The following is a 57,671-nucleotide window of genomic DNA, read 5'->3' as shown; positions in this document are numbered from 1 at the left end:
CGAGCCGGCGGCGGGGCGCGAGCTCGCCGCCGGCTACACCTGGGAGCGCGCCGCCCGCGCCCACCAGGCCTTCTACGAGCGCATCCTGCGCGACGCCTCAGGCGGGTGAGGTGGGACCGGCGGCCCCGGCCAGACCTCGACGCTGGTGATGTCGAGGTTGTTCGTCGGCTCGTCGAGGATCAGCAGCTGGGCGGGCGGGTCGGCGAGGAGCAGACGGGCGAGACAGACCCGGAAGCGCTCGCCACCCGAGAGCGTACGGACCGGGCGGTCCACGCTGTCACCGCGGAGCAGGAGCCGGGCGAGCTGGTTGCGGATCGTGCCCGGCGGCGTCTCCGGTGCGACGGTGCGTACGTTCTCCATCGCGCTCGCGTCCTCGTCGAGACCGTCCAGACGCTGGGGGAGGACCCCCACCAGGTCGGTGAGCAGGCGCCCGTGGGGCCGCCCCGGCACCGGACCGTCACCCTGCACGAGACGCGTCAGCAGGGTCGACTTGCCGGAGCCGTTCGCGCCGATGAGCGCGACCCGCTCCGGCCCCTGGACCACGACGGTCCGGCCCTCGTCCTCGAGCTCCGCGATCCGCCGGCCGCGCGGTACGCCGGGATCGGGGAGGGTGAGGTGGATGTGCTCCTCGTTGCGTACGCGGGCACCGGCCGCCTCGACCGCGGCCTGGGCGGCCGTGACCTTGTCGTCGAGCGTGGAGCGCATCGACCCGGCGGACGCCTGCGCCTTGCTGGCTCGGTTGCCGGCGAGGATCTTCGGGATCCCGCCGTCCTTCTGGGTCTTCTTGGCCGTCCGCTCGCGGCGGGCGAGCTTCGTCTCCGCCTCGATGCGCTGCCGCTTCTCGACCTTGAGGGTCTGCTGAGCCGAGCGGGCGGCCTGCACGGCGGCCGCCTGCTCCTGGTCGCGGTGCTCCTTCCACGCGCTGTACGGTCCGCCGAACGTGCTCAGCGTCCCGGCGTACAGCTCGGTGGTGCTGTCCATGTGCTCGAGCAGCTCGAGATCGTGGCTGACGACCACGAGCGTGCCCGGCCACTGGTCGACGAACTCGGCGAGCTTGGCGCGGGTGGCTCGGTCCAGGTTGTTGGTGGGCTCGTCGAGCAGCGTGATCGGGGTGCGGCGGATCCGCAGGCCGGTGATCGCGATCAGCATGCCCTCCCCACCGCTGATCTCGGCGACGCGACGGTCGAGATCGGCGGCGGAGAAGCCGATCTGGTGCAGGGCCTCGTCGGCGCGGGACTCGATGTCCCAGTCCTCGCCGATCGCGTCGAAGTGGCGCTGGTCGACCTCGCCGGACTCGATCGCACGGATCGCGGCGAGGATGCCGTCGATGCCGAGCAGGCCGGCGACGGTGGTGTCCTGCCGGAGCGTGAGGGTCTGCGGCAGGTAGCCGACCTCGCCGGTGGCGTCGATCTGCCCGGAGGTCGGGGTCAGCTCGCCGGCGATGAGGCGGAGCAGGGTGGACTTGCCGGCGCCGTTGCGACCGATCAGGCCGGTCCGGTCGGAGCCGAAGGTGCCGTTGACGCCCTCGAGCGCGACGGTGCCGTCGGCCCACTCGAAGGTGAGGTTGCTCAGGGTGATGGCGGAGGGGGTGGACATTCGCGGTGGGTTCTCTTTCTCGTCCGTCGAGCGCCACGAGGGCGCGACGGGAGTCGGTGACAGGTCGAAGACATATGCACCGCGAGGTCGACCGAAGGGTCGTGATCGCGCGTTCGCAGAGGCGAACGTGTCGGCATGCTGACGCGAGCGCGTCAGGCGAGAGCCACCGGCAGTGCGGTGGCTAGAGCTTGTCCACTTCGATCAGTCCCACGCCTCGAATTCATCAGGCGCTGACCGCGGGCGGCGTATTCCGACCGAGCTCGTCGGCCTCCTCGGCGAGCACCTGGGAGACGACGGCCCCGTCGAGGGTCTCTCGCTCCTGCAGCAGCCGCGCCAGGTGGTCGAGGGCCGTCCGGTGTGCGCGGAGCAGGGTGATCGCGCGTTCCTCGGCCTGCCCGAGCAGCCGGGCGATCTCCCGGTCGACGACGCGCTGGGTCTGCTCGGAGTAGGGGCGGCGCAGGTTCTCCTCGGCCGCCTGGCCGAGGTACTGCGGAGCCTCCGAGCCGTACCCGATCGGTCCCAATGCCGGCGAGAGCCCGAACTCGACGACCATCCGTGCGGCGATCTGGGTGGCGCCGGAGAGGTCGTTCGCGGCGCCCGAGGAGCCCTCGCCGAAGGCGATGAGCTCAGCGGCACGGCCGCCGAGCCGCACCGCGAGCAGGTCGTTGAGGTAACCCTCGCTGTACAGGCGGCGCTCGGCCTCGGGAAGCTGCTCGGTCGCACCGAGGGCCATGCCGGCGGGCAGGATGGTGACCTTGGCGACCGGATCGGCGTGCGCGCACAGTTGCGCGACGAGGGCGTGCCCGGACTCGTGCACCGCGACTGCATGGCGTTCCTCGGGGAGGAGCGCGTTCGAGGTCTCCCGCCGGCCGAGCAGTACGCGGTTCCGAGCCGTGTCCAGGTCCTCGGCGGTGATCACGGAGCGGTCGTCACGGACGGCGTTGATGGCGGCCTCGTTGACCAGGTTGGCCAGGTCGGCGCCTGAGAACCCCGGTGTGGCGCGGGCGACCACGGCCAGGTCGATGCCGGGGTCGAGGTGCTTGTTCTTGGCATGGACGTCGAGGATGGCGCTGCGTTCGGACTGGTTGGGCAGGGGCACGACCACCTGACGGTCGAAGCGGCCAGGGCGCAGGAGCGCAGGGTCGAGCGATGCCGGCCGGTTGGTGGCCGCCAGCACGACGATCCCGGTGGACTGGTCGAACCCGTCCATCTCGGCCAACAGCTGGTTGAGGGTCTGCTCCCGCTCGTCGTTCCCGATCCGGCCCGGGCTGGCGGTGCGCGAGCCGAGCGCGTCGATCTCGTCGATGAAGACGATCGACGGGGCGCGCTTGCGAGCCTCGGCGAAGAGATCCCGTACCCGTGCCGCGCCGACGCCGACGAACATCTCCACGAACGCCGACCCGGTCACCGAGAGGAAGGGGACCTCGGCCTGACCCGCCACCGCCCGTGCCATGAGCGTCTTACCGGTGCCCGGCGGGCCGACCATGACCACGCCGCGCGGGCCCTTGGCACCGGCCTCGGCGTACCGTTCGGGGCGGCGCAGGAAGTCGACGATCTCGCCCACCTCCTGCTTGACCCCGTCATAGCCGGCGACATCCTCGAACCGGGTGGTCGGCCGCTCCGCCTCGATGATCTTGGCCTTGGACCGGCCGAAACCGCCGATGCCGCCGACGCCGGCACCCATGGCCTTCTGGGCGGCCCGGCTGGACCACAGCAGCAGTCCGAGGATCAGGAGCAGAGGCAGCCATGCCAGCAGCGCCGTCCACCACGGTGAGCCGGCGCTCTCGGCGGTGATCTCCACGCCCTTGGTCTGCAGGCTGCTGGTCAGGCCGCTCATGTCCAGGGCCGTGGGGATCTGGGTGCTGAACCGGGTCCCGTCCTGGAGGGTTCCGGTGACCGCGCCGAGCTCGTCGATGGTGACCGAGGAGACCTTGCCGTCGGCGATCCTGCTGGTGAAGTCCGTGTACGACAGCGACGTGCTCGGCTCCGTGTCCGGAGAGGGCACGAACAGCAGGACGACCGCGACCGCCAGTGCTATCGGCAGCAGCCAGCGCTGCCAGCGGGGCGGGAGCGGCGGTGCCGGCTTCGGTGGCTCCTTCGGCGGGCCGGACTTGACCGGCGCCGAGAACCGGAGGCCGCCGGCGTCGTGGACGGACCGGACCCTCAGCTGGTGCCCGGGGTCGTAGCGCCCTTCGAATGACATGGTCCCAGGCCAGCAGTCGAGGATCGAACGGGAAAGGGGCCGAGGTCTGCGTGGTCTCGGGGCCAACGTCCCTCGGGGCCGATGGCGGGGGATCGGGGACGAAGGACACTTTCCGGCTTCCTGTCCGCCGAGTGACGGTGATTCCGGAAGGAGCGGACATGTCTGACACCTCGGCACGCGGGCTGTCCCGCAGCTGATCGGGCCGGCCGATGCACAGGGAACCAGCAGCACGCGAATCCGACCGAGCCGGTCGGGAGCGTGGGCGAGCCGCGCCCGTGTGGGCGTGGGTCCGCCGCGTCGGCCTGATCATCGTTGCGGTGCTGGCGCTCGAGTACGTCGCGGTCGACCTGCTCACCGGCGCCCGCCAGTCCTGGACCTCGGCCGCCACCGCCGCTCCGCTCGCCCTGGTCCTGGCCCTCGCCTTCGAAGCCTCCTCCTACGGCAGCTACAGCGGCCTCACCCACGCGCTTCTTCCTGAGGACTCGCGCCCGACCTATCCGACCGTGCTGGCGATCGACGTGACCGGAAACGGCTTCAGCCACGTGGTGCCCGGTGGGGGAGCGGTCGCCGCGGCGCTGCGGATGCGACTGCTCGGTCGAGCCGGAGTCCCACCAGCGGAAGCGGTCGCCGCCGGTGCCGTGGAGTTCGCGGTCACCGTCCTCTGGTTCGTCGCCGCGTTCGTGATCGGCCTGGTCGCCGCGGTGCCGCTCCCGGAGACGCACCCGTTCCTCAAGACGGCCTCGGTCCTGACCGTGGTTCTGGTGGTCACCTTCGGGGGCCTGGTGGCGGTGCTGATCGTGCGCCCGGACCAGGTCGTGACGGTCACGCACGCCCTGGCCCGCCGGTTGCCGTTGGTCCACCCGAACGCGTTCGAGCGGCTGGTCCGGGCGATCATCAGCCAGGTCCAGCTGGTGCTCGGCAACCCCGCACTGAGCCGACGGACCCTCCTGTGGGGGCTGGGGTACTGGTCGTTCGACGCCGCCAGCCTCTATCTCTGCGTGCTCGCCTTCGGGGCCGCGCCGAACCCGGGCGGTCTGATCACCACGTACGCCCTGGTGGGCCTGATCGCCCTGCTGCCGATCACGCCCGGCGGCCTGGGACTCGTCGAGGGCGTCGCGGTGCCGGTCCTGGTGTCCTTCGGGACTGCCCACGACGCCGCCCTGCTCGGCGTCCTGACCTGGCGTCTCTTCGGTTTCTGGCTACCGATCCCCGTCGCGGGAGCGACCTACCTCTGGCTCCGGCTCCGTCGGCTGGGATGACACGGGGGTTGACAGGCGACGGTGACGGCCCTCACACTCGTCGCCATGAACCTGTCTGACAGGCAAACAGTCAAACCAATCCGGCGTGCCAACGCCATGGAGCTCGTCCTCGCCGAGCTGCGCTCGGAGATCGAGTCCGGCACCTTCCCGGTCGGCACCCGGCTGCCCTCCGAGGCGACCCTGGTCCGCGATCTGGGGGTGAGCCGCCCGGTCGTCCGCGAGGCGCTGCGGGCGTTGCAGGCGCTCGGCATGACGGAGTCGCACACGGGCCGCGGCACGTTCGTGGTCTCCGAGCGGGCCGCCGACAACCCGACCTTCGGCAGCTACTCCGCCCGTGACCTGGTGGAGGCACGCCGACACGTCGAGGTCCCGGCCGCCGGGTACGCAGCGGCCCGGCACAGCGGCGACGACCTCGACGAGATGCGCAGCCTGCTCGAGCGGATGGAGCGCGAGGAGGACGGCGCCGTCTGGGTCGCCCTCGACTCGCTGTTCCACATCGCCATCGCCCGCGCCTCGGCCAACCCCGTCTTCGGAAAGGTGATCGAGGAGATCCGCGAGGCCCTCGCCACCCAGTCCGCCCTGCTCAACAAGCTCGACGATTCGCGGCGTACGGCCTCCGATGCCGAGCACCGCCTGATCGTCGACGCCATCGCCTCCGGGTCCTCGGAGACCGCAGAGGCGGCGATGCGCGCCCACCTCGAGCACGTCGACGGCGCGCTCGGAGACATCGTCCGCGACCCCACCACCGACAGGAACTCCGATCGATGACACAGCCATCCTCCACCGGCACCGACGCCCCACCGCAGATCACCGACGCCGGCGACGACGGCTACGGCAAGTCGCTGACGCCACGCCACATCACGATGATCGCGATCGGCGGCGCCATCGGCACCGGCCTGTTCCTCGGCGCCGGCGGGCGCCTGGCCAGCGCCGGACCCTCCCTCGCCATCGCGTACGCCGCGTGCGGTCTCGTCGCGTTCATCGTGGTGCGCTGCCTCGGTGAGCTGATCCTCTACCGCCCCTCGTCCGGAGCCTTCGTCTCCTACGCCCGCGAGTTCCTCGGCGAGAAGGGTGCCTACACCGCGGGCTGGATGTACTTCCTGAACTGGTCGACCACCGGCATCGCCGACATCACCGCGATCGCGCTCTACGCCCACTACTGGTCGTTCTTCGCGCCGGTCCCGCAATGGGTGCTCGCCCTGGGTGCCCTGGTGATCGTGCTGACCCTCAACCTGCTCTCGGTCCGCCTGTTCGGCGAGATGGAGTTCTGGTTCGCGCTCATCAAGGTGGCCACGCTGGTGGTCTTCATGGCGATCGCGATCGTGCTCATCGTGACCCGCCACCCGATCGACGGCACCACCCCCGGACCGCAGCTGATCCTCGACCACGGCGGCATGTTCCCCTCCGGGGTGCTCCCGATGGTCCTGGTCATCCAGGGCGTCATCTTCGCCTACGCCTCCATCGAGCTGGTCGGCGTCGCCGCCGGCGAGACCGAGGACCCGCGCCGCGTCATGCCCCGGGCCATCAACACGATCATCTGGCGCATCGGCATCTTCTACGTCGGCTCGGTCGTGCTGCTCGCGATGCTGCTGCCGTGGTCGGCCTACTCCGCCGACGAGAGCCCGTTCGTGACCGTGCTGTCCCGGGTCGGCGTGCCCGGTGCGGGTGACGTGATGAACCTGGTGGTCCTCACCGCCGCCATGTCGAGCCTCAACTCCGGGCTCTACTCCACGGGCCGGATCCTGCGCTCGCTCGCCGCCGCCGGTACCGCCCCCCGCTTCGCCGCGGCGATGAACCGGCACAAGGTGCCGTACGGCGGCATCATGATGACGGCTGCCGTCTGCGTCCTCGGTGTCGGGCTCAACTACGTCGTGCCCGCCCAGGCGTTCGAGATCGTCCTCAACCTGGCCTCGGTCGGCATCATCGCGACCTGGGCGATCATCCTGATCAGCCACACGATCTTCGTGCGCCGCAGCCGCGCCGGCGAGGTCGAGCGTCCGGCCTTCCGGGTGCCGCGCTCGCCGCTGCCGCAGCTCATCGCGCTGGGGTTCCTCGCCCTGGTCCTGATCCTGATGTTCTTCGACCACGTCGGCCGGATCACCCTGCTCGCGATGCCGGTGCTGCTGGTGCTGCTGGTCGGCGGCTGGTTCCTGGTCCGTGACCGCATCGACACCTCCGAGATGGAGGTGTGATGAGTCTGTCCGACCTCGTGACACCGGTCGCCGACGCGGCTCCGATGCGGCTCCCGGCCCACCAGCCTCTGGTCGAGGTCTGGCGCGGCGAGATGGTCGAAGGCGTCCACCACGGCTCGGCCGTCCTCCTCGACCCCGACGGCCGGGTACGCCTGGCGGTCGGCGACATCGAGGCGGCGTTCTACCCGCGGTCGGCGGCCAAGCCGATGCAGGCGGTGGCGATGGTGCGCGCCGGGCTCGAGGTCGGTGACGACCTGCTCGCGCTCGCCGCGGCCAGCCACTCCGGTGAGGCGATCCACCTGGCCGGCGCGCGCCGGTTGCTGGCCTCCGCCGGTCTGGGTGAGGACGCCCTGCAGAACCCGCCGGACCTGCCGTACGACCCGGTCGAGCGGGAGAGCTGGCTGCGCGCCGACGGGCAGCGGAGCCGGCTCGCCCACAACTGCTCGGGCAAGCACGCCGCGATGGTCGCGACCTGCGCGGCCGCGGGCTGGGCGCACGATCGCTACCTCGATCCCGCGCATCCGCTCCAGGCGGCCGTCCGCGCGACCGTCGAGGACCTCACCGGGCAGCGGGTCGCGACGGTCACCGCGGACGGCTGCGGCACCCCGCTGTTCGGGATCTCGCTGCACGGGCTCGCCCGCGCCGCCCAGCGTCTCGTGCTCGCCCCCGAGGGCAGCGCCGAGCACCGGGTCGCCGCGGCGATGCGCCGCCACCCCGAGATGGTCGCCGGCAGCCGCCGTGACGTCACCACCCTGATGCAGGCGGTTCCCGGACTGCTGGCCAAGGACGGGTTCGAAGCGGTCCAGGTCGCCGCCCTGCCCGACGGCACCAGCCTCGCGCTCAAGGTCGCCGACGGCGCCGACCGGGCCCGTCTGCCCGCGCTGCTCGCGCTGCTGGCCGAGGGCGGCGTCGCCACCGACGTCCTCGCCCCGTTCGCTCCCGCCGGCCTGCGCCCCGCCGCAGCGCTCACCCCGACCCGCACCTATCCGACGGAGATGCCATGACCCGACCGACCCGCCGCGAGCACGACCTGCTCGGCGACCTCGACGTCCCCGCGGAGGCGTACTGGGGCGTTCACACCGCCCGCGCCCGCGCCAACTTCCCCATCACCGGCACCACGATCGGCACCTATCCGCACCTGGTGAACGCGCTCAGCGCGGTCAAGGAGGCCGCCGCGCTCGCCAACCTCGAGCTCGGCCTCCTCGACCCCGAGCGCGCCGGAGCGATCGCGTCCGCGTGTCAGGAGATCCGCACCGGCGTGCTGCACGACCAGTTCGTCGTCGACGTCATCCAGGGCGGCGCCGGCACCTCGACCAACATGAACGCCAACGAGGTCATCGCCAACCGGGCCCTCGAGCTCCTCGGTCACGACAAGGGCAGCTACGACCGGCTCCACCCCAACGAGCACGTCAACCTCAGCCAGTCGACCAACGACGCCTATCCCACGGCCGTCAACATCGCGACCATCGTCGCGGTCGGTGCGCTGGCCGACGCCATGCGCGTCCTCGAGGACGCCTTCGCCGCGAAGGCCGAGGAGTTCGCCGGCATCCTCAAGATGGGACGTACGCAGCTCCAGGACGCCGTGCCGATGACCGTCGGCCAGGAGTTCCGCACCTACGCGGTGATGCTGGGGGAGGACCGCCTGCGGCTGCAGGAGGCCGTCACGCTCCTGCACGAGATCAACCTGGGCGCGACCGCGATCGGCACCGGGCTCAACGCGCCCGTGGGCTACGCCGAGATCGCCCGGCGCCACCTGGCCGAGATCACCGGACTGCCGCTGGTCACCGCACCGGACCTGATCGAGGCGACCCAGGACTGCGGGGCGTTCGTCCACCTCTCCGGCGTGCTCAAGCGGGTCGCGGTCAAGGTGTCCAAGACCTGCAACGACCTGCGGCTGCTCTCCTCCGGGCCGCGGGCCGGGCTCGGCGAGATCAACCTGCCTCCGGTCCAGGCCGGGTCCTCGATCATGCCGGGCAAGGTCAACCCGGTCATCCCGGAGGTCGTCAACCAGGTCGCGTTCGAGGTCATCGGCAACGACGTCACCGTCACCATGGCCGCCGAGGCGGGTCAGCTCCAGCTCAACGCCTTCGAGCCGGTCATCCTGCACTCGCTGGTCGCCAGCATCACCCACCTGGCCGCCGCGTGCCGTGTGCTCGCGGAGCGATGCGTACGAGGGATCACGGTCAACGGCGAGCTGACCCGTGCCCAGGTCGAGCGCTCCATCGGGCTCGTCACCGCGCTCAACCCCGAGATCGGGTACGTCGCCGCGACCGAGATCGCCCGCGACGCGCTCAGCAGCGGTCGGGGGGTGGCCGAGCTGATCCTCGAGCGGGGCCTGGTCTCACCCGAGCGCCTGGCTCACCTGCTCCGTCCCGAGCAGCTCGCTCACCCTGGAAGCACCCCCGGCGCCGCCGAGCTGGCCGCCTCGGACGGCAGCGTTTCGTAGTCAGGTTGTCGGCAGGTTCCTCCTGACAGGCTGGCAACACGCCTACGAAGGAGCTCCTGTGTTCGATCTGATCAACGGTCTGCCTGTCCATCCCCTGGTCGTCCACGCGGTGGTGGTGCTGCTGCCGCTGTCGATCATCGGGACGCTCGCGATCGCTGTCCGGCCGAGCTGGCGGGTGCGCTACGGGAAGCTGGTGGTCGCGACCTCGCTGGTGGCGACGATCCTGGTGCCGGTGGCGTCCTCGAGCGGTGAGGCGTTGGAGGCGCGTGTCGGCAACCCGGGCGAGCACGCCGAGCTCGGCGACCAGCTCATCTGGTTCGCGCTACCGGTGCTGGTCCTCGGCGCGGTGCTGGTCTGGATGTCGCACGGACAGCACCGGGCCGACGGCAGCATGGATGCCGGCGGCGCGCATCGTGCGGTCACCGTCGTCGCCGCACTGGCAGTGGTGGCCGGGCTCGCGGCGGGGGTCCAGGTCTACCGCGTCGGTGACTCCGGGGCGCGGGCCGCATGGGGAGACCAGGTCAGCGCGCCCGAGTGAGGCATGATCGGGTCGTGGCCAGGGTCGGGATCTGTGAGGACGACGCCGACGTCCGTCGGGTCCTGACCGAGGGTCTGCGGTTGGCGGACCACGAGGTGGTCGTCAGCCGGAACGGGCGTGAGGCGATGGCGGCGTTCGCGACTCCGGGAAGCGTCGAGGTGCTGATCGTGGACATCGGCCTCCCGGACGCGGACGGCCGCGACGTGTGCCAGGCGCTGCGTACGGCCGGCCAGCACGCACCCGTGCTGTTCCTGACGGCGTTGGACGGGGTCCATGACCGGATCTCGGGGTTCCACGCCGGCGGCGACGACTACGTCGCCAAGCCGTTCGCCATAGGCGAGGTCCTGGTGCGCGTCGACGCACTCCTCAAGCGGACGCGACCGGCTCCGACGACACCGACCGGGCTGGTGATGGACCCGGAGCGGTTCTCGGTGCGCACCAGCGGCGGGGAGGCCCGGCTGACCCCGACCGAGTACCGGATCCTGGCCGCTCTCGCGGCCGCTCCCGGTGTGGTGGTGCGGCGCCGGGCGGTGGTGGCAGCGGGCTGGCCGGACGGCGCGATGGTCTCGGAGAACACCCTGGACTCCTATATCCGCCGGGTCCGGGTCAAGCTCGAGACCGCAGGGTCGCCCGTCGAGCTGGTGACGGTGCGCGGCGTCGGGTTCGTGCTGCGTTGACCAGGCCGGGGGTTCGGGTGTTCGGACGCAGCCTGCGCGCCCGGGTGGCGTGGAGCACCGCCGCGGTGACGGCGGTCGTGATGGTGGCGATGATCGGCGTGGTGGGGTTCATCATCTCCGGGCTCACCACGCGTCAGATCGACGAGGCTCTCGGGTACCGGGTCGAGGCCGCGGCGGAGAGTCTGCATGTGGACGCCGGTGGCGACCTCGCGCTGGCTCCGTCGCAGGCCGACGACGTCGACGACCGGGTCTGGGTCTTCGACGCTGGGGGCGACCTCGTCGCTGGTCCGCGCCTGGCGGCGGGGCTGTCGGCACCGGTGCGTTCGCTGTCGGGAGTCACCACGGAGAAGACGCTGGTGCAGGACGAGCGTCGCTACCTGGCACGTCCCGTCCAGGTCGCGGGCGCCGAGGACATGACGGCGGTCCTCGTCGCCTCCGAGAGCGTGGAACCCTACGAGCGGACCCGCGACGTTGCGCTGATCTCCCTGCTCGTTCTGGGCGCGGTGGTGGTGGCCGGCACGGCCGCGTTGTCGGCGTGGACGGTCGGGCGGACCCTGCGCCCGGTGCATCAGATGACGGCTCTCGCTGCCGACTGGTCCGAGCGCGATCTGGAGACCCGGTTCGATCTGACCGAGGGCAGCGACGAGTTCACCGAGCTCGGCAACACCCTCGACGCGCTCCTGGACCGGGTGGCCACGGCGTTGCGGGACGAGCAGCGGCTCACCGCCGAGCTCGCGCACGAGCTCCGTACGCCGCTGACCGCGATCCGCGGCGAGGCCGAGCTCGGCCGGAACGCGACACCGACGGACGAGCGCTACGTGCGGATCATCGAGCTCGTCGACCGGCTCTCCGCCAGCATCACGACCCTGCTCGCCCTGGCCCGGAACCGGACCGGATCGACCCTCCGCGCCGACCCTGCCGAGGTGATGGCGGACCTGACCGCCGCGCTGCCCAGGCACGATGTCGACGTCGTGGTCGACATCCCGCCCGGCCGCTACCTGGTCGCGGCACCCCCGGAGCTCGTCGAACGAGCGGTGGCTCCGGTCCTGGACAACGCCGTACGTCACGCGAGCCGGCGCGTCCTGATCGCCGCCACCGAGTCGGACAATGCCATCGGGATCACCCTCAGCGACGACGGGCCGGGCGTGGACCCGGAGCACCGGGAGACGATCTTCGACGCAGGCACCCGGTTCACCGACGGCGACGGCGACGGTGCCGGACTGGGGCTGGCCCTGGCCCGGCGGGTCGCCGTCGCCGCGGGTGGGGACGTCAGGCTCGTCTCGACTGCCGGGCCGACGACGTTCGAGATCCGCTTCCCGCGGTGGCGATTCCGGCGTCAGGTGACGTGAGTCACAACAAACCATTGCCCTCGCCGCGCCACGTGCCCTAAAGTTCCAGGTGGCAGAAGCAAGGTTCCACGATACGAAATCGAGGGAGCAATGGGCCTGACACCACTGGAGACTCTGATCCGGCGGGCGCGGGCGCTCCTCCCCGAGGACGGGGTGATCACCGACCACGCCCGGCTGCGGACGTACGAGTGCGACGGGCTGGCCCACTACCGGGTGACCCCGGCGCTGGTGGTGATCCCCGAGACCGCCGAGCAGCTGGCCGAGATCGTGCGGTGCTGCGCCGAGCAGCGGATCCCGTACGTCGCCCGCGGCTCAGGCACCGGACTTTCCGGCGGCAGCCTGCCGCACGCCGATGGCGTCCTGGTGGTCACCTCGCGGCTGCGGGCGATCAAAGAAGTCCGGCGGGCGGACCAGCGTGCCGTGGTCGAGCCCGGCGTCATCAACCTCGACGTCACCCGCGCGGCGACCCCGGAGGGCTACTACTACGCGCCGGACCCCTCCAGCCAGCAGGTCTGCTCGATCGGCGGCAACGTGGCGGAGAACTCCGGCGGTGCGCACTGCCTCAAGTACGGCTTCACCACCAACCACGTGCTCGCCGCCGAGCTCGTCGCCGCCGACGGGGACCGCGTACGCCTCGGCGGGGACGCTCCCGACAGTCCCGGCTACGACCTGCTCGGTGCAGTCGTCGGGTCGGAGGGCACGCTCGGCATCGTCACCGAGGTGACGGTGCGGCTGGTGCGGCTCCCGGAGAAGGTGGTCACCCTGCTGGTGGGCTTCGACTCCACCGACCGCGCCGGTGCCGCCGTGTCCGCGATCATCGCGGCCGGCATCGTGCCGGCGGCGATCGAGATGATGGACGCGCTCGCGATCGAGGCCGCCGAGGCCGCGGTGCACTGCAACTACCCGGACGGCGCGGGCGCGGTGCTGGTCATCGAGCTGGACGGTCCGGCCGCCGAGGTGGACGCGGAGTACGCCGACGTGGTCCGGCTCTGCGAGGAGGCCGGTGCCTTCGAGATCCGCACCGCGAAGACCCCTGAGGAGCGGGTCCTGATCTGGAAGGGCCGCAAGTCGGCCTTCGCCGCCGTCGGCCGGATCAGCCCCGACTACATCGTCCAGGACGGCGTGATCCCGCGGACCGCCCTGCCCGAGGTGCTGCGTGCGATCACGGAGCTCTCCGAGCGCTCCGGCGTACGCGTCGCCAACGTCTTCCACGCCGGCGACGGCAACCTGCATCCGCTGGTGCTCTTCGACGACGCCGTCCCCGGAGCCGGGGAGGCAGCCGAGGAGGTCAGCCGCGGGATCCTCGACCTCTGCCTGCGCCACGGCGGCTCCATCACCGGGGAGCACGGCGTCGGTGCCGACAAGGCGGCCCACATGCCGAAGATGTACGCCCCTGAGGACCTCGACACGATGCAGCTGGTCCGCTGCGCCTTCGACCCGGACCGGATCTCCAACCCGGGCAAGATCTTCCCGACCCCACGGCTGTGCGGCGAGCGTCCGGGCCGGCGCCAGGGCGCGCACCCGCTGCAGCAGGCCGGCGTGGCGGAGGTCTTCTGATGTCCGACATCACCGTCTCCGGAGTCACGCCCGGCCGGACCGAGCACCCGACGAGCACCGCGGAGGTCGCCGAGATCATGCGCGCCGCGGCGGCCGCGGGGGAGTCCGTGATCCCGACCGGTGCCGGCACCAAGCTGGGCTGGGGCAACCCACCCACCTCCGCCGACATCCTGCTCGATCTCTCCGCGCTCGACCAGGTGAGCGAGCACGCCTCCGGTGACCTGATCGCGACCGTCGGAGCCGGGATGCCCCTGGCCCGGCTGAACGAGCACGTCGCCACGGCCGGTCAGCGGCTCGCGCTCGACGAGACGGTCCCCGGCACGACCGTCGGCGGTGCGCTGGCGACCAACACCAGCGGACCGCTGCGGATGCTCGCCGGCACCATGCGCGACCTGCTCATCGGCGTGACGATGGTGCGCGCCGACGGGGTGGTCGCCAAGGCCGGCGGCAAGGTGGTCAAGAACGTCGCCGGCTACGACGTCGGCAAGCTCCTCGTCGGCTCGATGGGCACGCTGGCCGTGGTGACCGAGGCGACCTTCCGGCTCCACCCGGTCCCGCAGAGCCGTCGCTGGGTCAGCGTCGCCGCGCGCGACGCCGCCCACGCCGCCGAGCTCACCCAAGCGGTCCTGCACTCCCAGACGGTGCCCTCCGGTCTCGAGGTGGACGCCACCGCCGGGGGAGTGCGGGTCGACGTGCTGGTCGAGGGACGCCCGGAGGGCGTGGCGGGACGTACGGCCGTCCTGAGCGGACTGCTCCCCGGCGCCGAGACGAGCGAGCGGCCGCCTGCCGGCTGGGACCGCTACCCGTGGGACGACACCACCGCCAGCCACGTCGCGATCAAGGTCACCTTCCGGCTCTCCGGCCTCGCAGACGTCGTCGAGGCCTCCGGCGAGCTCGGGCTGCGCGGCTCGGCAGGCGTCGGGGTCGCGTACGTCGCCGTCTCGGCCGATCGGGACATCGCCGAGATCCAGGCGATCCTCGCGAGGCTGCGCGAGACCACCGGACGCCACGGCGGCAGCGCCGTGGTCCTCGATGCTCCCGGTGCGGTGAAGGAGCAGCTGGACGTGTGGGGCCCGGTCCCGGCCCTGGACCTGATGCGCCGGGTCAAGCACGAGTTCGACCCCGACCACCGGCTCAGCCCGGGCCGCTTCGTAGGAGGGATCTAGTGCCATGACCGACATCGACATCCGGAACCTGGGTGCCTTCGACGAGGAGCACCCGCCCGACCAGCAGCTGCTCGACGACTGCGTGCACTGCGGCTTCTGCCTGCCGACCTGCCCGACCTACCTGCTGTGGGGCGAGGAGATGGACTCCCCGCGCGGGCGGCTCTACCTGATGAAGGAGGGTCTCGAGGGCGAGCCCATGTCTGACTCGATGGTGCAGCACTGGGACAACTGCCTGGGCTGCATGTCGTGCGTGACCGCCTGCCCCTCGGGCGTCCGCTACGACACCCTCATCGAGCAGACCCGCGCCCAGGTCGAGCGCAACCACCCGCGTACGCCGAAGGAGAAGGCGCTGCGGAGCCTGATCTTCGCGATCTTCCCGCACCCCGGGCGACTGCGCGCGATGCGCGGTCCGCTGCGGCTGCTGCAGCGCACCGGCTTGGATCGTCGCCTGCGCCGGACCGGCCTGCTCGAGCGGATGGCGCCGCACCTGGCCGCGATGGAGCGGCTCACCCCGACCATCACCGAGGCCGAACCGCTGCCCGACCTCGTGCCCGCGGCAGGGGAGCGGCGAGCGGTGGTCGGCATGCTCACCGGCTGCGTGCAGGGCGCGTTCTTCCCGGGCGTCAACGCCGCGACCGCACGGGTGCTCGCAGCGGAGGGCTGCGACGTGGTCATTCCGGCCGGCCAGGGCTGCTGCGGTGCGCTCTCGGTGCACAACGGCCGTGAGCGGGAGGCCCAGGCGTACGCCCGCCGGATCATCGACGCGTTCGAGGACGCCGGTGTCGAGCACATCGTCATCAACGCCGCCGGCTGCGGGTCGACCCTCAAGGACTACGCCCGGCTGCTCGCCGACGACCCCGCGTACGCCGCCAAGGCCGCGGCGTTCGAGGCCAAGGTCCGCGACATCGCCGAGATCCTCGACGAGCTCGGCCCGGTCGCCGAGCGTCACCCGCTCGACCTCACCATCGCCTACCACGATGCCTGCCACCTGGCCCATGCCCAGGGCGTACGCGCCCAGCCGCGGGCGTTGCTGAGGGGCATCCCCGGCATCGAGCTGCGCGAGATCGCCGAGGGCGAGATCTGCTGCGGCTCGGCCGGCATCTACAACATCCTCAACCCCGAGCCTGCCCGCGAGCTGGGCGAGCGCAAGGCGCGCAACATCGTCGCCACCGGCGCCGAGGTGCTCGTCACCGCCAACCCGGGCTGTCTGCTCCAGGTCGCCTCGGCGATCGCTGCGCAGGGACACCAGGTCGGCATGGCCCATCTGATCGAGGTGCTCGACGCGTCGATCCGCGGCTCCTCGCCCGAGGTGCTGCGCAGCCGCACCATCTGATCCTCCGACAACTCGACAATCCCCCAACATTCTCGGAGTCGCCATGTTTGAGCCAGCAGCCGACCAGGTCGGCGGATCGCTCGTCCTCAGCGCCCTGTGCGGCGCCCTGCCGCTGATCACGATGTTCGTCCTTCTCGGCGGACTCAGGATGAAGGCCTGGCAGGCCGGCCTCGTCTCGCTGGGCGTCGCCCTGGTCGTCGCCGTCGCCCTCTTCCGGATGCCGGCCGACGACGCGATCCTGTCCGGCGCCCAGGGCGCCCTGTTCTCGGGTTTCTTCCCGATCATGTGGATCGTCATCAACGCGGTCTTCGTCTACAACCTGACCGTGCACACCGGCCACTTCGACGTGCTGCGCCGGGCGTTCAGCAAGGTCAGCGACGACCAGCGGATCCAGGCGCTGATCATCGCCTTCTCCTTCGGTGCGCTGCTCGAGGCCCTGGCCGGGTTCGGTACGCCGGTCGCGATCACCGTGGTGATGCTGATGGCGATGGGGTTCAAGCCGGTCAAGGCGGCCGCGGTCGCGCTGATCGCCAACACCGCCCCGGTGGCGTACGGCGCGATGGCCTCGCCGATCAACGCGCTCTCGGACCAGACCGGCTTCAGCGTCGACACGCTGGGCGCGATGGTAGGTCGCCAGACCCCGATCCTGGCGGTGGTGGTGCCGCTCATCCTGGTCTTCGTGGTCGACGGCCGGCGTGGTCTCGCGCAGACCTGGATCCCGGCGCTGCTGTGCGGTCTCGGCTTCGGCATCGCGCAGTTCGTGGCCTCGAACTACATTTCCGTCCCGCTGGCCGACATCGTCGCCTCGCTCTTCTCGGTCGTGGTGGTCGTCGGCCTGTTGCGGGTATGGCAGCCGCGGGAGAAGGTCCTCGCCGAGTCGCTGGTCGCCTCGAGCTCCGGTCCAGGAGCCGAGGCGCACGAGGCGAGGGACAGCAGGCGCGAGGTCTTCAGGGCCTTCCTGCCGTACGCGATCATCATCGTGATCTTCGTGATCGTCAGCATCCCGGCCATCAAGGACGCACTGGCCCACCGCCCGTTCACCCTCTCCGGAACCGACTACACCCCGACCGTGGTCTTCCCGGGGCTCGGCGACGTCGCCGGTGCTCAGGGCGGCTTCAAGTTCGACTGGTTCCCGGCCGCCGGCACGATGCTGCTGCTCTCGGGCATCATCACCGCGATCTGCCTGAGGATCGGGCCCGGCGCGGTCGCGACCACCTACCGCGACACCTACAGGCAGCTCGCTCCCGCCATCGTCACCGTGATGGCGGTGCTGGGCCTGGCGTACGTCATGAACTTCTCGGGTCAGACCGGCTCGATCGGCGCCTGGCTGGCAGGAACCGGCAGTGCGTTCGCGATCCTCTCGCCGATCCTCGGCTGGCTCGGGGTCGCGGTCACCGGCTCGGACACCTCGTCGAACGCGCTCTTCGGCCTCCTCCAGGTGACCACGGCGAAGGAGGCCGGCCTCGACCAGGTGCTGATGGCGGCCTCCAACTCCTCGGGTGGTGTGCTCGGCAAGATGGTGAGCCCGCAGAACCTTGCGATCGCGGCGGCGGCCGTCGGCATGGCGGGCAAGGAGGGGGAGATCTTCCGCAAGGTCTTCGGCTGGAGCATCGCGATGCTGGCGTTCATGTGCGTTCTCGTCGCCCTCCAGTCGACCCCTGTGCTGGGCTGGATGGTCCCCTGAGATGTCCAAGTACTTTCGGGGAACCCGTGACCGACCTGTGGAACACCTCCTCCATCCCGATCGTCAAGCTCGGTGCGGTCTCCGGGCGGGCGGCGAACGTGATGGGCGTGCACTTCTTCAACCCGGCACCGGTGATGCAGCTGGTCGAGCTGATCCCGAGCCTGACCACCTCGCCGGAGACGCTGGAGCGGATGCAGACCTTCGTCGCCAAGACGCTCGGCAAGCAGCCGATCGAGGCGACCGACCGGGCCGGGTTCGTGGTCAACAGCCTGCTGGTGCCCTACCTGGGGTCAAGCGGTGGATCACCAACGCGGGTGTCTCGGAGTACTACACCGTCCTCGCGATGACCGACCCTTCGATGCGGTCGAAGGGGATCTCGGCGTTCGTGGTGGAGAAGTCCGATGAGGGGGTCTCCTTCGGCGCGCCGGAGAAGAAGCTCGGGATCAAGGGGTCCCCGACGCGTGAGGTGGACCTCGACAACGTCCGCATCCCCGCCGACCGGCTCATCGGCGAGGAGGGTCTTGGTTTCACCTACGCCATGCAGACCCTCGACCACACCCGGATCACCATCGCCGCCCAGGCCGTCGGCGTCGCCCAGGGGGCGCTGGACTACGCATTGGGCTACATCAAGGAGCGCAAGCAGTTCGGTCAGCCGATCGCACAGTTCCAGGGGGTGGAGTTCATGCTCGCCGACATGGGCATGAAGATCGAGGCCGCCCGTCAGCTCACCTACGCCGCCGCAGGTCGTTCGGAGCGGGGTGACAAGGACCTGACCTTCTTCGGTGCCGCGGCCAAGGCCTTCGCGAGTGACGTCGCGATGCAGGTCACCACGGATGCCGTCCAGCTGCTGGGTGGCTACGGGTTCACCCGTGACTACCCGGTGGAGCGGATGATGCGTGATGCCAAGATCACCCAGATCTATGAGGGCACCAACCAGGTCCAGCGGATCGTGATGGCCCGCCAGCTCCTCGCCGGCATCCAGTCGACTCTGTGACCCAGGTCGTCACCGCGTACGGAGCGACGACGAACCTGCTGGAGACCGCGTCTGCGGTCTCCAGCGTCGGAGGGCACAGGCGGTGCTGCGTTGTCTCCTGTTCGCGTAGCCGTGTCACTGCAGATCTGGGATGAGCAGCACCTTGCCGGCGTCCCCGGTCAGGAGATCGATCGCGTTCTCGGCCTGTTCCAGAGGCAGTCGGTGTGTCACGAGCCATTCGAGGTCCAGGCGTCCGGACTCCACGAGGAGCAGCAGCTGCTCCCAGGTGTCCCACAGCCGGCGTCCGAAGATGCCGCGGAGCGTGACGCCCTTCTTGTTCACATGGGTGGCGATGTCGATGGGTGCCGGCTCGCTGGGGTGACCCACGGTCACGAGGGTGGCCTCGCGACGCAGGGCTTCGAAGAGGATGGGGAGGACGCCACGTACGCCGGAGACCTCGAAGGCCACGTCGAAGCCGCCGCGCTGGCCGGCGATGTCGCGGCACAGACCGACCACGTCCTCGGACGGATCCAGCACCTGGACCCCGCGCGACTCGGCCTGCTTGCGCCGGAACGGATTCGGCTCGACCGCGACGACGTGGGCTGCCCCCATGGTGATCGCGATCTCGGCGATGACGAGGCCGACCGGGCCGCATCCGTTGACCAGGACGTTCTGGCCGGCCACCGCGGTGCCGGAACGCTGCACGGCGTGCATGGCCACACCCGCGGACTCGAGCAGCGCGCCGGTCTCGAGGGACACGGAATCGGGCAACGGTACGCAGATGCCCTCGGGCACCACGGCGTACTCCGCGAACACGCCGTCGATGTGCATCCCCAGGATCCTGGTGCGTTCACACGTATGAGCACTGCCCGTACGGCACGGATAGCAGGTTCCACAGATGAGGTGGCTCTCGAGGGCGACGCGGTCGCCGATGGCGATGGCTCCGACACCGTCGCCCACGGCCATCACGGTCCCTGAGCCCTCGTGTCCCAGGACGACGGGAGGGGCCAGGTCGAAGGCTTGCGCGGACGGTGTCCATTCGTGCAGCTCGCGATCGGTGCCGCACAGCGATGCGGCGGCCACCTTCACCAGAACCTCGCCCGGCCCGGGGGTCGGGTCGGGCCAGTCGGTGCGTACCTCGATGCCGTGTGCCGGCTGTGGCTTGATGACTGCTCTCATCGCTGATTCGTCCTCTCGGGGAGACTGTGGTGGCTTTTGGTGTCGGTCCGGCGTGCGAACCGGCGGAAGAGGTCGGGCGGGCCGACCTGGCCGCCCTTGAGCAGCAGGCGGCAGCCGGCGAGCTCCGAGTGCGCATCGGTGGCGCAGATCGGCCCGGCGGTGACGAACTGCTCGGCGACACGCAGCTCGCTGACTCCGAGAGCGAGGAGCGTGTGGCTCGAGGTGTCACCGCCGCAGATGACCACGTCTCGGGTGAGGTCGCGTCGCACCGCGCTGCGTACCAGGCTGCCGAGGGTGCGGCCGACCTGTGCGGAGGACACCGGCGCCGCCCGCAGGCGCGGGTCGGCGGGACCGCGCGTGGTGTGGGCGATGACGTCGTGACCGTCGCCCAGCGCCGCCTCGACGGCACGCAGGGACTCGCTCGCGGCGGCCTCGCTGGTGATGGCCTCGGGCGGGATCGCGATCTCGACCCATCCGTGGCTGACCGCGTCGGCGATCTGCGCATCGGTGGTCGCCGACGCGGAGGCCGACACCACGAGCGTCGGGCCGCTGGCTGCAGATGGCGCCTCAGGACGTCTGGGCTCTCCGGATCGGCGCGCGAGCGCGGCCATGATGCCTCCGGAGCCGACGACGAGGGGCGTTCGGGTCGGTGTCCGATCCTCGCAGAGAGCGGCTGCGACGGCGTCCATGTGAGCCTCGTCCACCGCGTCGACCACGAACGCCTCGTCGCCGCCGGCTCTCAGCTGTTTCCACTGCGCCGAGAAGGAGCCGTCGGAGTAGGCGGGGAGGTGGAGTCCGGGAATGGCGGGTCTGCCGGCGAGCTGGGAGGCCAGCACCAGCCGCAGGTCGGCCTCGCGCATGGGTGTCGCCGGGTGGTGTGACATCACCGGATGGCGGTCCAGGCGATGGATGAGGCCGTGGTGGACCCCGAAGTGGTGGCTGAAGGCGGTGTAGCGACCGAAGTCGGGTTGGGCGGGGACGACCGGTATCGGTCCGTGCCCCGGAAACCGCTCGTGCATGAGCTCGATGGCGCGGCCGATGCTGCCGATGGTCGGTGATGAGTCGAAGGTCGAGCAGACCTTGTACAGCAGCACCGTCAGGTCCAGGCCGGCAAGCTGTGCCAGTCCGGCTCTGATCGCACCGTCGAGCTCTTCCCCGGCGAGGGAGCGGGCGGGCCCGGCGATGCCGACCACGTCACCGGTCGTCGACGAGACCCGCTCGGGATCCAGCACGAGCGCGGCGTCCAGCCCGAGCGCATGGGCCTGCGCCAGTACGTCGCCCGCCCCGGTCAGGTCGTCGGCGAGGAATCCGATCTGCGGCATCAGGCACCCGCCGGAAAGGTCGTCAGCGCATGCGCGAGGGCATCGTCGCCGCGCACCTGCAGGCTTGTCGCCGCCTCGTCGAGCGGCTGCCCTGAGATGGCTGCCTCCCACGCCTGGCGCAGACTGCGTACGCCGGCCGCGGGTCCGCCGGGATGGGCGGCGATCCCGCCGCCGGCGAGCATCAGCAGATCGGTCGACCCGACCGCCGAGTAGGTGAGCTCCGGCGTACGCACGTTCTGCCCGGAGGACAGTGTCGGCAACGGGTCGGTGGTCGTTCCGAGAGGTGTCTGGAGGGCACGGATGTTGGTCGCCACCTGGTCGTCCTCCTCGTAGAACTTGCTCCCCAGGCCACTCACATGCAGGTGGTCGGCCCCGGCGAGGCGCGCGAGCTGCTGCCATGGTTGGTAGGCGACACCGAGTCCGGGGTGACGCATGGATGCCGCCAGCCCCGCGCGGTGGCCGTGGATCGGAACTTCCGAGAACGAACGTAGCCAACGCAGCGCCGGCAGGCCCATCGTCGGCACGTTCAGCATCACGCACCGACCGCCGGCCTCGACCACGAGGTCGTGGCGCCTCTTCAGGCCCGCGAGGTCGCCGGTGATGTTGAAGGCGTACATCGTCGGGTGGCCGGTTTCCTGCTCAGCAGCCCGAATCTCCTCCGTGGCGATGCGTACGCGCGTCTCCAGGGGAAGGTATGCGGGGTCGGTCATCAGCTCGTCGTCCTTGATGAGGTCGATCGCACCGCGGGCGAGGTTGCGCACCGTCGCCCGGAAGTCGTCCTCACGGAGTCCGACGTTGGGCTTGATGATGGTGCCGACCAGGACTCCGGTGGCACCACCGATCAGCTTGCGGGTCCCCTCGACGCCGTACGCAGGGCCCGGATGTGCTGCGACGAAGTCGTCCGGAAGCTCCATCCGCCGTAGCTGGCACGCGAACAGCTCTCCCAGCTCGAAGATGTTGCCGGCGACCGTCGTCTGCAGGGTGGCGATGTCGGTGTCGACGTTCTCCATCGGGAACTCGACGACGATCTCCGCCGCGGAGACTCGCTCGGGTCGGGAGCGTGAGGGGAGCGCCGGCGCGCACCTGCCGAGGTCGGAGACCGACACGACCTCGGCGGCGTGCCGGGTTCGCAGCTCTTCCGACTCGCCGGGCACGGCCACGAACGTGCCACTGGACTGCTCGCCGGCGAGGATCGCGGCAGCGCGACTCGGCTCGATGCTCGACTCGATGTAGTAGGTGCACCTGATGATGCGCGGATCACGCACGTACGGCTCCGATCGGTTGGGGTGAGGCACGACTAGGCACGGGAGATGTCGGCGGCGCGTGGGGCCGCGGCGACCGCATGGGGTTTCAGTGCGCCCGCCCGCCGCAGAACCCAGGCCGCAACGGTCGGTGCCAGCAGAGCGGTGACCAGGACCGCGGTCGCGGTCTGCGCCGCCGCGGACGCCACGAACGGCTCGAACCTGGGGTCAGCGACCGCGACCGCCATCGGCACCGCGACGGCATTGCCGGCGGTCGTGCCCGCAGCGAATCCGATCCCGCTCATCGGCCCGCGACGCAGCACATAGCGGTAGCCGAGGTAGGTCAGTCCTCCGGTGAGGAACACGACGCCCGCGCCGAGGACGACGCCGACGGCACCACCGGTCAGCACGGTCTTCAGGTCGATGCCGGTGCCCACGCAGAACGACATGAACGGGATCGTGACGTTCGGGACCGCGTCCAGGGCGGCGGTCCACTCCCGGTCGACGGCGCCGATGAACAGGCCGATGATGAACGGGACAACGGCCGCGACGAGTGCGAGCACCGGAATGTCGCCGAGCCCGGAGGCACCCAGGAAGACCATCGCCAGGAACGGCCCGTCGTCGAACGCGCTCGCCACATAGGCCCCGCTGTCGCGCTCGTCGCCGTACTCCCCAGCGAACGCCAGCCACAAGGCCCCGTTGCTGTTTCCGTAGATCGCGATGAGCCCGAGGATCGAGACTCCGGCGATCCCGTCGATGCCGACGGTGAGACCGAGAACGACACACAGGGTGATGGGCACAAGTGTCTTGGCGACCAGGACCACCAGCGTGGTGCCGGCCGCGCCCTTGCCGTTGCGGGACCCGGTGATCTGTGCGCCGGTCGCGAGCACGAGCAGAGCGATCAACGTCAGGGCGCCGTCCCGGAAGAGGGCGGTCGTGAAGCTGCCGATTCCCAGCGCCCCGGGAGCGAACGTGTTCGCCAGGACCCCCAGCGCCAGCGGGATGATCATCACCCCGCCAGGCACTGCACGCATGGCCTTGAACATCGGAACCCGCGAGGGGCCGGTCCGAAGCGAATCACTCATCTCTTCCTCCAGGGGCACTTTGTACGTACGAAACGTCCGTACAAATGTAGAGTGGTGTCGGTCACACGTCAACAGGCAGATTCATGCACGCTAGATTGACTGCATCGGTGCTGCGGAAGGGGCTGGAGAACGAATGTCACGCAAGGCGACCGCCACGAACGGCACGGCTCGATCGCCCGAGATCGACCGCTCCACGGGCGCGCCCCTCTACGCGCAGATCCGCGACGCTCTGCGCCAACAGATCGAGAGCCACGCGCTGCCCCCGGGCGCACCGCTGCCGACCGAGGAGGCGCTGCAGATCACCTACGGTGTCTCGCGCAGTGTGGTCCGGCAAGCCCTCGGCGAGCTCGGCGATCTCGGGCTGATCCACAGGCAACGTGGTCGCGGGACGGTCGTCGCGCCCCATCCCGAGCATCACCGCCGGGCCGAGCAGGCCGGCGGCCTCAGGCAGCAGCTTGCCGCTCGCGGTGAGGAGCTGCGCACCAAGATCCTCGACCTGACCGTCGAGACGGCTCCCGAGGTCGCCGCCGAAACGCTCGGGTCGGTCGACACCTGGAAGCTGGAGCGCGTCCGTTCTGTCGGGGACGAGCCCCTTATTTTCATGCATACGTGGATTCCGCGTGACCGGTTCCCGACGCTGAACGCGGAGGAGCTCGACGGTGGCTCGCTGCACGACTGGATGCGCGCCAACGGCGCCATTCCCTCGGGCGGGCCGCGGCACGTCCAGGCGGTGCCGGCGGACGAGAGCGTGGCACGCCACCTCGATGTCGGCGTGGGCGTACCGGTGATGCTGCTTCAGGGGGCGACGCTCGACGAGCAGGGCCGGGGACTCGAATGGTTCACCGCCTGGCATCGACCCGGAACGGTCTTCGACGTCGATGCACAGGTCGGCCCCCGGCACGACCTACCACGCCCCGCCCCTGACCTCGATCGCGTCCGGGAGCTCGTCGACGAGCTCTCCATCCTGCTCGACGCCCACCAATCGTCGAATCCCGCCTGAACCGCCCGGCGCGCATGGTCGGCCGGGGCTCTCCCTCGATTGCGGGGTCAGGCCGCGGAAGAGTGGAGGATGGCGCTCTGGTACGGGCGCCGTCCACCGCTGCGTGTGCTGGCGGCGTGCGATCTGACCGATGAGCCGGACCATCGAGCGGCGGGGCAGGATCTTGCTGGCGAGGGTGAGCGATTGGCCGTTGGTGATCACCGACGGCGGCGCGTACCGACGGTCGAGCGTGTTGAGGGCGATGGTGACGACCCGCTCGGGCGTCGCTCGTTTCGTGCCGAAGTCGGCGGACTGGCTGCCGGCGACGTCGAAGAACTCCGTCCGACTAGCGCACGAGATCGCGGAAAGCGATGTCGATCAGTTCTGCCATCGGCCGCTCGGTGGGGTCGTCTGCCCAGGCGATCATCGACTGCTGGAACGCGGTGAGGCTGGTCTCGACGAGCACGCTCGCGCGAAGAGGCGTGTCGTCGCCGTCGAGCCGCTCGGCGACGATTGGTGTCAGGAGCTCGGCCCAGACCAGGTGTTTCTCGACGTTGCGGGCGCGCAGCGACGGTGTGCTCGACAGCAGGCGCATCGCGGTTCTGTCGCGTGATTCATCGTGGGGTCCTCGTCGGACCAAGGCCGTGTAGGCCGCGCGCAGCGAGAGCAGGGCGGGCTCGTCGACCGGACGGGCCAGGAGTGCGTCCCGCACGAATCCTCCGTTGGCCTCGAGCATGCCGATCACCATGTCTTCCTTCGCCGGGAAGTACCGGTGCACGGTGCGGGCCGAGACGCCGGCACGTTCGGCGATCTGCTCCACCGTCACCGTCTCGAACCCATGCTCGGCGAACAGGTCCATGGCCACGTCGGCCAGTCGTTGACGGACCGCGTCACGCGCAACGGCGCGCAGCCCGCCGGCCTTTTCGTCGCTTCGGCTCATGCCCGCATTCTAGACAGTTGTCAGTGTCTGACATAGTTGTCATAAACCGACAGAAGCCCAGGAAGGGTTCGCACCATGCAGAAACGCACACTCGGTGAGCAGGGGCTCACCACGTCCGCGATCGGTTACGGCGCGATGCGGATCGCGCTGCTCGACGAGAGTCAGGACCGCGCTTCGATCGCTGCCATCCGCCGCGCCTACGACGACGGAGTCACTCACTTCGACACCGCCGAGCTGTACGGGTGGGGTCGAGGGGAGAGGCTGCTCGGCACGGCACTGGCCTCGGTGCGGGACCAGGTGACGATCGCGACGAAGTTCGGCTTCACGCCCTCCTTCACTCCCAACTCGCGGCCGGACCACGTGCGTGAGGTCATCGACAACAGCCTGCGCCACCTCGGGGTCGACCACATCGATGTGCTCTACCAGCACATCGATGACCCGACGGTGCCCGTCGAGGAGGTGGTGGGTGTGATGAAGGAGTACGTCGATGCCGGCAAGGTCCGGTTCCTCGGCCTGTCCAACACCACCCCGGACAACCTCCGAAAGGCGCACGCCGTGCACCCGATCAGCGTCCTGCAGGCGGAGTACTCGATCTTCTCCCGTCAGTCCGAGGCGGTCCTCCCTCTGCTCGAAGAGCTCGGCATCGGACTCGTCGCCTACGCGCCCCTCGCGCGAGGATTCCTCGGCGGCGCCGTCACGCCGCGCGACGCGCTCGACGCCGGCGACTTCCGCCGCCGCTCCCCGTGGTGGGCCCCGGGGAACTTCGAGGCCAACCTCGAGATCGTCGACGAGCTGACTGCCCTCGCCGAGAGCAAGGGCGCGACCCTGTCGCAGCTGTCGCTGGCCTGGCTGGTGGCCCGAAGGCCGTACATCGTCCCCATCCCCGGGTCCGGCAATGCCGAACGGGTCACCCAGAACAACGGAGCCGCTCGGCTCGAGCTCACCGCCGACGACCTCGCCCATATCGACCGCATCGCACCGACCGGCGCTCACGCCAACTAGGGCCTCTCGCGCCCAACCGGCGAGACGAACCTCTTCACTCACACACCCCGATCGACACCTGGAGTAGACCCATGACACGACTGCAAGGAAAGCGCGCTCTCATCACCGGAGGCACCAGCGGCATCGGCCTGGAGACTGCGCGGCACTTCCTCGCCGAAGGCGCGCGACTCATCATCACCGGAAGCACTCAAGAGAGCGCCGACGCTGCGGCCACGACGCTCGGCGGCGGTGTCGTAGCGGTGGGAGCTGACGCTCTCGACCTCGATGCCCAACGTCGCCTGGCGGACGTCGTCCGAGACCACGTCGGTGAGCTCGACGCCGTCTTCCTCAATGCGGGCGTCTCCGACTGGCGCCCGTTCGAGCAGCACGACGAGAAGAGCTTCGACCGCCTCTTCGACATCAACGTCAAGAGCGTCTTCTTCCTCATGCAGGCCCTGGTCCCCGTCCTCGCGAGACCCGCGTCGGTGATCGTCAACGCGTCCAACAGCGCGCACGGGGGCGGGCAGAACGCCAACGCCTACGCCGCAACCAAGGCCGCCGTATCGTCCCTGGTGAGGTCCTGGAACGCCGACCTCTTGGTCTCTCACGGCGTGCGGTTCAACGCCATCAGCCCCGGCCCCATCGCAACCCCGCTGTACGACAAGGCACCTATCCCGGCGGAGTACCGCACCGAGGTCATGGAGGGGATCCGTCAGGGCATCCCCGCGGGCCGGTTCGGCGATCCCCGCGAGGTTGCGGCGGCCGTGACGTTCCTGGCCTCCGACGAGTCCGGCTTCGTCGTCGGGCACGACCTGGTCATCGACGGAGGCCAGACCACCCTCTATTGATTCCGACTATTGAACCCGACGTCCACCGCCGTCGCAGAAAAGTGATGGAAACCGATCGGGTGAAATGCGAGAAACCCCAGGTCTCCCTGGGGTTTCTCTCTGTGCGCGAGGGGGGACTTGAACCGGTCTAAACCCCGAGGTCAGAGCCTGTTTCTCACCCTCTGAGCGTGAATCGTAGGACGGTTGCACACCGTTACACCTCGTTGCGTCCGGGGATCTGCCCGACGGTAGGGCACAGACCTGCACCTAACTGGTGGAGGTGCCTGACATGGCATGGATCGAAACACGGAAGCGCAGCGGGGGAGGACTCTCGGCGTATGTCGCCTGGAGGCTCGGCGGCAGTAGCGGGAACCGGCAGACCGAGACGTTCAGCGCTGGCACTGAAGAGCAGAACGTGGCCCGCGCTGAAGGCTTTAAGAAGATGGTCGAGGCGGCCGGTGAGCGCTGGCCGGACGGCTGGGTGAAGGGTGAGGGCTTCGTTCGTCCAAACGGTGGAGACCCGCTAGAGGAACCGCCGACCTTCCCGGTGATCGGGGAGGAGTACGTCCGGCAGATCGTCGATATCACGCCGGGTCAGCGCAAGAAGTACGTGTCGCAGGTCAGGACTCTGGCGAGGACTGAGATCCGTGGAGCTCTCCCGTTCGGGCGGTCAGTGGGCGCGATCGGCGAGCAGGACATCAAGGCGTGGTTGATCGACTGGGACCGTGTCTTGAAGACGAAGGCGAACTACCACGGCCTGATGTACGGGATCTTCAACTATGCCGTCGAGCAGGGGTTCCTCACCGTGAATCCGTGTGCCCGGACCGCACCGAAGCGCCGACGTGTCAAGCAGTCCCAGGCCGAGCTGCGCTTCCTCTCCGAGGACGAGTTCGCCGGCGTAGTCGGCAAGGCCGAGGGTTACTCGTACTCTGCCGCGGAGTTGATCCGGGTTACTGCCGGAACGGAACTTCGGTTCGGCGAGATCACGGCGTTGTGGGTCAGCGATATCGACCTGCGCAACCGGACGATTCGGGTGAACAAGGCGTGGAAGCGGGTGGGGGAGAACGGCGAGACCGAGATCCCGTCCTGGCTGAAGAAGCAGGTTCGGGACAAGCACAAGATGCGTCAGCACTACCTCGGCAACCCCAAGACGCCCAAGTCGCGGCGTACGATCTCGATCTCGCCGCGCATCGCGGAGATCCTGGAGAACCTGATCGAGGGCAAGGCCGCCAACGACTTCGTCTTCGTCTCCCCGACGGGCCTGCCGGTGCACAACTCCGACTTCTACACCCGGGTCTGGCAGCCGTTGATGGAGGAGTTGGTCGAGGACGGCATTGCGCCGTTCCGTTTCCACGACCTGCGACACACCCACGTCTCGTGGCTTATTGCAGGAGGTGCGCCATTGCCACACATCCAGGCGCGGCTGGGCCATGAGTCGATCACGACCACGGTCGACACCTACGGCCACCTGCTGCCGGCTGGAGACGAGTTGATCTCTGACATCGTCGACGCGGTGTTGAACGGGGAGCAGATCCGACCTCCTCTCCACATCTTGCGTGGGGGAGTCGATGCTGCGGTCGCCTGAGCGGAGGCCGCAGTGTGCAGCCATATCGCACAGCTTCCTCGGCTCGCGCGGTATCGCATCCTCAACCCACCAGCCCGATAGGTCTGAAGGTCAAAGAAGCGAGCGGCTAGACCTCGTGGGCCTGAGGGCGAGGACGCTCGCCGCGCCAGGCGCCGTCACAGGTTGCTCGCCTGCGGCAATCAGTTCCTCGAGATGCTCGATGCGGAATCGCACGTGCTTTCCGATCCGAGTGCATCGGATCCGGCGCTGGCGCACCGCGTCGGCCACCCAGCGCTGAGGGACGTTGAGGTACGCCGCGGCCTCCTCGATGGTGAGCAAGGATGCTGCGAGGGTCGGCGGCGCGGCTCGGTCGGGCTGACTGGTCATGACTCTGCTCCTCGCGAACGATCTACACCTTCATCACTGAGGTGCGCCACGGCGCCCAGCCGGAAGTCAAAGGTACCCCGATGCCGAACTCGCGGCGGTTGTCGAGGTACGCCTGCGCTGCTGAGACCGCTTCGCCGGAGTCTTCGGCCTCATTAAAGAGGCGACCGCATGGACGGGCAATGACCCCCGTGTGCTCGAGATGGAGCGCCGCGAGGTGCGCAACGCGCTCGTGCATGGTGATCCGGTGGTGGACTCCATATGCGCTGACGAGATCCGGCTCTTCGGTCCGCGGTCCTTCTGGCTCCGAATCACCCCGGCTGGCTCGATGAGCACCAGATCGGCGCGGGCCTCATGAGCCAGACCGTCGAGTGCACCCGAGTGACCCGCGCGGGCCGGCGGGCGAAGGCTCGTCAGTTCCTCGACCAGGCAGAGAACGTCCTCGAGGTCGCTCGGGATCCCGCCGACGTCGCGGACGATGGCAAGGAAGGCGCGGCGACTGTTTCATCGGAGAGGTGAGAAGGAAGCCGCCGCATGGCCTCGGCCATCGCCGAGAATACCGGTCAGGCGGGCACGAGGTCCATCAGGTTCGCAGGGGTGATCATGCGTACGCCGTCGGGCCGGTCGAGCGGAGCCTCGCTGGTGATGAGGGTCGCGCCGGCCGGTGCTGAGGTGCCGCTGGACACGTCTGTTCCTGCGGTACGGAGCAGGTCGGCGAGGTAGGCGACGTCCAGGTAGCGCCGTGTGGCGATAGTGCGTACCTGTGTGGTCGTTAGGGCGGCCTGGCCCTCAACGGTGTTGAAGCGCGGCCAGCCCGGTTGGTGCAGGTGCAGCCAGAGGGCTTCCCAGCCGTCGGCCATCTTCAGGAACGCGACGGGCAGGACTACGCGCCCCGGTCCGGTCAGGTCGGATCGCATCCGGACCGTCGCGGGCTCGAACGGCAGGCCGGCTTGCTCGGGGGAGCGTTGCATGTACCCGAAGTACGCCTCCGCACACTGCTCGAACCGCTCGCCCGAGTAGACCTGGACCTGGGGCATGATCACGTCGCGCCTTACCTTGTCGAGGTTAGCGTCGATCATCTCGGTGGCGCCCTCGGGTGCATCGACCAGGTCGCCGGAGTGGACCATCCCGTCGCCGCGCAGACGGGTGTAGGAGACGTGCTCGGGGTCGGTGAACCGGCCGTTGAGCATCAGGCAGGACAGGTCCAAGTCGGTGGTCTTCTTTGCCTGGCGCCAGTGCATGAAGAAGCGCAGCGAATCGCCGTCGACCCGTGTGCGGGACCCACGCGGAAGGGTGCCGAAACCACCGGACCGTGCCTTGCCAGAGGTCGGCAGCGTCACCCGCAGCATCTCAGGATCGATGACGGCCGTGTGGCCGAGGCCGAGGCGGCGCAGATATTCCGCATCGCACATCGAGTTCACTCGGGCGACCAGGTCGGGATCGAGGGGATCGCGGTTGTCGGTCGCAGCGTGGGCGTGGCCGAGCCTGTTCACGAAGATACGTACGTCACTGGTGCCGGTGCGGTTGGCGACGTGCTCGCGCAACGAGAGCACGAGCCGTCCCGCCGCGCGTGGGAGTGCCTCGCTCAGCGCAGCAATGACGATCTCCTGCTCCTTGGAGGTGGTGGCGAGGCGGGCCAGCCGGTCGAAGGCACGCACCAGCGTGCCCGGAGCAGTCGCCAGCACGTCCACCGCTTCAGCGAGCTCTCCACGAAGCAGCGCTCCTTCGGTGCGCGCGGCCAAGGTCGGCGTATGTCCCGGATCGCGCGCGGTCGCGAACACCTCTTCCGCGTGCGGCCAGTGCGGGTGCTCATGCGGGTGTAGCCGCTCACCGAGTCGCTTCCACATCTCGGCGTGACCTCGAACGTCGGCAGCCCGTGCACGGTCCTTGACAACCACGGCGTCCAGCGCGGCCAACAGCAGGCGGCGGATGCGACGAGGAAGCGAGACGAACCTGGTCGGCGTCGCGAGCGTGACGTCACCACCGCTCAACGCTGCGGCCAGTCGCAGCACGTCGGTTACGGTGGTGACGACCGGTTCGCGACCAGCACTGACTTGGGCGGCGTTGAGGACCGCACGCCGCTCTCGGGCAGGGACTTCGTCGGGCTGAGCCATCTCGGCACAGTGCTCAGCAAGGACCGCCAGCTCGGCGAGGTCCTCGGCGTTGGGTGGTGTGGTCCGGGCGGCCAGATCAAGCAGCTGGGCGTGGGCTTCGTCGTCGAGCGTGCCGCCGAGGCGTACGAGCGTGTGACGGTCGCCGAGGGTGGGGATGAACGTGTCGTGGGCGACCACCATCTCGGCGTAGGTGTGCCGGTATCGGCCGTAGCCAGGCAGCCGCAGCAGGTTCAGGCCGCCTGCTGGCGCGAAGAGCGCCACGATGTCTTCGGGTGTGTCGGCCTTGGCGAGCGCATCCGCGAGGAGGCCGGCCCAGAATTCCACGGTGTCGGGCACATTGCGCGGGAAGTCGCGGAAGTAGACGTTGTGCTTCGCGCGGGCACCGATCGCTGTCGCGGCGACGCGCACGATCTCCTCTGCCAGCTCGGTGGCGGCCTTTTGATCGAGTGACGCAACATGACGGAGTAGCTCCGGAGCTGCCTTGAACCCGCTCGAGATCAGCGTGACATCCAGTTGTCGGGCCACGGCCTCGCTGCGTGGCCTCGCGCTCGGCTCGGCTGTGGCAAGCGGCACAGTCCACGTCGAGGCGATCAGGGTCTCCCGCACCTTGGATGTCATGGATCGGATCATCGCAGGTGCTCCGCGCAACGCCTCAGGGTTTTCGGCAGCGCCGTTTGTCGGTGGCCAGGGTTACGCTCTCGCCATCGTCGAGATCAGACGGATCTGAGGGAGCGGAGTTCGGGATGTTCGGGAAGTTCGGTGAGCGTGGCGACAAGGCGTGGCGGAAGTCCCTGAAGCAGGTGACGAAGGCCTTCGAGCAGGCCGATGACGCGGCCGACTACGTCCTGACGGGGTCGAACCCGGGGCTGCTTGCGCACCTCGCCTCCAACCGGAACTATGCCGTCGATTCTGCGGCGATCGGTGAGTTCTACAAGGCCTTCGAGGAGGTGGAGGCCGACCAGTTGCAGCGGTGGGCATCGCTCAACCTGGCCGCTGGCGCGCGGGGTGGCTACCACATCGAGGTCATCGGGCAGGTCGGCGGCAGCCACTGGCTCGCCCACCTGGTCACCCATGCCTTTCTTGGGTCCCGACCGGACCAGCCGCTGACGCTGCGGTTCGCCGACGTCGTCCGGATCGCGGAGGTGTTCGGCGCGAGCGTGACCGAGGTGCTCGACGCGATGCTCGAGCTCCCGCAGTATGCCCGCTACCGCGGCAAGGGCGTACGTAAGGCGCTGACCCAGATGCCAGGCCTCGCCGAGGCGCTGGCCGCGCATCCGGCAACGGTGGAGCGTGCCTTCCTGACCGGGACCGTGGACCGGCGTCTGGCGGCGATCGATCTGGTCGCCACGACGCTCGGTGACGCCCTCCTGGCCAGGCTCGCCGCCGTGGTTGCCAATGCGGCGACCGGCACGAGTCGGCAGGTGCGCGAATCGGCGGTGCCGGTGCTGAAGCGGGTGGCGCCGGAGTCAGTCTCGGCACTGCGGGACCTTGCGGTCAGTGGTAAGCCCGAGCAGCGTGCGGAGGCGCTGACCCTGTTGCTGGACCTACCCGGGGAACGGGAATGGGCGTTGGAGACGGCTGCGGCCGACCGGGCCGAGCGGGTCCGCGGCGTTGCGGCTGCGGCGGTCGAGGTCGCCGACGAGCCGGACGTCGAGCTCGAGTCGTTCGAGGACCCGGTGATCGACTGGTCGATGCGGGCCGATGCGGCCGCCGAGCTGGCGAAGAAGATGGCTGCAGGGTTCAACGAGGCACAGGCGCGGTGGGCCGCTCAGGTCAACCGTCGCGCAGGTGTGCACCGACAGGTCCAAGCCCAGGCGTACAGGGCCTCCGACGTGAAGGCGTTGGAGTCGTTCCTGGCCTCCTCGTCGAGTCCGCGCATCGACCAGCTGCCGTCGAACATGCACGCCACGCTCGGCAACTGGTGGGAGACGCGTACCCTCCTGCTCAACCTGGTGGGCCGGGAGAACGTGGCTGCCGCTGGGCGGATCAAGCTGCTCCTGGCGATGTCTGGGTTCCGCGACGTACGCGACAACGGCTATCGGTTCAGCAACGATCTGATGGCAGTTCTCGCCGATGAGGGCACCGTCGATCTGCTGAGCATCTCGGTCATGGTCGATGAGTGCGGCGGCGACGGTATCGCGGTGGTGTGGCGTGGTTATGCCGGGGGTGCGGTGGGGAGGCGCTGGGACGTCGAACGGGTGCGGCCGTTCGTGACCAAGCACCTCGACCGGATCCTCCAGCTCGATAGCCAGTGGCAGTCGGAATACTGGTACAGCAACACCGCGATCTACGCCGCGGCCGCGGCGCTCCCCAGGCTCCCGCGGGGTCTGCGTGAGCACATTTACGGCGTGGCCCTCGGCACCCGCAAAGCGGACCGTCCCTACGCCCAGGCCGCGATCGCCACTGACCCCGAGCGACTGACGCGCGCGGTCGCCGCGCTCGGCGACGGGCGCGCCGAGATCCGGGCCGTGGCGGCGACCTGGCTTGCCCGGATCGGCGACACTGAGGCTCTGCCGGGCCTTCAGGCGGCATGGAAGAAGGAGCGCAACGACCTTGTACGTGGCGCCGTCCTCGACGCGCTGGTTGCGCTCGGCGAGAGCGCTGAGACCTATCTGGACCCGGTCGCGACCGCGAAGGCGGCTGAGAAGGTGGTGGCCAAGGGACTGCCCAAGCCCCTGGCCTGGGTCGCGTGGGAGAGCGCGCCTGAGGTGAAGTTCGCCTCGACCGGGGACCCGGTGCCGCTGAGCGTGATCCAGTGGCTGTGCGTCGTCGCGGTCAAGGCGAAGTCCGCCGAACCGAACGCGATCCTGCGGCAGTATGCGGCGCTCTTCGAGCGGGGTTCCCGCGAGCGATTGGGGGCTTGGCTGCTCAACGCCTGGCTCGTGGAGGACGTCACGCCGATCAGCCGCGAGGAGGCCGAGCAGCAGGCTGCACAGCACGCTGGATGGGGATCGTGGCAGCGCAACAGCGCGGAGTCCCGTTTCCACGGGATGACGGTCGAGCAGCACGCAGCGGCGCTTCTGCCCGGTTTCCTGAAGCAGCCGAAGGGCTCGGCGATCGCGAGCAAGGGCCTGCTTGCCGTGGCCGCCGCGTGTGCCGGGGGCGATGTGGTGCCGCCGACCGAGCGCTATCTGCGTGAGTGGTTCGGGCAGCGGGCCGCGCAGGGGAAGGCGCTGATCGGGATGCTCGCCTGGATCGAGGACCCGGCGGCGACCCAGCTGATGCTCTCGATCGGCAACCGGTTCCGCACCAAGAGCTTCCAGGAGGAGGCGACCAACCAGGCTCACGCGCTGGCTGAGCGCAGGGGCTGGACCGTTGACGAACTCGCTGACCGGACGATCCCGAGCGCTGGTTTCGACGATGACGGTCGCCTCGAGCTCTCCTATGGGGAGCGGGTCTTCACGGCGGCGCTTCAGCCTGATCTCACGATCGTGCTGAACGATCCGGACGGCAAGAGGATCAAGTCGCTTCCGGCCGGCCGGAAGACCGATGACGAAGATGCGGTCAAGGCCGCGAAGAAGGCGTTCACCGCCGCCAAGAAGGAGCTCAAGACGGTCGGCTCGCTGCAGCAGGCGCGGCTCTACGAGGCGCTGTGCACCGAGCGAACCTGGGTCGCCCAGGACTGGCAGACCTACCTCGCCGGTCATCCGGTGGTGCGCCACGCCGTGGCCCGGCTGGTCTGGCTCGAGGTCGTCGGTGACGGGACCGGGGTGGACTCGTTCCGGCCGTTCCGGCTGCTGGACGACGGCTCGCTGACCGACGCCGAGGGTGAGGAGGTGACGCTGGCAGCGGGGTCGCGCGTGCGGATCGCCCACGCCAGTCTGCTCACCGAGGACCAGGTCGAGGCCTGGCGCGAACACCTCGCCGACTACGAGATCACCCCGCTCTTCGACCAGCTCGGGCGCGGAGTGCACACGCTCACCGAGGAGGCGGCGAAGGGCCGGGACATGGCCGATTTCGAAGGGCACATGCTGGAGGCGTACGCCTTGCGGGGACTCGCCCTCAAGCTGGGCTATGTGCGTGGCGAGACCGAGGACGCGGGCTGGTTCTACTCCTACGACAAGCGCTACCCGACCTTGGACCTGGTCGCCCGGATCGGCTTCACCGGCAACTTCCTCCCAGAGGAGAACCGCCAGGTGGCACTGGAGAGGATCACCTTCCACCGCATCTCCCGCGACGGTGGCCGCGACCAGCTCACTCTCGGTGAGGTGCCTGCGGTCCTCGCCTCGGAGACCTGGCACGACGCGCGTGCCATCGCCGCAGCCGGCACCGGGTTCGCTGCCGACTGGCAGAAGAGGTCGGAGTACTGAGCCGTGGACCATCAGTGGGTGGCAGCGCTCCGAACCGTCGCCGCGACGTTCAACCAGCCAGAAGCGGTAGTCGACTATGTCGTCTCCGGGGACGGAACTATCGCTGGCCTGGGTCCAGCCGACCGGATCGAAGCGTGGCTGATCTGGGGGCGAAATCAGACCGTGTTCAAGAGGTTCGGCCGTGACGCGATGTTGGAGTTCTTCGCGGGGAGCCGCGGACGCGGGTCGAGGCTCACCGACGATGAGGCCGAGGCTTGGCGCAGGTTCTATTCCGGCTTGGCGTCGGTCGATGTGGCGGTGATCGGGCGCTGGGCCAACGTGATCGAAACCGCTATGGACGACCCCGCCCTCGGGAGTGTCGGCGGCCGGCACTGGCTCGAGGCGTTGGTCGTTCATTGCGCTTCGGGCGTCGGATCTGGGCAACGCGCCGATAGCCACAAGGATTGGCATGGGGCCCTGGCGACCGCGGGTGCCGAGCTGCCGTTGAGGTTCGCTGACCTGATCCGGCTTGGCGAGTACCTCGACGTCACCCCTGCGAGCATGATCGTCTCGATGCTGGAGCCCGAGCCCTGGGCCGATGCGTACAACGTCGATCGGATCGCTCTTCTCTCACGTCTCCCGGATCTCGGCAACGCGTTGGTTGTCCACCAAGATGTGGTGGCGACAGTCGTGGAGGACGGTGATCGCGAGCAGCAGGGGTGGACTTTGCGGCTGCTCGATGCCGTGTTGACGGACGAGGAGTTGGCGACGTACGCAGCACCTCTCGCTGGTTGGGCAACGCAGTCACGGAGCAAGACTCGGCGTGAAGCCGCCGAGCCTGTGCTGGCGCGAGTGGCAGCAGCAGCCGCCGGCAAGTTGCGCGAGTTGGCCGTGGATGCGCCGGCCGGTCAACGGGCGCGTGCCTTGTCCCTTTTGATGTCCATTGATGAACACCGCGAGTGGGCATCGGCGACGGCTGCTGCTGACCGAACGGAGTCGGTGCGCCGTGTTGCTGCGGTGGCCACTCCGGAGCAGGTCGAGAGCCCTGAGGTCGAGACCGATTCTTTGCCGGAGGTTGACTGGTCGATGGCGGAGCGCGACGCGGTCGAGGTCGCGACGGCGGCCATCGCGCGGATCAACCAACTCTTAGAGCGCAGCCGGCAGCGGGACGCCGGATTGGGTCGGCCCTCCAGCGCGCCGGAACCGCTGTCGGAAGACGCGGTCACTGAGATGGTGCGGCTTCTGACCTCGCCTGGGCCGATCGGGGAGGAGGATGTTCCTGACATGCTGAAGAACCTTCCGGTCGACTTCGGCTATGGAGAACGGTCGTTGCTCGCGGTTGCGCGGGCGGGGAGGTTGAGCGCGCCGGCGGCGGTGAAGCTGCTGGTGATCTTCGGCCACACGTCGGTTCGAGCCCGCCGGTATGGGCGCTCGAACCTGCTCACGGACGTGCTGGCTGAGGTCCAGGCGAGTGTCGGCGGTATCGACCTGCTGGAGGCGAGCAATTTGCTCGACGCGACCGGCGCCGACGGTGTCGACTTGGTCTGGAGGGCGTACGCGGAGAAGTGGGGTGCGATGAGTGATTGGCCCCTGGACCTGGCCCAGTCGATCCTTGTCCATCACACGTCACGGGTGCTGACTGTGCAGGACAAGACAGCAGACGAGTGGAATTACGACAGGCTGGCGCTCTACCGCGCGGCGACAGCAGTCCCAAGTCCTGAGGGGCTGCTGCGCGAGCACCTCTTCGAGGTTGCTCTGGGCTCGCGTGCCGACGCCCGACCGTTGGCTCAGGAGGCGCTCGTAGGTGACCCCGAACGCGTCGCGCGTGCCGGTGCGGCGTTGACCGACACCTCTGTTGCGATCAAGCAGGCTGCGGCGCGCTGGCTGGGCGGCAGTGGGGATGCAGCGGCGTTGGAGCCGCTTCAGGCAGCGTGGTGCAAGGAGCGCAACGACCTCGTCCGTGGTTCGATCCTTGACGCGCTGCTGCAACTGGGTGAGCAGGCCGAGACCTATCTGGATCCCGAAGAGACTGGGAAGAAGGCGGCCAAGGCGGTCGCTCGTGGACTGCCGACGGCACTGGAGTGGCTCGACTGGAGCCAGGTGCCCGAGGTGCGGTTCGCCGCGACGGGCGCGCCGGTGCCGGTCGAGGTGGTGCAGTGGCTGACCGCGATGGCGGTCAAAGGGAAGACCCCAGTGCCAAACGCCATCCTGCGTCGTTACGCGGAGCTGTTCGAGCAGGGTGATCGCGAACGGCTCGGGAAGACGCTTCTCCATGCATGGATGACCGAGGATCTGCGGCTGCCCAATCAGGAAGAGGCCATGGAGGCGGCACGTGACCGAGCGCGCCAGTACGTCTCCTGGGGCTACATGCCAGGCGCGACCGAGGCAGAGATCATCGAGCATGTGCTGCCGGAGGTGCGTCAGACCCCGTTCTCGTCGGGTGTACCAAGCAAAGGGATGCTGGCGCTGGCGGCGGCCTGCGGCGGCGGTGGGCTGGTCGACCCTGCCGTCGGCTTCGTGAAGAAGTGGTACGGCTGGCGCCTGGCGCAGAGCCGGGCGTTGCTGATCATGCTGGCGTGGACCGATCACCCGGCGGCGACGCAAGCGGTCCTCGCCGTCGGGACGAGGTTTCGCACCAAGAGCCTGCAACAGGAGGCAGCGACCCAGATAGGGCTGCTCGCCGAACGCCGCGGATGGAGCGTCGACGAGCTGGCCGACCGAACGATCCCGACCGCCGGGTTCGACGAGGAGGGTCGGCTCGAACTCGACTACGGGCCGCGTGCTTTCTCTGCCCATCTGCTTCCGGACCTGACCGTCGAGCTCAGGACTCCCGATGGGAAGCCCGTCAAGTCGCTCCCCGCCCCGCGGAAGGATGATGACGAGGAGGCGGCGAAGGCGGCCAAGAAGTCGCTGGCAGCAGCGAAGCGGGAGCTCAAGTCGGTGCGTACGCAGCAGGCGACGCGACTCTATGAGGCGCTGTGCACCGAACGTACTTGGCCGGTGGCCGACTGGCGCGACCTCCTGCTGGAGCACCCTGTGGCGCGGCATCTGGTCACTCGTCTGCTGTGGGTGGCCGAGGAGGATGGCGAGGAGCCGTTCGTGTTCCGCCCGCTCGAGGACGGCACTCTCACCGACGTCCGGGATGAGGACGTACGTCTGCCGGAGACCGGTCGGATTCGGCTCGCCCACCTCAGCGTGCTCTCGGCGATGGGGGCCGAGGCCTGGCGCGAGCACCTGGTCGACTACGAGATCGTCCCGCTCTTCGACCAGCTCTCTCGCGACCTGCACCTGGTGAGCGAGGCCGAGCAGACGGGCAACGCACTGCCTGACTTCCGTGGGCATGTGGTGACGACGTACGCCTTGCGCAGCCGGGCCACCAAGCTCGGTTATCTGCGGGGTGAGAGCGAGGACGGCGGCTGGTTCTACAGCTATGACAAGCGCTATCCGACGCTCGGGCTGGTGGTCTCGGTGCGATTCTCCGGGAGCCCGTTGCCCGAGGCCGACCAGGAGGTGGCGCTGGAGAGACTGCAGTTCCATCGGATCTCGCCAGAGGGCCGCTGGAATGCGATGAAGGTCCGCGATGTGCCGGCCGTCCTCGTCTCCGAGGCGTGGCACGACATGCGTGCGATGGCAGCAGACGGGACCGGGTTCGACCCGGACTGGGAGAAGAGGATCAGAAGCTGATGAGTGTGTTGCGTGAGCCGGCCGAGGTGGCGTACGCCGCCGAGCTGGAGCGGCTGGCAACGGCCTATCCGGGGGAGAGGCCACCGGGGTGGAAGCTGACGCCACGGGCGGTGCGGGCGTTCGTGACCGGTGATGAGAAACACCAGGTCACCCGCAAGTTCTATGGTGACGACGCGCTGGTCGACCGGTGCGTGGTGACGCTGATGAGCAATCGCGGGCTGCTGCTCGTCGGCGAGCCTGGGACCGCGAAGTCGATGCTCTCAGAGCTCTTCACGGCAGCGATCTCGGGTGATTCGACCTGCACGATCCAGGGGTCGTCGGGGACGACCGAGGACCAGATCGGCTACTCATGGAACTACGCACTTCTGTTGGCCGAGGGTCCGTCGGCGCGGTCGCTGGTCCCGGGCCCACTGCACCAGGCCCTGACCCATGGCACGATCTGCCGGTTCGAGGAGCTCACCCGGGTGCAGCCGGAGATCCAGGACGTGTTGATCGCGGTGATGTCGGACAAGGTGCTCCACATCCCCGAGCTGCCCGAGCCCGACGACGTGGTCTTCGCGAACCGCGGGTTCAACGTGGTCGGCACCGCCAACCTGCGTGACCGCGGCGTTCACGAGATGTCGAGCGCGCTCAAGCGCCGGTTCAACTTCGAGACCGTACGTCCCATCCGCGACCGGGCGCTGGAGCGCCGCCTGATCGAGGAGCAGACCTCCGGGCTGCTGGACGGGGCCGGGATCTCCACGCGGCTCACACCCGACGCGGTCGACCTGCTGGTCACCGCCTTCAGCGACCTGCGCGAGGGCGTCACCGCGGAGGGGACGGTCGTCGAGAAGCCGGCCGCGGTGATGTCCTCGGCGGAGGCGGTCGCGGTCGGCTATGCCGCCGCGTTGGATGCCCACTACTTCGGCGACGGGGATGTCGCCGGCCGTCACATCAGCCGCCAGCTGATCGGCACCGTGCTCAAGGACAACCCCGACGACGGCACCAAGCTGCGCCACTACTTCGACACCGTGATCCGGCCGCGCGCCAAGCGCGACCAGCGCTGGAAGTCGGCCATGGAGACCCGCGGCGAGCTGGATCGGTGAGCGGTCGTTGAATGACACGCCGTTGATGGGTGCCGAGATTCGTGCGCTCGCGGACACGCTGGTCACCGGGGAGCTGGTGGTGGTGCCCGTACGCCATCACAGCCCGGTCTGTGCGCTCGCCGTCGACGCAGCGATCACCCGGTTCCAGCCCTCGAAGGTGCTCGTTGAGGGGCCGCGGAGCTTCGACGGTCTGATCGACCTGCTGGTCCATCCCGAGGCGCAGATGCCGCTGGCGGTCTACGCCTGGGCACGGCCGGTCGCGAAGGCGGGGGCGGTGGTGCGCCGGGCCGACGCGCATGGGGGCTATTACCCGTTCTGCGACTACTCCCCGGAGCTGATCGCGCTGCGACGCGCCCGGGAGGGCGGGATCCCGGTCGGGTTCTGTGACCTGGAGGTCGCCGAGCAGGCCGCATCAGCCTCGGAACCGGTGCTGCCGGGCGACGGGACGCTCCAGGAGGAACGCGGTCTGCGGATGAGCGATGCCCTGCGTGCCCTGGCGACCCAGCTCGGTTGCCGGGATGAGGAGGATCTGTGGGAGCTCCTCCTGGAGACCGGTGATCCGACGACCCCCGAGGGCTGGGACACCCACCATGCCGCGATGGTCGCGTACTGCGCGCTTGCACGGAGCACGGCATCGATCGCCGATCTGGCCGCCGACGGCACGACCGCTCGCGAAGCCGAGATGGTGCACCACCTACGTGCCGCGCTCGCCACTCGGAAGCCGATGGACGGGCCGGTTCTCGCCGTGCTGGGCGGATTCCATGCCGTCGCCGTACCCGAACTGTTGGCCATGCCAGGGGAGCGCCCGACGTACGAGACCGGGAAGCTCGACCAGGGAGCAGCCCTGATCCGCTACACCTTCGACCGACTCGAGCGGCTGGGCGGGTACGCCAGCGGAATGACCTCGCCGGGGTGGCACCAACGGATCTGGGACCAGCGCCGCGAAGGAGTAGCGACCGATCGTGCCCGCCGCGACGCCGCGCTGTCCACGCTCCTCGATTTGGCTGTTGACCTGCGCAAACACCACGTCCAGGTTCCGACACCATCGCTGGCTGCGGCTCACCAGCAGACCCTGATGCTCGCCGACCTGCGGGATCGGCCGGCGCCGTTGCGCAGCGACCTGCTCGACGGCGCGCTCGGCAGCCTCGTCAAAGGCGAGGCCGACACCGAGGGTGCGCTGGTGATGGCGACGGCGGTCCACGTGCTCACCGGCAGCCGTGCGGGTCGGGTGCCGCCAGGCGCCGGCACGCCGCCCTTGGTCCGCGACACCCTGGTCCAGCTCGAGACCCAGCGTCTCGACACCGAGGGTGTCGAGCACAAGAACGCCGCGCTCGACCTCTATCGCAACCACGCTCACCGCCGCACCAGCCGCCTGCTCCACGGCCTGCAGCTGCTCGGGATCCCGTTCGCCGACCATGTCGCCGGCCCCGATTTCGTACGTGGCACCGAGCTGTCGCGGCTCCAGGAACGGTGGCGCTACCTGTGGACACCCTCGACCGAGGGCCGACTGGTGGAGTGCTCGATCCTCGGGTCCACGCTGGGGGAGGCGGTGGCGACCTGCTTCGCCGAGTTGCTGTCCGAGGCCACCGCCGACGGCGCCCGGCCGAGCAGCGCCCGGGCGACCGAGCTGCTGGCGCAGTGCCTCGTCGTCGGGCTCCACGAGGACGGCACCGTCGTCGATAGCACCGTCACGCTGGTCCGCGAAGCCATCGCCGCCGAGGGACAGCTCGTCGACGCGGCAACCGCCGTCGCACGGCTCGCGCTTCTCCTGGAGGGCCGCGAGGTGCTGGAGGCGTCGAGGATCCGCGATCTCCCGGGACTGGTGCGAACGGCGTACGACCGCTGTCTCTACCTCGCCGCCGATCTGACCGTGTCGCCTCAGGAGGCCGATCGGGTGGTCGGCGCGCTCTCCCGGATCCGCGAGCTGCTCGCCTCGACCGGTGGCGCCGACCTCGACCCTGACCCGTTCTGGGTCATTGTCGAGCAGCTGCGTACCGACCACCCCGCCCCGTTCGTACGCGGTGCTGCCGCCGGTCTGCTGGCGACCGCCGAGCGGCTCGATTCCGAGTCCCTGGCCCGCGACGTGGCCGGCCACCTGGACAGCTCGCTGCCGGCGGCGGAGTCGGTGGCGTACGTCTCCGGGCTGTTCGCGACCGCCCGCGAGAGCGCCTGGCAGGCAGGGGGAGTGGTGCCGGCACTGGACGAGCGGATGCGCGAGTGGGACGGGGCGACGTTCCTCAAAGCGCTCCCGGAACTGCGACTGGCCTTCTCCGGACTCACCCCGCGCGAGACCGACCGAGTCGCCGAGATCGTCGCCGGGATCCACGGGGCGCCTCTTGGCCATCGCGTTCGGCGCGACGTCTCCGCCGCCGACGTCGAACGCCACCTGGCCGCGTCCGAGGCGGTCCTCGCAGCGCTCGGACGTGACGGTCTGACCGACTGGAGCGGGGTGTCGGCATGAACCAGACCGATCGCTGGCGGCTCGTCTTGGGCCGTTACGCCGAGCAGCGTCTGCCCATGTCCGGGGGCGGCCAACTGGCCCGGATGGAATCCGCGCTCGACTACCTCTACGGGCGCGAGTACGCCGGGCGCGGCGGTCGCGAGGGAGCCGGCCCCGGCGCCGCCGGGTCGGGTGGTGGACCGGGCTCACTGGACCCGTCGATGCCGTCGATCGTCGACTGGCTCGGCGAGGTGCGCGAGCTCTTCCCGAGCGAGAGCGTCGAGGTGATTGAGCAGCATGCCCTGGACCGCTACGGCCTGACCGAGCTCGTCACCGACCCCGAGATCCTCGCCAAGGTCGAACCCAGCGTCGACCTGCTCAAGACGCTGCTGGCGCTGCGCGGTCAGCTCGACCAGCGGGTGCTGGGCGAGGTGCGCTGGATCGTTCGCGCGGTGGTCGAGGATCTGCGTCGAAAGCTGGAATCGGAGGTCCGTGCCTCGTTCACCGGCCGCCGCAGCCTTCACCGGCACAGTCCGCTCGCGGTCAACGCCAACTTCGATCCGCGCGGCACCATCCGCGCGAACCTGCGCAACTGGGACGCCGATGGGTCGCGGCTGGTTGTGGAGAAGCCGCTCTTCTTCGAGCGCAACGCGCGCCGAATCCCGTGGGAGATCGTGCTGGTCGTGGACCAGTCCGGCTCGATGGCAGGCTCGGTCATCCATTCGGCGGTGATGGCCGGCATCCTCGCCGGGCTGCCGGCATTCCGGTTGCGGTTGGTCGTCTTCGACACCTCGGTGGTCGATCTGACCGACGTAGCCGGAGATCCGGTCGAGACGCTGATGTCGGTCCAGCTCGGCGGTGGCACCGACATAGCCCAGGCAGTGGAGTATGCCGCGGGTGTCATCGAGCAGCCGACCCGAGCAGTGATGGTGCTGGTCACCGACTTCTTCGAGGGCGGACCGCCCTCACGGCTGGAGAGGGCTGTGAGGCGGTTGGCCGAGTCTCGCGTACGCATGATCGGGCTCGCCTCGCTCGACGGCACCGACCAGCCCACCTTCGACCGGGCCCAGGCCGAGCGGCTCGCCGACCTGGGTATGTCGATCGCGGCGCTGACCCCGGGCAAGCTCGCCGACTGGCTGGCCGAGGTGACCTCACGATGAACGCGATCATCGAGGTGGTGGCCGGGTTCGATGACGACGCCTGGGTGGCGCTGGCCAACAAGGGGCTGCTGCGCCGGGCGCGCAAGGATCTCGATGCGGTCGAGATCTCGCTCGTGTCCGAGTCGGAGACGGCGATCGAGGTCGCGGTCGGGGACCGGGCGGTCACCTTCGGGTCGGCCGGTCCGACCCAGGCGACCTGTTCGTGTCCCAGCGCCGTCATCTGCCAGCACGTCATCGCCGCGGGGCTGTGGCTGGCGAGCTCGGTGCAGAGCGAAGACGCGACCGGGGAGGCCGACCGAACGGACCCGGCCGAAGCTCGCGGCCAAGAGCTGATGGATCTCACCGCGGAGGCACTCCGATCTCACAGCGGGCTGCCCGGCTACCGCTGGGCGCACCAGTTCCTCGACGACGCCGACCGTGACCCGGTCCTCACCCCGGGCGCAAGCCCCTCGGTGAGGTTCCTGCGCCCACCGCTGACCGCCCGCTATCCCGGCGGCGGCCTGGACGGGATCGTCCTGGATCAGAAGGTTCCGCATCCCGAGCGTTACCGGGTCGCCGCGGTGCTCGCCTGGCAGCGGGCCCATGGCCTGGTCCTCCCGGCGCCGGCCCCGGTGGCGGCGCGCACTACTGGCGAGCCGACCTTGGAGTCGCGTGACCGACTGCGGGAGACGGTCACCAGGCTGCTCGAGGAGGTCGTCGCGGTCGGTGTCTCCCACCTATCAGCGGGGTTCGTCGACCGGTTCGACACAGCCGCGGTCTGGGCACAAGGGGCCGACTACCACCGCATGGCCAGATTGCTGCGCCGGATCAGCGACCACATCTCTCTGCTGCTGGCCCGCTCGGCTGCCGCCGACGACCTTGCGCTGCTGGAGGAGGTGGCAGTGGCGTACGCGTTGGTGTCGGCGCTGGACGCGGCTGCGGCGGAGCAGCGGGCTCCGGTCGCGCTGACCGGGCGAGCACGGACGTCCTACGATGCCGCCGGGTCGCTGGAACTGGTCGGGCTCGGAGGGTATGCGTGGCGTACGGGATCCGGCTATCACGGCCTGACCTGCCTCTTCTGGTCGCCCGCTGAGGAGCGGATGCTCACCTGGAGCGATGCCAGACCAGTCTCGCTGGCTGGGTTCGACCCGGTCGCGCGGTGGAGCCAGCCGGGTCCGTGGCCGGGACTCGACCGGCCCGCCGCTACCCTGGACCACCGGGTCGTGCTCACTGGCGCCCAGGTCAACGACCAGGGCCGGATCTCCGGCACCGAGGCCACTTCGGCGGCGGTGCTCGCCCGGGTCGCTACCGACCTCCCGGTGCGTACGTCGTGGGCGGGGCTTGGCGGTGCGGGCGTGCCTGCACTCTCCGACCCGGTCGACCCGTCCCAGGACTGGGCGGTGCTCGCACCGGCAGGTGCCGAGCCTCCCAGGTGGGACGCTGCGGCCCAGATGCTGCGCTGGGTGCTCCGCGACGCCGAGGGCGAAGCGCTCGCACTGGAGCTGGCGTGGGCGCCTCACCATGCTGCGGCGATCGCCCGGATCGAGGCGATCGGCGACAGCCTCCCGGCGGACACGCTCGTGGTCGCCCGGGTCGAGCGTCGGGGCGGGCGACTGGCCGGCCTTCCGCTCAGCCTGATCACACGCGGGAGCGGTGTGGTGGATCCTTTGCACTTCGCCACTCAGGGCTCGCGTACGTCTGTGGCCGCCGGCTTGGTCTCAGATATGGGCTCAGCCTCGGGTGAGTCAGACGACGAGACGGACGTACACGCCGCGGTGCCCGGCCCGCTCGCTGATCACCGCGGCACGCTAGAGGCGATCGCGCAGCGGGGCTGTGCTGGACTGGCACCGGTGGTGGTCCACGATCGGATCGGGGCCGGTCACCGGGCGCTGCGGGATGTCGGACTGAGCGTGTTCGGCGACCCCGATCCGGCCACAGCCTCCGCGGCAGCGGTCCTTAGGTCGCTCTATTTGTGTCGGATGACGGAAGTCGCTCTAACCGGCCGTTGACGAACCCCTCGCGAGTGCAGCGGAGGCAGTCGCCGGCCATTCCTTAGGTTTGCTCGTACTCGCGGTTGCTGTGGCTCAGATGGGCGGTCGGCCGTTGTACTGGCGGTAGGCGATCGCGACACGGAAGTCGGCTCGGCTGATGGCTGCCTCCCCCGAGGCGACCATTCGCGGTGCTTCGGTGTGGAGGTAGCGGCGGGCGACGGCGATCATGGCTGTGCCGCCCTCGTGGTGAAGGGGTTCGAACCTCTCACGGATGCGGTGGACGAGATTGCCGTCAGTCACGTCGATGCGGGGGAGGGCGCTGCGGACGAGGTAGAGGCGCTTGCTGAAGCCTTCCTCGATCGTGGCGCAGAGCCGATTGTCGACATGGCGGGCGAGCTTGGTGAGGTTGCGCCAGGCGTCCTTCGTAACGGGGTTGTCGACGGAGAAGGTGGCGAGAGCGCGTACGGCCTCGGCGCTGTGATGGGTTGGCCGCAGTACCCGTGCCGGCCAAGCCGGCGGCTGTGCGGGAGGCGCGGCTGAGGTTCCGGTAGGCGCGCTCTCGGCGCCGGAACATCGCTGCTTGTTCCGGCGCGGTGTTGCGGGCGCCTACGGCTGCCAGGTCGGAGAGGCCGCGCTCGGAGGTGAAGAGGATACGGAGGTTGGCCATGGAGGGGATGGCAGTGAGTGAGTTGAGGAGTCGGTGCTCGGCGGCTAAGACTTGGCTGAGCACGTCGGCGTCGGGTGGGAGGTCCGGCGGTGGTGGGTGCCAGCCACGCCAGTCGATGTTGTAGTCCGGGGCGCCGTAGAGTGCCTGAGCATGCGTGGCGCAGTCGGCGGCGTAACGCGCGAGTCCTCGTGCGCCTCTGAGCTTCGTCCATCCGGGGAGTTGCTCGTACCGAGCGTCGAGTACGAGAAGCGCTTGGGTGATGTCGCATACGTCGCCGACGACGGTGAGCCACTCGCGATGGTCGAGGAGGCCGCGGCCGAGACCGTGGTCGAAGTCGCCCTCGGCGAGCACGGTGGCTTTCGCGGCCTGGCGCCAGGCCTCCAGTGGTCGGATGTCCTGGGTAGTGGCGAGATCCGCCATTGTCGGGAGGTTACCGGGAGTCGCATCCAGCACACGGTTGAGCGACAGTGCCAGCCAACCAGGTGGGTCGAGTGCGGAATGCGCGAGGTTGGTGACTGTTTTCGGGTCGGTCTGCACCAGAACCTGATGGCACCAGGCGAGGACGGCACGCCGGTAGCGACCGATCTGGGCGGCGGCCTCGAGCCGATGGGCTTCGACGTTGAGTGGTGACGGCGTTCGGGAAATGTCGCGAAGTATCCGATGGTTGATGTGGGTCTGACGGAGCAGGCCCGTGAGTTCGGCGCGCAGGCGGGCGGCGTTCTCGCCGTACATCAGGCACCGCCGGTGCGGCCGTTCACCTTGGCGTCGGTCGCGTACGCGTCGTCGAGGTCAGCGAGGATCAGCTCGATCTCGAGGGCGTCGATGCCGTGGCGTACGAGCTCCCCGATGGTCGCGATCGCGAGTTGGTGGAGCAGGTCGGCCGGCAGGCCGTGAGGCAGGTCCGTATGAGCAGGGGCTTGGTCGCCGTGGGCGAGGTCTAGGCGGATGAGTACGCGCTCGTAGGCGATGGAACCTGCGACCGTCCGCGCGGTGTCGGCGAACGCAGCCAGGTAGGAACGAGCTTCAGCGAGTACGACTGCGTGAGCGAGCAGCATGGTGTTCTCCGTATTCAGGACGAGGTGGGCTTGGGTGCCACGGTGACCGTCGGCGCCGAGATAGGGGCTCGAGACGTACGCGGCTGTGGACAAGCCCGCATCGAACCGGGGCTGTGGCCGATCAGCGCTGGCGCCCGAGGCGCCAACCTGCGCGTTCGCTGGGCCCGTCGAGCCGGTTGACCAGGTCCCGGGCACGCTCCTTCGCCAGGTCGCGGGCCTGCTCCTCGAGCCGGCGCCGCTGGTCAAGGTCATCGCGTACGAAGTCGTCGAAGTTGGCACTCCGGTCCTCGACCGGGCGCTCGACAGGAGACGCACCCGGCCCCTCGCCCGGCCAGGTCGACCGTCTGGTCGGCCGGTCTCGGTCGAGCTTGGTGCCGCACGTAGTGACCCAGTCCCGCAGCCGGTGCCTGGCCTCGGAGAACTCCCTGTGCCAGGCCAACGGGGCCGAGGGCGGGGAGTCCGGGTCGTAGGCGTTGAGCCAGGCGACGTGGAGTGCGGAGAGCTCCCAGACGAGCTCGTCGTGGCGGTGCCACAGCGGCGGAACCATCGCAACTGGCAGGCCATACGCGGCGCGGAGCCAGTCGACCCAGGCATTCGGGTCGAGCCACTCGCCCTCGGCCTCTTCGGCGGTGAGGAGGTTCCAGTTGACTGGCCGGATGATCTCGCCCCCGCGGTCACCGTCGTACGTCGCGGCCATGACCGCTGCGCCTCAGAACCCGATGGCGTGGTCGATGGCCTCGACCACCGCCGGCGCTGGCTCGACGGCAGTTGGGGTACGGCGCGCGACCTCGTACTTGGTGCGGGCGAGGTCGTGGCCGATCCGGCGGGCGACGAACTCCTCTCGCGGGACCGCGTGGCCGTCACGTTCGACCTCGTACTCGTTGATGTAGCCCGAGGCGACGAACGAGTCCCCGACCCGGAACCGGTCGAACGCCCGCTGGGCCGCGGTGTCGAACACGACCAGGTCGCAGTGCACCGGATCGAGCTTCGTGAACGACCCGTCCGGCTCCTTGCGGAACCGCTCCACGCCGATCCGGGCACGGAACCGGGGGTCGCCGCTGCGGGTCTTGGTCAGCTCTGGGGCGGTGGCGATGTAGCCGTGCAGGCTGAGCTGGGTGGGAATCGACATGGACTGTCTCCCGTCCTCACGCGGCCCCGCTGCTCGGGGCCGCTCTCGGAAGACAGGTGCGCGCTGTGCACCGAAACTACGCGGGTCGGGCCGTCCAGACCTTCTGGCTGCCGCCCGATGAGGCCACACGCCGATAGTGGCGCTGGGCGTGCTTGAGCGTCCGAGCACTCATGCTGTCGTAGACACCAGAGCCGGACGCCTGGCCTCCGACGTAGATCACGCCGTCGCGGTGCGTGTGCGGCCCGTAGCCCGACGACAACGCCACCGCGGCCGTCGTGCCGGCGGCGACGGGTCCCACCAGAACCAGGCGTCGCGGAAGAGAGTTTCGCCGTAGAGGGTGACCAGAGCCTTGGTCCCGTGATGTCCGAGTTGGTAGACCTCGACGACCGTGACGATTGACAGGTCCTGTTGCGCAGCATGGCATGCGAACCGCGACCACTCGGCTGCGGCTCGACGGTCCCGCCGCTCGAACATGTGTTTCACCGTACGCCCGTTGGCTGCGGTGCTTCAACGGCTCGCCAGGAGGTCGACCCTAGGTCACGGGTTGAGGACTGCGTTCAACGGGGTCCACGTGAGCGCCTTGAGCGCCTCGGTGCCGCCGGCCTCCTTGTCGATCACGATGAGGTAGTGGAGCTTCCGCTCGACGAAGCGAAGTGCGTCCTGGTCGTTGTACTCCTTTCCCTGGCACACCTCGACCTCGGTACTGGGCACCGGCTCACACCCCTCGTAGTAGTCCGCTTCGCGGTCAACCTCGTCCACGGACTCATAGGAGTCGACGATGACTGCCTGCTCACCGTGACCGGGGATGGCGACTTCGCAGGTGTAGCTGTCCACGTCGCGTACGTCGAAGGTCTCGCGACAGAGTTTGCCCCAGTAGGCGTCTTTGATGGCAGGGGAGAGCGCGGCGATCCCGTCGAGTCCGTACGGCATCGGGCACTGCTCGGTGCCCTCGAGCTCTGACTTGTCCCAGCAGACGCGCGGTGCTTCCGGGACTGCCGTCGGGTTCCCCGGGCGGGTCCCTGCTGCCTTGTTGTCGCGGCCGCTGAGCCACGTCACGCCGTATGCAGCCGCGGCGGCGACAAGGACGACGGCTCCGATCCCGGCGACCTGCTTGATCCACCAGGAGCGGTCATGCCGCTGGCTCCACCAGTTGGTCGGCGTGGGTTCGGGTGGGGGAGGCGTACGCTGCTTGACCTCTTGCCCGCAGTTGGTGCAGAACTTGCGGCCGGTGACGTCGTTGCCGCAATTGGTGCAGTACGGCACGTGCTCAGACCTCCGGCTCGTCGGGCTCGCGGATCTCGGCGTCTGGGACCGTGACCGTCTGCTCCGGCATGATCACCGTGGCGTCGGTCGCGGGTTCGTCGAAGAGCGTTGCGCCTTCGTCGAACCGTTCGGCTTCCGAGTCGTACGCTTCGGTCATGCTCTTCATGTCGCCGTCACTGGCGTAGGTCTCGGGATCGTCGTATGCCGTCGGCCCGTCGACGGCTTCGCCCGATGCTGCAAGTGCTGCATCCTCCGCGGCCTCGGCTTCAACCCAGGCGTCGTGCCCTTCGTCAAGGGCAGCAAGGTCGCCGTCGCTGGTGGCGTACGGCTCGTTTGCTGGCACCTCCGCCGGTTTCGTTGCGGGAAACGTGTCGTTGTCGGCACTGAGGGGTGGTTCGGTCAGGGGGCTGGGCGGGGGCGGGTGGTCGGGTCCGAGCGGATTGCTGAGCGGGTGAGCTGCGAGGCGGCTGATCCCGCCATCAATCTGGGCGCTGTCATAGGACTCGAGTAGGTCCAGACCCTTCTGCTGACCGTATTTGTAGCCGGGCTCGGCGAGCAACGCTGGGTCGAGACTGGGCGGGTGTGAGGTGCAGTCCGCAAGACCTTGCCGCAGCATCTCCTGTTGACGGGCGTCGCCGATATAGAGGGCCGCCGCGCCACGCAGCTCATCGTCGAGTCTGCGGTTGTCACGTTCGTCCTCAGTCGACGCAGTCTGACCCGCGTGCTCAAGGCGCCGAGTGTGGGTCTCCTCCGGGATCTGCTCGGCGGCCTTTCGCATCGACCGCACATCAGAGAGGATCCCGTCGACGGCATATGCCGCAGAGGTTGCGCCAACGGCGATGCCCGCGGTTCCTGACCCGGGGTCGTTGACGAACTGGGCGACGCCAGCGACAGCGGTCGCGACCGCGCCGCCATGGATCAGCATGCGGGCGCCGATGCGGCGACGTGGGAGCAGATCGGTGAGCAACCCCATACGCTAGTCGGCCTTCCGACGAATCGTCGCAGCGCTGTCGTTGAGGAGTCTGGGCAGGTCTGTCACAACCAATCGCGCAAACGAGGTGACATCTCCGCCGCGGGAAATGACAAGCTCGAGCCACTGGCCGATGGTGAGGCGCTCGGGGTTGTCCCACAACAGCGTGGCAGTAGCTCGCGAGATCGCGGCCGACCGGCCATCAGGTGTGACGTACGCCGCCAACTCCCCGTCCTGAACGCGCTCGTCACGTGGGTACTCGGGCGTGAGCACATAGTCGGAAACCTGAGTGATCACGCCGGTCGCATCACCTGGCTCCACCGAGATCACGATGTTTTCGTCGAGCAACTTGCTCTTCAGTTCGTCGGGCTCCTCGCCAGCGGCGGCCGCCCACTCTGTCATCTCAGTGGACGTGCGTGGGCGGGCAAGAAACTCGAACAACGGCCTGGTCGCCGCGGGGAGTTCGTCGCCCGCGTTCTCCGTCGATGCGATGACTACAACGTCGATGGGCTCTGGCAGCAAGCGGCCAAGGAGGACGTACGTCGGCTCGCCGGCGCGGGTCAGGGACTCTACGGTCATGAGGTCATGCCTTTCGGTGGGGGCTCTTGAATTGGAAGCGGACGGGCGGGCGGTCGGGGAGAGCGGCGATGCAGTGGCCGACCTGCAGGCCGGTGAGGTCCCAGTCTTCGACGACGGAGCCGTCGACGAGCTGTTCGCCGATGCCGCGGCTGCGGACTGCGGCGTCGTAGCGGACGAGTCGTCGGTTGGTGCCGAAGCGGTTGCGTACGTAGTCGCGACTGGCGTGGTCGAAGAGACGGAACGAGAAGACGGTGCCGAAGGCGGAGAGGATCGAGTTGCCCAGCCCGGGGCCGTAGGCGTCGATGATCTGGCCGGTGTTCTGGGTGCCGACGACGAACCGGAGGCCGAGGGAGCGGCCGAAGTTGAGGCCGCCGTCGATGTGGCGGAGCTGGGGGAGGAGCGCAAATTCGTCCAGGATGACGAAGACGCGGCCGGGGGCTCGGTTGCGGCCGAGGGATTCCTTGAGGACGAGGTCGACGAGCGTGCGGAAGATCGGGGTCAGGGTGGCGCCGTGGGCGACGTCGTATTCGAGGAAGAGGGCTCGGGCGCCTTTGGAGCGGATGAATCGGCGTACGGAGAAGTCCCCTCGCTGCGCGAAGGTGGAGGAGAAGGTCTGCCGCAGCATCTGTTGGAGGAAGATCAGCACCGAGTTGGTGGTGTTGGAGTCGTCGCGGGCGATGTATTGCAGGGTGCCGCGGAGGTCTTCGAACTTGGCGAGTACGCGACGGATGCGGTCGAGGTCCCAGGTGTCGGCGATCGCGCGGAGGTCGAGGTTGGAGTAGGACTCCTCCGATCGGCGTTCCCAGCGGGCCATGGTCAGCAGGAGGCCGGCGAAGAGCTCCTGGCCCATGTTGGACCAGAACCGGTTGTTGTCACCTGCGGAGGCAGCGACGGATTCGAACAGGGTCGCGGCGATCTCGTTGACCTCGTCAGTCAGCTCGTCCTTGGGCAGGTCGCGGAGTTCGGCGAAGAGGTTCCAGAGCCGGGAGCCGGCGAAGGCGGACTGGTTGCCGACGCAGATGGTGGCGTCGCCTTCGCGGTAGAACGCGTCATGGAAGTCGCCCTTGGTGTCGAAGAAGACGAACACGTCATCGGGTTGGGCGGCCTGACGCATCGAGGCGACCAGGGACTGCATCCCGACGGTCTTGCCGGTGCCGATCCCGCCGAGGAAGAGGATGTGGCGGCCGAGGTCGGCGTCGCTGAACCCGAGCGCGGTCTGGGCGGGCTCGGCGATTCCTGGGATGGTGCGAGGTTCGCCATAGACCCCGGCGACCGGTGACTGGGGGCCGAGGTAGCCCTCGGCGTCGGTCAGGGACCAGCCCTCCAGGATCTCTCCCTGCGTTGATCCCTGGCTCAATTGGTTCCTCCGGGCGTGTCGTCGGCGAGTGTTCCACGGGTCTGAAGGTCGAGGATCAGGGCGCCGATGTCGGCGTACATCGCCGAGACCTCGTCGAACCCGGCGCTGGTGACCGTGGCGGAGGCATCGACGACTCCGAGGGCGCCGAGGACCTTGGTGGCCGGCGAGATGATTGTGCGACCGATGCCGACGATCGTGGAAGTCGACGCACGGCGTACGCCTGACTCCAGGGCGATCGGTGAGGTGTTGCCCTGGCGTGCGGAGATCAGGAAGGCGAGCTCGTTGGTGATCGACCCGATCCCGACGATGATCGCGAGGAGCACGCAGACGATGACCCAGAATCCCCAGTTGATCAGCAGAAACACGAGGGCGAGTACGCCGAGGAAGCTCAGGGCGGCGACGCCGACCGGTGAGATGCCGCGGGAGGTAGCGACGGTCATGCCGTTGATGTCGGCTAGCGCGACCTCTTGGGAGACCATGCTGCGCGAGCCGAGGCTCTGGGCTTCCGAACGGTAGATGACCCGGGCGTCGGTGACGATCACCTTGCCCTCGATCGACCCGAGCGGCCGCTTACGGTGGGTCAGGTCGAAGACCCCCTTGACCACCTCGCCGTGGGCGAGGCGCACGCCCTTCACCTCTCGCGTCGGCGGGACCGTCGGTGCGGGTGTCGGTGTCCAGGTCACCGGTTGCGCGGTGTTGGTCGGTGTCGTGGCCGGGGTGGCCTGCTGTGTCGGTGAGGGGAGGGGCGGGGTGAAGCCCTGGGCCGGCGCTGTCGCTGCCTCGTCCTGGCGAGCGGGCACGTTGGATGTCGATGCGACCGGGGTCGTCGCGATGATGTCCTGGTCCGCGGCTGGCGGCGCGAAGGTCGGCGCCGCCGTCTGGTTGGTCGGTGTGCTTGCGGCGACTGCGCCGCACTCACCACAGAACCGCTCCCCGGGCTCGATGACAGAACCACATCGCCCGCATTGCATGACATCGCCCCCAGATCGATCGGTGGCCGCTGCTCGTCGGACCACCTGTCGCGTGCCTCGACATCGTAGCCATCGACCGTGGGCTGTGCAGGCATGTGGGGAAGAACCTGGTCTGGCAGCACAGGTCACTATCGCTCATGTGTTCGACGTATGATCGGAGTCGAGGGTCGATTCTCGCCAACATGTTGGAGGTCGACTTGCCGCGTATGCCGCCGTATCTGGTCTGGGTGGATTCGTCCGTGCGCCACGAGGCGCTGTTTAACCGTGTGGAGGTGAGAGACCTGCACCGTCCGGTTGTCGCAGCGGCCGGGTAGAAGTTGAGGGCAGCCTGACCTGGGAGGCGCTGGGGAGGGTGGGAGCAGCCCTGACAACGTCAGGACGTTCCAGTACTGCCAGATGGGGCGGGTCCGGCCAACGAGACGAGAAGGTGTACGAGAGGAACCAGTGTCTGAGGCCCCGTAAGCGACCCGCCGGCTCGAATCTGGTGGATCTGGGCCGGTACGCGGTGCGCGGCGTCTTGCGGATGAAGGGACGTCGACTCGCCTGTCTTCCTGTTGATGACGGGGCGAGGTTGTGGTGAAGGTCTGCGGCGTAGCCATGACGATGCCGCCGGGGTATAGCTGGGCACCTCGCTCGTCGAACGGTTGACAGTGAACGTGGGAACCATCAGGCGTTGCCCTCCCGCCCGTGCCGTCCGGGTACGGACGGTGGGAAGGCGCGTTGTCGCTGATGACGTCTGGTGGGGCGGAGGCTCCGTAATAGTCCGAGCCGGGGAAAGCCCGGTACATGGCGAAGGGGGCCAGCGAGTGAGCAAGGAGGATGCTGGAATGCTCGAAGACTCGCTGCCGAACGGCGGCGACCTGGCTGGTGGTGGTGTGCAGGCCCCACGGGCAAGGGTACGAGAGATTCAGACCAAGTTGCACCGTTGGGCGGTCGCCGATGGCGACCGTCGGTTCGATGACCTGTACAACCTGGTGTGTGATCCCGCGTTCTTGTTGGTGGCGTGGGACCGGGTGCGGTCCAACAAGGGCTCCCGCACGGCGGGGGTCGACGGAGACACGGCCCGTTACATCGAGTCCGAGCGCGCGGTGGATGAGTTCTTGTCCGACCTGCGTGCGGACTTGAAGAGCCGGGCATTTCGTCCGTTGCCGGTCCGGGAGCGACGTATCCCGAAACCGGGGACCACCAAGACGCGGCGGTTGGGGATTCCGACCGTCCGTGACCGGGTGGTCCAGGGCGCACTGAAACTGGTGTTGGAACCCATCTTCGAGGCGGACTTCGATCCGGGCTCTCATGGGTTCCGGCCGGGACACCGTGCGCACGACGCGATCGCCGAGGCACGCTACTTCGGATCCCACTCCTATGAGTGGGTTGTTGAGGGCGACATCACGGCATGCTTCGACGAGATCGACCACACGGCCCTGATGGACCGGATACGGCGTCGTGTCGGTGACAAACGGGTTCTGGCGCTGGTCAAGGCGTTCTTGAAGGCAGGCGTCCTCGACTCGGAGGCGCACCTGCAAGAGACCAAGACCGGCACACCGCAGGGAGGGATTCTGTCGCCGCTGCTGGCGAACATCGCTTTGTCCGTTCTGGACGAGTACATCGCCAGCAAGTGGCCCCCGAGCGGGTATGAACGGATGAAGCGACGCCGTCAGGGAGGCGCGACATACCGGTGCATTCGGTATGCCGACGACTTCTTGATCATGGTGTCGGGGACTCGGCAGCACGCGGACTCGATCCGGGAGGAGATCGCCGGGGTTCTCGCAACCATGGGCTTGCGCCTGTCGCCGGAGAAGACGTTGATCACCCACATCGACCAGGGGCTGGACTTCCTCGGGTGGCACATCCAGCGTCACGCGAAGAAGGGCGGTAACGGCAAGGCGTATGTCTACAACTACCCATCGAAGAAGGCCTTACGGGCGGTGATGGGCAAGGTGAAGGCGGTCTGCCGCATGGGTACGAACCATTCACTGAACACCCTGCTGCAGCGGCTTGGACTGCTGCTGCGGGGATGGGCCACCTACTTCCAACCAGGGGTGTCGTTCGCGACGTTCCAGTACCTACGCGCCTACGTATGGCGCAGCGTGATCGGCTGGATCCGCCGCAAACACCGCCAGATGACCTGGAAGGAACTCCGCCGCCGCTACTGCGACGGCGGCTGATGGCCACGCGACGGCGAGACCGTGCTCTTCAACATCGGCCACGTCAGCACGACGCGGTATCGATACCGGGGCGCTACGATCCCGACCCCGTGGCCAGTGGAGTAAACGGCACTCGTGGAGAGCCGGATGCTCGGAAACGGGCACGTCCGGTTCGGGAGACGGCCAGGGGAAACGGACCATGCGAAAGCGCGGCACCGCGCCCCTGGCCGATCTCACGGCTCGTTCGGGATCCACAGCAGCCCTGGGATCCTGCTGGCGTGGCGACGTACGCCCGACTCGGTGTTGACCACGCGGAAGGAGTCCGAGTGGCAGTGCCTGGTGATCTCTGCGGGCGAACCCGCACCGACGAATCCAACGAGCCTATGGGTGTATCAGCACTGGATGAATCCTGCTCATGTGCTCCCGGTCGATGCAGAGAAGCCGAACCCGGTGCGGAAGCCCGGCAAGAAGTAGTGATCGCCTTCATGCCCGAGCTGAAGGATGTCCCAACTGCCCCTCAATCGCCTTGCGCTGCCGGGACAGTTGCGCGCCATCGGGACGGTCTGTCCATCGCCTGAGGTCGGTGACGATCGGCGGCGCGGACCGGAGAAGGACGAGGCCCATGCCGAACGGGAGCGTACGGATGGTGTCCGGAGGGAGGATTGGAACTCGGCGCGTCGAGCGCTGGAGTCCGCGGGAGCCGTAGTCGCCGACCGTGATGGTGTCGGTGTGTTCGTCGCGTTCCCCGATGAGGGTGGAGAGGTCTTGGAGGTCGCGGGCGGCGGCGGTGCCGCCGAGGATGACTTTGACGATGGCCGCGTCCCAGATGGCGTTGGCGGCGTGTTCTCTCCACTTGTCGCGTGCCTGGGAGAGCGATTGGAGTACCGGCATGGTGGTGATCCCGGTGCCACCGCCCTCGGCCATGAGCGTGGGGAGCGAGGGGAGTGGGGCGAGGTTGCCGATCTCGTCGAGCGCGAGGAGTAGCGGTGGTTCGAGTCGTGCGCCGGGGGAGCAGGCGGCGAGGTGTCGTGCAGTCTCGACGAGATCCTCGACGAAAGCGGCCACGAGGGGCCAGCACGCGCCGGACCCGGCGCCGGTGGCGAGCAGATAGAGCGCTCCAGAGTCGCGGAGGAAGTCCGTGGGGTCGAATTCCTCGTTCTCGCCTGGGCTGACGGAATCGAGGACCCTGGGGTCGGCGAGGCTGGAGAGGGCGAGCGAGACACCCATCCAGATGGAGTCGCGGGTACGTGGGTCGGACTCGATCATCGAGTCCAGAGACTCGGCCCAGCCCGTCGCCGCATCCGAGTGGTTGGCGAGGA

General features: G+C 68.9%; 47 protein-coding genes and 1 pseudogene (2 of these 48 only partly in view). 27 read left to right on the top strand and 21 right to left on the bottom strand.

Features of this window, described 5'->3' with window-relative positions; all coding sequences use genetic code 11:
- Positions 1-109, top strand: the 3' portion of a protein-coding gene (locus ACIA03_RS08820; protein ID WP_396981284.1) for an MSMEG_0565 family glycosyltransferase. 998 nt of this gene lie to the left of the window's left edge; the window shows 109 of its 1,107 coding nt (coding positions 999-1,107); its start codon lies off the left edge, out of view; it ends in the stop codon at positions 107-109.
- Here the strand turns inward: ACIA03_RS08820 and ACIA03_RS08815 are convergent.
- Positions 73-1,596: an ABC-F family ATP-binding cassette domain-containing protein gene (locus ACIA03_RS08815; protein WP_396981282.1), complete on the bottom strand. Its 1,524-nt coding sequence runs from the start codon at positions 1,594-1,596 to the stop codon at positions 73-75. The genes ACIA03_RS08820 and ACIA03_RS08815 overlap by 37 nt on opposite strands.
- Positions 1,597-1,819: 223 nt before the next feature.
- Positions 1,820-3,799, bottom strand: a complete 1,980-nt coding sequence (gene ftsH, locus ACIA03_RS08810; RefSeq protein ID WP_396981280.1) for an ATP-dependent zinc metalloprotease FtsH — start codon at positions 3,797-3,799, stop codon at positions 1,820-1,822.
- A gap of 275 nt (positions 3,800-4,074) precedes the next feature.
- On the opposite strand from ftsH, the gene ACIA03_RS08805 reads away from it, so the two are divergent.
- The 14 genes and pseudogenes from ACIA03_RS08805 to ACIA03_RS08740 all read left to right on the top strand — a co-directional run.
- Positions 4,075-5,058, top strand: coding sequence for a YbhN family protein (locus ACIA03_RS08805; protein ID WP_396981278.1), 984 nt, complete (start codon positions 4,075-4,077; stop codon positions 5,056-5,058).
- A 45-nt stretch (positions 5,059-5,103) separates the two neighbouring features.
- Positions 5,104-5,826 (top strand): FadR/GntR family transcriptional regulator, encoded by a 723-nt coding sequence (locus ACIA03_RS08800; protein WP_396981276.1) that lies wholly within the window; start codon positions 5,104-5,106, stop codon positions 5,824-5,826.
- Positions 5,823-7,250, top strand: coding sequence for an amino acid permease (locus tag ACIA03_RS08795; protein WP_396981274.1), 1,428 nt, complete (start codon positions 5,823-5,825; stop codon positions 7,248-7,250). Before ACIA03_RS08800 ends, ACIA03_RS08795 begins: the two co-directional genes overlap by 4 nt.
- Entirely contained in the window at positions 7,250-8,254 is a 1,005-nt protein-coding gene (locus tag ACIA03_RS08790) for an asparaginase (RefSeq protein WP_396981272.1), read from the top strand. Before ACIA03_RS08795 ends, ACIA03_RS08790 begins: the two co-directional genes overlap by 1 nt.
- Positions 8,251-9,696: an aspartate ammonia-lyase gene (locus ACIA03_RS08785; protein WP_396981270.1), complete on the top strand. Its 1,446-nt coding sequence runs from the start codon at positions 8,251-8,253 to the stop codon at positions 9,694-9,696. Before ACIA03_RS08790 ends, ACIA03_RS08785 begins: the two co-directional genes overlap by 4 nt.
- Before the next feature lie 58 nt (positions 9,697-9,754).
- On the top strand, positions 9,755-10,234 hold the full coding sequence (locus ACIA03_RS08780) for a DUF2231 domain-containing protein (RefSeq protein WP_396981269.1): 480 nt from the start codon (positions 9,755-9,757) through the stop codon (positions 10,232-10,234).
- Between the two features lie 14 nt (positions 10,235-10,248).
- The gene (locus ACIA03_RS08775) at positions 10,249-10,911 is read left to right on the top strand and encodes a response regulator transcription factor (RefSeq protein WP_396981267.1); all 663 of its coding nucleotides are present in this window, start codon (positions 10,249-10,251) and stop codon (positions 10,909-10,911) included.
- Between the two features lie 17 nt (positions 10,912-10,928).
- The gene (locus ACIA03_RS08770) at positions 10,929-12,260 is read left to right on the top strand and encodes an ATP-binding protein (protein WP_396981265.1); all 1,332 of its coding nucleotides are present in this window, start codon (positions 10,929-10,931) and stop codon (positions 12,258-12,260) included.
- A gap of 90 nt (positions 12,261-12,350) precedes the next feature.
- Entirely contained in the window at positions 12,351-13,817 is a 1,467-nt protein-coding gene (locus ACIA03_RS08765; protein WP_396981263.1) for an FAD-linked oxidase C-terminal domain-containing protein, read from the top strand.
- Positions 13,817-14,983 (top strand): FAD-binding oxidoreductase, encoded by a 1,167-nt coding sequence (locus ACIA03_RS08760; RefSeq protein ID WP_396981261.1) that lies wholly within the window; start codon positions 13,817-13,819, stop codon positions 14,981-14,983. The genes ACIA03_RS08765 and ACIA03_RS08760 overlap by 1 nt, the downstream gene beginning before the upstream one ends.
- Positions 14,984-14,987: 4 nt before the next feature.
- Positions 14,988-16,316: a glycolate oxidase subunit GlcF gene (gene glcF, locus ACIA03_RS08755; RefSeq protein ID WP_396981259.1), complete on the top strand. Its 1,329-nt coding sequence runs from the start codon at positions 14,988-14,990 to the stop codon at positions 16,314-16,316.
- 43 nt (positions 16,317-16,359) lie between these two features.
- Positions 16,360-18,000 (top strand): L-lactate permease, encoded by a 1,641-nt coding sequence (locus ACIA03_RS08750; RefSeq protein WP_396981257.1) that lies wholly within the window; start codon positions 16,360-16,362, stop codon positions 17,998-18,000.
- Positions 18,001-18,101: 101 nt separating this feature from the next.
- The gene (locus tag ACIA03_RS08745) at positions 18,102-18,347 is read left to right on the top strand and encodes a 3-hydroxyacyl-CoA dehydrogenase NAD-binding domain-containing protein (protein WP_396981806.1); all 246 of its coding nucleotides are present in this window, start codon (positions 18,102-18,104) and stop codon (positions 18,345-18,347) included.
- A pseudogene (locus ACIA03_RS08740) lies at positions 18,281-18,994 on the top strand (acyl-CoA dehydrogenase family protein); the annotation flags it as partial. The gene ACIA03_RS08745 and the pseudogene ACIA03_RS08740, both read left to right, overlap by 67 nt.
- A 114-nt stretch (positions 18,995-19,108) precedes the next feature.
- On the opposite strand, the gene ACIA03_RS08735 reads toward ACIA03_RS08740, so the two are convergent.
- The 4 genes from ACIA03_RS08735 to ACIA03_RS08720 are packed head-to-tail and all read right to left on the bottom strand — an operon-like array spanning position 19,109 to position 23,749.
- Positions 19,109-20,152 (bottom strand): alcohol dehydrogenase catalytic domain-containing protein, encoded by a 1,044-nt coding sequence (locus ACIA03_RS08735; protein ID WP_396981255.1) that lies wholly within the window; start codon positions 20,150-20,152, stop codon positions 19,109-19,111.
- The gene (locus ACIA03_RS08730) at positions 20,149-21,474 is read right to left on the bottom strand and encodes a four-carbon acid sugar kinase family protein (protein WP_396981253.1); all 1,326 of its coding nucleotides are present in this window, start codon (positions 21,472-21,474) and stop codon (positions 20,149-20,151) included. Before ACIA03_RS08730 ends, ACIA03_RS08735 begins: the two co-directional genes overlap by 4 nt.
- Complete coding sequence (locus tag ACIA03_RS08725) at positions 21,474-22,739, bottom strand: RuBisCO large subunit C-terminal-like domain-containing protein (RefSeq protein ID WP_396981251.1); 1,266 nt, start codon at positions 22,737-22,739, stop codon at positions 21,474-21,476. Before ACIA03_RS08725 ends, ACIA03_RS08730 begins: the two co-directional genes overlap by 1 nt.
- A gap of 32 nt (positions 22,740-22,771) precedes the next feature.
- Positions 22,772-23,749: a 2-keto-3-deoxygluconate permease gene (locus ACIA03_RS08720; RefSeq protein ID WP_396981249.1), complete on the bottom strand. Its 978-nt coding sequence runs from the start codon at positions 23,747-23,749 to the stop codon at positions 22,772-22,774.
- Positions 23,750-23,933: 184 nt separating this feature from the next.
- Between ACIA03_RS08720 and ACIA03_RS08715 the strand changes: the two genes are divergently transcribed.
- Positions 23,934-24,800, top strand: a complete 867-nt coding sequence (locus ACIA03_RS08715) for a GntR family transcriptional regulator (protein WP_396981247.1) — start codon at positions 23,934-23,936, stop codon at positions 24,798-24,800.
- A gap of 325 nt (positions 24,801-25,125) precedes the next feature.
- On the opposite strand, the gene ACIA03_RS08710 is transcribed toward ACIA03_RS08715, so the two are convergent.
- Positions 25,126-25,719 carry a TetR/AcrR family transcriptional regulator gene (locus ACIA03_RS08710; protein ID WP_396981245.1) on the bottom strand — a complete coding sequence of 198 codons (594 nt, stop codon included), beginning with the start codon at positions 25,717-25,719 and terminating at the stop codon, positions 25,126-25,128.
- Between the two features lie 75 nt (positions 25,720-25,794).
- On the opposite strand from ACIA03_RS08710, the gene ACIA03_RS08705 reads away from it, so the two are divergent.
- From ACIA03_RS08705 to ACIA03_RS08695, 3 genes are all read left to right on the top strand, one after another.
- Positions 25,795-26,721 (top strand): aldo/keto reductase, encoded by a 927-nt coding sequence (locus ACIA03_RS08705; protein ID WP_396981243.1) that lies wholly within the window; start codon positions 25,795-25,797, stop codon positions 26,719-26,721.
- Between the two features lie 71 nt (positions 26,722-26,792).
- Positions 26,793-27,548: an SDR family oxidoreductase gene (locus tag ACIA03_RS08700; protein WP_396981241.1), complete on the top strand. Its 756-nt coding sequence runs from the start codon at positions 26,793-26,795 to the stop codon at positions 27,546-27,548.
- Between the two features lie 268 nt (positions 27,549-27,816).
- Positions 27,817-29,112, top strand: coding sequence for a tyrosine-type recombinase/integrase (locus ACIA03_RS08695; RefSeq protein WP_396981239.1), 1,296 nt, complete (start codon positions 27,817-27,819; stop codon positions 29,110-29,112).
- 90 nt (positions 29,113-29,202) lie between these two features.
- Here the strand turns inward: ACIA03_RS08695 and ACIA03_RS08690 are convergent, their stop codons facing one another.
- Complete coding sequence (locus ACIA03_RS08690; protein ID WP_396981237.1) at positions 29,203-29,478, bottom strand: helix-turn-helix domain-containing protein; 276 nt, start codon at positions 29,476-29,478, stop codon at positions 29,203-29,205.
- Between the two features lie 351 nt (positions 29,479-29,829).
- On the opposite strand from ACIA03_RS08690, the gene ACIA03_RS08685 reads away from it, so the two are divergent.
- On the top strand, positions 29,830-29,994 hold the full coding sequence (locus tag ACIA03_RS08685; protein WP_396981235.1) for a hypothetical protein: 165 nt from the start codon (positions 29,830-29,832) through the stop codon (positions 29,992-29,994).
- 44 nt (positions 29,995-30,038) lie between these two features.
- On the opposite strand, the gene ACIA03_RS08680 is transcribed toward ACIA03_RS08685, so the two are convergent.
- Positions 30,039-32,207, bottom strand: coding sequence for a TerD family protein (locus ACIA03_RS08680; RefSeq protein WP_396981233.1), 2,169 nt, complete (start codon positions 32,205-32,207; stop codon positions 30,039-30,041).
- Between the two features lie 125 nt (positions 32,208-32,332).
- Between ACIA03_RS08680 and ACIA03_RS08675 the strand changes: the two genes are divergently transcribed.
- Genes ACIA03_RS08675 through ACIA03_RS08650 form a run of 6 tightly spaced genes read left to right on the top strand, consistent with a single transcriptional unit; the run spans position 32,333 to position 46,235 of the window.
- Positions 32,333-35,899, top strand: a complete 3,567-nt coding sequence (locus ACIA03_RS08675; RefSeq protein WP_396981231.1) for a DUF4132 domain-containing protein — start codon at positions 32,333-32,335, stop codon at positions 35,897-35,899.
- A gap of 18 nt (positions 35,900-35,917) precedes the next feature.
- On the top strand, positions 35,918-39,562 hold the full coding sequence (locus ACIA03_RS08670) for a DUF4132 domain-containing protein (protein WP_396981229.1): 3,645 nt from the start codon (positions 35,918-35,920) through the stop codon (positions 39,560-39,562).
- The gene (locus tag ACIA03_RS08665) at positions 39,562-40,647 is read left to right on the top strand and encodes an AAA family ATPase (protein ID WP_396981227.1); all 1,086 of its coding nucleotides are present in this window, start codon (positions 39,562-39,564) and stop codon (positions 40,645-40,647) included. Before ACIA03_RS08670 ends, ACIA03_RS08665 begins: the two co-directional genes overlap by 1 nt.
- 25 nt (positions 40,648-40,672) lie before the next feature.
- Entirely contained in the window at positions 40,673-43,108 is a 2,436-nt protein-coding gene (locus ACIA03_RS08660; protein ID WP_396981225.1) for a DUF5682 family protein, read from the top strand.
- Positions 43,105-44,247, top strand: a complete 1,143-nt coding sequence (locus ACIA03_RS08655) for a VWA domain-containing protein (protein WP_396981223.1) — start codon at positions 43,105-43,107, stop codon at positions 44,245-44,247. The genes ACIA03_RS08660 and ACIA03_RS08655 overlap by 4 nt, the downstream gene beginning before the upstream one ends.
- Positions 44,244-46,235: an SWIM zinc finger family protein gene (locus ACIA03_RS08650; RefSeq protein WP_396981221.1), complete on the top strand. Its 1,992-nt coding sequence runs from the start codon at positions 44,244-44,246 to the stop codon at positions 46,233-46,235. Before ACIA03_RS08655 ends, ACIA03_RS08650 begins: the two co-directional genes overlap by 4 nt.
- A gap of 75 nt (positions 46,236-46,310) precedes the next feature.
- On the opposite strand, the gene ACIA03_RS08645 is transcribed toward ACIA03_RS08650, so the two are convergent.
- The 11 genes from ACIA03_RS08645 to ACIA03_RS08595 all read right to left on the bottom strand — a co-directional run bounded on the left by ACIA03_RS08645 (position 46,311) and on the right by ACIA03_RS08595 (position 54,037).
- Positions 46,311-46,445 (bottom strand): hypothetical protein, encoded by a 135-nt coding sequence (locus ACIA03_RS08645; protein ID WP_396981219.1) that lies wholly within the window; start codon positions 46,443-46,445, stop codon positions 46,311-46,313.
- A gap of 64 nt (positions 46,446-46,509) precedes the next feature.
- Positions 46,510-47,616 carry a hypothetical protein gene (locus tag ACIA03_RS08640; protein WP_396981217.1) on the bottom strand — a complete coding sequence of 369 codons (1,107 nt, stop codon included), beginning with the start codon at positions 47,614-47,616 and terminating at the stop codon, positions 46,510-46,512.
- The gene (locus tag ACIA03_RS08635) at positions 47,616-48,032 is read right to left on the bottom strand and encodes a hypothetical protein (RefSeq protein WP_396981215.1); all 417 of its coding nucleotides are present in this window, start codon (positions 48,030-48,032) and stop codon (positions 47,616-47,618) included. Before ACIA03_RS08635 ends, ACIA03_RS08640 begins: the two co-directional genes overlap by 1 nt.
- 28 nt (positions 48,033-48,060) lie before the next feature.
- The gene (locus tag ACIA03_RS08630) at positions 48,061-48,636 is read right to left on the bottom strand and encodes a hypothetical protein (protein WP_396981214.1); all 576 of its coding nucleotides are present in this window, start codon (positions 48,634-48,636) and stop codon (positions 48,061-48,063) included.
- A gap of 12 nt (positions 48,637-48,648) precedes the next feature.
- Positions 48,649-49,068 (bottom strand): single-stranded DNA-binding protein, encoded by a 420-nt coding sequence (locus ACIA03_RS08625; RefSeq protein ID WP_396981212.1) that lies wholly within the window; start codon positions 49,066-49,068, stop codon positions 48,649-48,651.
- Positions 49,069-49,144: 76 nt separating this feature from the next.
- Positions 49,145-49,366, bottom strand: a complete 222-nt coding sequence (locus ACIA03_RS08620; RefSeq protein ID WP_396981210.1) for a hypothetical protein — start codon at positions 49,364-49,366, stop codon at positions 49,145-49,147.
- A 239-nt stretch (positions 49,367-49,605) separates the two neighbouring features.
- Positions 49,606-50,331, bottom strand: a complete 726-nt coding sequence (locus ACIA03_RS08615) for a hypothetical protein (protein ID WP_396981208.1) — start codon at positions 50,329-50,331, stop codon at positions 49,606-49,608.
- 4 nt (positions 50,332-50,335) lie between these two features.
- Positions 50,336-51,298: a hypothetical protein gene (locus ACIA03_RS08610; protein ID WP_396981206.1), complete on the bottom strand. Its 963-nt coding sequence runs from the start codon at positions 51,296-51,298 to the stop codon at positions 50,336-50,338.
- 9 nt (positions 51,299-51,307) lie between these two features.
- Positions 51,308-51,880 (bottom strand): hypothetical protein, encoded by a 573-nt coding sequence (locus tag ACIA03_RS08605; protein ID WP_396981204.1) that lies wholly within the window; start codon positions 51,878-51,880, stop codon positions 51,308-51,310.
- A gap of 4 nt (positions 51,881-51,884) precedes the next feature.
- Positions 51,885-53,237 carry a type IV secretory system conjugative DNA transfer family protein gene (locus ACIA03_RS08600; RefSeq protein WP_396981202.1) on the bottom strand — a complete coding sequence of 451 codons (1,353 nt, stop codon included), beginning with the start codon at positions 53,235-53,237 and terminating at the stop codon, positions 51,885-51,887.
- A complete protein-coding gene (locus ACIA03_RS08595) occupies positions 53,234-54,037 on the bottom strand; it encodes a hypothetical protein (RefSeq protein WP_396981200.1) in 804 nt (267 codons plus the stop codon). Before ACIA03_RS08595 ends, ACIA03_RS08600 begins: the two co-directional genes overlap by 4 nt.
- A 977-nt stretch (positions 54,038-55,014) precedes the next feature.
- Here ACIA03_RS08595 and ltrA point away from each other — a divergent pair.
- Entirely contained in the window at positions 55,015-56,373 is a 1,359-nt protein-coding gene (ltrA, locus tag ACIA03_RS08590; protein WP_396981198.1) for a group II intron reverse transcriptase/maturase, read from the top strand.
- A gap of 462 nt (positions 56,374-56,835) precedes the next feature.
- Here ltrA and ACIA03_RS08585 read toward each other — a convergent pair whose 3' ends face one another.
- Positions 56,836-57,671, bottom strand: the 3' portion of a protein-coding gene (locus ACIA03_RS08585; protein ID WP_396981196.1) for a TraM recognition domain-containing protein. 943 nt of this gene lie beyond the right edge of the window; 836 of the gene's 1,779 nt are visible here — the last part of the coding sequence; its start codon lies beyond the right edge, outside the window; it ends in the stop codon at positions 56,836-56,838.

The sequence above is a fragment of the Nocardioides sp. NPDC051685 genome (assembly GCF_044453405.1).
Taxonomy (GTDB): Bacteria; Actinomycetota; Actinomycetes; order Propionibacteriales; family Nocardioidaceae; genus Nocardioides.
Note: the sequence above shows the minus strand (reverse complement) of the source record. Positions and strands in the feature narration are given on the sequence as shown.

What these genes read in the sequence shown, in the direction of transcription:
- ACIA03_RS08720 (WP_396981249.1), bottom strand. Translation starts at nt 23,749, where the DNA reads ATGCGTGCAGTGCCTGGCGGGGTGATGATCATCCCGCTGGCGCTGGGG.
- ACIA03_RS08765 (WP_396981263.1), top strand. Translation starts at nt 12,351, where the DNA reads ATGGGCCTGACACCACTGGAGACTCTGATCCGGCGGGCGCGGGCGCTC.
- ACIA03_RS08650 (WP_396981221.1), top strand. Translation starts at nt 44,244, where the DNA reads ATGAACGCGATCATCGAGGTGGTGGCCGGGTTCGATGACGACGCCTGG.
- ACIA03_RS08625 (WP_396981212.1), bottom strand. Translation starts at nt 49,068, where the DNA reads ATGTCGATTCCCACCCAGCTCAGCCTGCACGGCTACATCGCCACCGCC.
- ACIA03_RS08630 (WP_396981214.1), bottom strand. Translation starts at nt 48,636, where the DNA reads ATGGCCGCGACGTACGACGGTGACCGCGGGGGCGAGATCATCCGGCCA.
- ACIA03_RS08665 (WP_396981227.1), top strand. Translation starts at nt 39,562, where the DNA reads ATGAGTGTGTTGCGTGAGCCGGCCGAGGTGGCGTACGCCGCCGAGCTG.
- ACIA03_RS08750 (WP_396981257.1), top strand. Translation starts at nt 16,360, where the DNA reads ATGTTTGAGCCAGCAGCCGACCAGGTCGGCGGATCGCTCGTCCTCAGC.
- ACIA03_RS08695 (WP_396981239.1), top strand. Translation starts at nt 27,817, where the DNA reads ATGGCATGGATCGAAACACGGAAGCGCAGCGGGGGAGGACTCTCGGCG.
- ACIA03_RS08605 (WP_396981204.1), bottom strand. Translation starts at nt 51,880, where the DNA reads ATGACCGTAGAGTCCCTGACCCGCGCCGGCGAGCCGACGTACGTCCTC.
- ACIA03_RS08800 (WP_396981276.1), top strand. Translation starts at nt 5,104, where the DNA reads ATGAACCTGTCTGACAGGCAAACAGTCAAACCAATCCGGCGTGCCAAC.
- ACIA03_RS08675 (WP_396981231.1), top strand. Translation starts at nt 32,333, where the DNA reads ATGTTCGGGAAGTTCGGTGAGCGTGGCGACAAGGCGTGGCGGAAGTCC.
- ACIA03_RS08735 (WP_396981255.1), bottom strand. Translation starts at nt 20,152, where the DNA reads ATGAGAGCAGTCATCAAGCCACAGCCGGCACACGGCATCGAGGTACGC.
- ACIA03_RS08795 (WP_396981274.1), top strand. Translation starts at nt 5,823, where the DNA reads ATGACACAGCCATCCTCCACCGGCACCGACGCCCCACCGCAGATCACC.
- ftsH (WP_396981280.1), bottom strand. Translation starts at nt 3,799, where the DNA reads ATGTCATTCGAAGGGCGCTACGACCCCGGGCACCAGCTGAGGGTCCGG.
- ACIA03_RS08710 (WP_396981245.1), bottom strand. Translation starts at nt 25,719, where the DNA reads ATGAGCCGAAGCGACGAAAAGGCCGGCGGGCTGCGCGCCGTTGCGCGT.
- ACIA03_RS08790 (WP_396981272.1), top strand. Translation starts at nt 7,250, where the DNA reads ATGAGTCTGTCCGACCTCGTGACACCGGTCGCCGACGCGGCTCCGATG.
- ACIA03_RS08785 (WP_396981270.1), top strand. Translation starts at nt 8,251, where the DNA reads ATGACCCGACCGACCCGCCGCGAGCACGACCTGCTCGGCGACCTCGAC.
- glcF (WP_396981259.1), top strand. Translation starts at nt 14,988, where the DNA reads ATGACCGACATCGACATCCGGAACCTGGGTGCCTTCGACGAGGAGCAC.
- ACIA03_RS08745 (WP_396981806.1), top strand. Translation starts at nt 18,102, where the DNA reads ATGGGCGTGCACTTCTTCAACCCGGCACCGGTGATGCAGCTGGTCGAG.
- ACIA03_RS08815 (WP_396981282.1), bottom strand. Translation starts at nt 1,596, where the DNA reads ATGTCCACCCCCTCCGCCATCACCCTGAGCAACCTCACCTTCGAGTGG.
- ACIA03_RS08730 (WP_396981253.1), bottom strand. Translation starts at nt 21,474, where the DNA reads ATGCCGCAGATCGGATTCCTCGCCGACGACCTGACCGGGGCGGGCGAC.
- ACIA03_RS08640 (WP_396981217.1), bottom strand. Translation starts at nt 47,616, where the DNA reads ATGTACGGCGAGAACGCCGCCCGCCTGCGCGCCGAACTCACGGGCCTG.
- ACIA03_RS08685 (WP_396981235.1), top strand. Translation starts at nt 29,830, where the DNA reads ATGAGCCAGACCGTCGAGTGCACCCGAGTGACCCGCGCGGGCCGGCGG.
- ACIA03_RS08660 (WP_396981225.1), top strand. Translation starts at nt 40,673, where the DNA reads ATGGGTGCCGAGATTCGTGCGCTCGCGGACACGCTGGTCACCGGGGAG.
- ACIA03_RS08705 (WP_396981243.1), top strand. Translation starts at nt 25,795, where the DNA reads ATGCAGAAACGCACACTCGGTGAGCAGGGGCTCACCACGTCCGCGATC.
- ACIA03_RS08655 (WP_396981223.1), top strand. Translation starts at nt 43,105, where the DNA reads ATGAACCAGACCGATCGCTGGCGGCTCGTCTTGGGCCGTTACGCCGAG.
- ACIA03_RS08690 (WP_396981237.1), bottom strand. Translation starts at nt 29,478, where the DNA reads ATGACCAGTCAGCCCGACCGAGCCGCGCCGCCGACCCTCGCAGCATCC.
- ACIA03_RS08680 (WP_396981233.1), bottom strand. Translation starts at nt 32,207, where the DNA reads ATGACATCCAAGGTGCGGGAGACCCTGATCGCCTCGACGTGGACTGTG.
- ACIA03_RS08645 (WP_396981219.1), bottom strand. Translation starts at nt 46,445, where the DNA reads ATGATCGCCGTCGCCCGCCGCTACCTCCACACCGAAGCACCGCGAATG.
- ACIA03_RS08715 (WP_396981247.1), top strand. Translation starts at nt 23,934, where the DNA reads ATGTCACGCAAGGCGACCGCCACGAACGGCACGGCTCGATCGCCCGAG.
- ACIA03_RS08700 (WP_396981241.1), top strand. Translation starts at nt 26,793, where the DNA reads ATGACACGACTGCAAGGAAAGCGCGCTCTCATCACCGGAGGCACCAGC.
- ACIA03_RS08760 (WP_396981261.1), top strand. Translation starts at nt 13,817, where the DNA reads ATGTCCGACATCACCGTCTCCGGAGTCACGCCCGGCCGGACCGAGCAC.